The organism is Sphingomonas sp. Leaf17 (genome assembly GCF_001421505.1).
In the GTDB taxonomy this organism is placed as follows: Bacteria; Pseudomonadota; Alphaproteobacteria; order Sphingomonadales; family Sphingomonadaceae; genus Sphingomonas.
This window is the reverse complement of record NZ_LMKL01000004.1, coordinates 115,344-173,014: the sequence shown is the minus strand read 5'-3', so window position 1 is coordinate 173,014 and position 57,671 is coordinate 115,344. Positions and strand designations below refer to the sequence as shown.

50 protein-coding genes (2 of these 50 cut by a window edge) are annotated in these 57,671 nt (G+C 65.8%); 30 read left to right on the top strand and 20 right to left on the bottom strand.

Annotated features, from left to right (window positions below):
* The 7 genes from ASE75_RS04985 to pepN all read left to right on the top strand — a co-directional run.
* Nucleotides 1–990 carry the final stretch of a glycosyltransferase family 2 protein gene (locus tag ASE75_RS04985; protein WP_055929894.1) on the top strand. It extends 2,322 nt beyond the left edge of the window, so only the last 990 of its 3,312 coding nucleotides appear in the window; the start codon falls outside the window, past its left edge; it ends in the stop codon at nucleotides 988–990.
* The gene (locus tag ASE75_RS15360; RefSeq protein ID WP_156340173.1) at nucleotides 990–3,611 is read left to right on the top strand and encodes a glycosyltransferase; all 2,622 of its coding nucleotides are present in this window, start codon (nucleotides 990–992) and stop codon (nucleotides 3,609–3,611) included. Before ASE75_RS04985 ends, ASE75_RS15360 begins: the two co-directional genes overlap by 1 nt.
* Before the next feature lie 100 nt (nucleotides 3,612–3,711).
* On the top strand, nucleotides 3,712–5,937 hold the full coding sequence (locus ASE75_RS04970; protein WP_082463818.1) for a glycosyltransferase: 2,226 nt from the start codon (nucleotides 3,712–3,714) through the stop codon (nucleotides 5,935–5,937).
* A 127-nt stretch (nucleotides 5,938–6,064) separates the two neighbouring features.
* Nucleotides 6,065–7,057 carry a KpsF/GutQ family sugar-phosphate isomerase gene (locus tag ASE75_RS04965; protein WP_200922313.1) on the top strand — a complete coding sequence of 331 codons (993 nt, stop codon included), beginning with the start codon at nucleotides 6,065–6,067 and terminating at the stop codon, nucleotides 7,055–7,057.
* Between the two features lie 43 nt (nucleotides 7,058–7,100).
* Entirely contained in the window at nucleotides 7,101–7,913 is an 813-nt protein-coding gene (locus ASE75_RS04960; RefSeq protein WP_055929880.1) for a 3-deoxy-manno-octulosonate cytidylyltransferase, read from the top strand.
* Nucleotides 7,910–8,521, top strand: coding sequence for a histidine phosphatase family protein (locus ASE75_RS04955; RefSeq protein WP_200922312.1), 612 nt, complete (start codon nucleotides 7,910–7,912; stop codon nucleotides 8,519–8,521). Before ASE75_RS04960 ends, ASE75_RS04955 begins: the two co-directional genes overlap by 4 nt.
* Before the next feature lie 106 nt (nucleotides 8,522–8,627).
* A complete protein-coding gene (gene pepN, locus ASE75_RS04950; protein ID WP_055929874.1) occupies nucleotides 8,628–11,234 on the top strand; it encodes an aminopeptidase N in 2,607 nt (868 codons plus the stop codon).
* Nucleotides 11,235–11,252: 18 nt separating this feature from the next.
* Here pepN and ASE75_RS04945 read toward each other — a convergent pair whose 3' ends face one another.
* From ASE75_RS04945 to ASE75_RS04930, 4 genes are all read right to left on the bottom strand, one after another.
* Entirely contained in the window at nucleotides 11,253–11,585 is a 333-nt protein-coding gene (locus tag ASE75_RS04945; RefSeq protein ID WP_055929870.1) for a tRNA-binding protein, read from the bottom strand.
* Nucleotides 11,585–12,256 carry a glutathione S-transferase family protein gene (locus tag ASE75_RS04940; RefSeq protein ID WP_055929867.1) on the bottom strand — a complete coding sequence of 224 codons (672 nt, stop codon included), beginning with the start codon at nucleotides 12,254–12,256 and terminating at the stop codon, nucleotides 11,585–11,587. Before ASE75_RS04940 ends, ASE75_RS04945 begins: the two co-directional genes overlap by 1 nt.
* A gap of 62 nt (nucleotides 12,257–12,318) precedes the next feature.
* Nucleotides 12,319–13,305, bottom strand: a complete 987-nt coding sequence (locus ASE75_RS04935; RefSeq protein ID WP_055930992.1) for an NAD(P)H-dependent flavin oxidoreductase — start codon at nucleotides 13,303–13,305, stop codon at nucleotides 12,319–12,321.
* Nucleotides 13,306–13,429: 124 nt separating this feature from the next.
* Nucleotides 13,430–14,683: an aspartate kinase gene (locus tag ASE75_RS04930; RefSeq protein ID WP_055929864.1), complete on the bottom strand. Its 1,254-nt coding sequence runs from the start codon at nucleotides 14,681–14,683 to the stop codon at nucleotides 13,430–13,432.
* Between the two features lie 57 nt (nucleotides 14,684–14,740).
* On the opposite strand from ASE75_RS04930, the gene ubiG reads away from it, so the two are divergent.
* The 3 genes from ubiG to ASE75_RS04915 all read left to right on the top strand — a co-directional run bounded on the left by ubiG (nucleotide 14,741) and on the right by ASE75_RS04915 (nucleotide 16,795).
* Nucleotides 14,741–15,481: a bifunctional 2-polyprenyl-6-hydroxyphenol methylase/3-demethylubiquinol 3-O-methyltransferase UbiG gene (gene ubiG, locus ASE75_RS04925; protein WP_082463838.1), complete on the top strand. Its 741-nt coding sequence runs from the start codon at nucleotides 14,741–14,743 to the stop codon at nucleotides 15,479–15,481.
* A gap of 95 nt (nucleotides 15,482–15,576) precedes the next feature.
* Nucleotides 15,577–15,816 (top strand): hypothetical protein, encoded by a 240-nt coding sequence (locus ASE75_RS04920; protein WP_055929861.1) that lies wholly within the window; start codon nucleotides 15,577–15,579, stop codon nucleotides 15,814–15,816.
* Nucleotides 15,809–16,795, top strand: coding sequence for a GGDEF domain-containing protein (locus ASE75_RS04915; protein WP_055929858.1), 987 nt, complete (start codon nucleotides 15,809–15,811; stop codon nucleotides 16,793–16,795). Before ASE75_RS04920 ends, ASE75_RS04915 begins: the two co-directional genes overlap by 8 nt.
* 27 nt (nucleotides 16,796–16,822) lie before the next feature.
* Here ASE75_RS04915 and ASE75_RS04910 read toward each other — a convergent pair whose 3' ends face one another.
* The gene (locus ASE75_RS04910; protein WP_055929855.1) at nucleotides 16,823–18,451 is read right to left on the bottom strand and encodes an alkaline phosphatase D family protein; all 1,629 of its coding nucleotides are present in this window, start codon (nucleotides 18,449–18,451) and stop codon (nucleotides 16,823–16,825) included.
* A 139-nt stretch (nucleotides 18,452–18,590) separates the two neighbouring features.
* Here ASE75_RS04910 and ASE75_RS04905 point away from each other — a divergent pair, with 139 nt between their 5' ends.
* A complete protein-coding gene (locus ASE75_RS04905; protein ID WP_055929851.1) occupies nucleotides 18,591–20,000 on the top strand; it encodes a glycosyltransferase family 39 protein in 1,410 nt (469 codons plus the stop codon).
* Between the two features lie 74 nt (nucleotides 20,001–20,074).
* Entirely contained in the window at nucleotides 20,075–20,977 is a 903-nt protein-coding gene (locus ASE75_RS04900) for an endo alpha-1,4 polygalactosaminidase (RefSeq protein WP_055929848.1), read from the top strand.
* Here the strand turns inward: ASE75_RS04900 and ASE75_RS04895 are convergent.
* Genes ASE75_RS04895 through ASE75_RS04885 form a run of 3 tightly spaced genes read right to left on the bottom strand, consistent with a single transcriptional unit; the run spans nucleotide 20,974 to nucleotide 23,639 of the window.
* On the bottom strand, nucleotides 20,974–22,152 hold the full coding sequence (locus ASE75_RS04895) for a glycosyltransferase (RefSeq protein WP_055929845.1): 1,179 nt from the start codon (nucleotides 22,150–22,152) through the stop codon (nucleotides 20,974–20,976). The genes ASE75_RS04900 and ASE75_RS04895 overlap by 4 nt on opposite strands.
* 12 nt (nucleotides 22,153–22,164) lie before the next feature.
* Nucleotides 22,165–22,689, bottom strand: coding sequence for a DUF2141 domain-containing protein (locus ASE75_RS04890; RefSeq protein WP_082463817.1), 525 nt, complete (start codon nucleotides 22,687–22,689; stop codon nucleotides 22,165–22,167).
* 5 nt (nucleotides 22,690–22,694) lie between these two features.
* Nucleotides 22,695–23,639, bottom strand: a complete 945-nt coding sequence (locus ASE75_RS04885) for a hypothetical protein (protein WP_055929842.1) — start codon at nucleotides 23,637–23,639, stop codon at nucleotides 22,695–22,697.
* A 183-nt stretch (nucleotides 23,640–23,822) separates the two neighbouring features.
* Here ASE75_RS04885 and ASE75_RS04880 point away from each other — a divergent pair, with 183 nt between their 5' ends.
* The gene (locus ASE75_RS04880) at nucleotides 23,823–24,932 is read left to right on the top strand and encodes a glycosyltransferase (RefSeq protein WP_055929839.1); all 1,110 of its coding nucleotides are present in this window, start codon (nucleotides 23,823–23,825) and stop codon (nucleotides 24,930–24,932) included.
* Between the two features lie 6 nt (nucleotides 24,933–24,938).
* Here the strand turns inward: ASE75_RS04880 and ASE75_RS04875 are convergent, their stop codons facing one another.
* On the bottom strand, nucleotides 24,939–25,241 hold the full coding sequence (locus ASE75_RS04875) for a polyhydroxyalkanoic acid system family protein (RefSeq protein ID WP_055930984.1): 303 nt from the start codon (nucleotides 25,239–25,241) through the stop codon (nucleotides 24,939–24,941).
* Between the two features lie 146 nt (nucleotides 25,242–25,387).
* Here ASE75_RS04875 and ASE75_RS04870 point away from each other — a divergent pair, with 146 nt between their 5' ends.
* Nucleotides 25,388–27,439, top strand: coding sequence for a M13 family metallopeptidase (locus tag ASE75_RS04870; RefSeq protein WP_055929836.1), 2,052 nt, complete (start codon nucleotides 25,388–25,390; stop codon nucleotides 27,437–27,439).
* Between the two features lie 210 nt (nucleotides 27,440–27,649).
* Nucleotides 27,650–28,450: a ferredoxin--NADP reductase gene (locus tag ASE75_RS04865; RefSeq protein WP_055929833.1), complete on the top strand. Its 801-nt coding sequence runs from the start codon at nucleotides 27,650–27,652 to the stop codon at nucleotides 28,448–28,450.
* Nucleotides 28,451–28,641: 191 nt separating this feature from the next.
* Here ASE75_RS04865 and ASE75_RS04860 read toward each other — a convergent pair whose 3' ends face one another.
* The 3 genes from ASE75_RS04860 to hflK form a co-directional block, all read right to left on the bottom strand.
* Entirely contained in the window at nucleotides 28,642–30,165 is a 1,524-nt protein-coding gene (locus ASE75_RS04860) for a Do family serine endopeptidase (RefSeq protein ID WP_055929830.1), read from the bottom strand.
* 138 nt (nucleotides 30,166–30,303) lie between these two features.
* Nucleotides 30,304–31,164, bottom strand: coding sequence for a protease modulator HflC (hflC, locus tag ASE75_RS04855; RefSeq protein WP_055929825.1), 861 nt, complete (start codon nucleotides 31,162–31,164; stop codon nucleotides 30,304–30,306).
* Entirely contained in the window at nucleotides 31,161–32,282 is a 1,122-nt protein-coding gene (hflK, locus tag ASE75_RS04850; RefSeq protein WP_055929822.1) for a protease modulator HflK, read from the bottom strand. The genes hflC and hflK overlap by 4 nt, the downstream gene beginning before the upstream one ends.
* Before the next feature lie 71 nt (nucleotides 32,283–32,353).
* On the opposite strand from hflK, the gene ASE75_RS04845 reads away from it, so the two are divergent.
* The 8 genes from ASE75_RS04845 (at nucleotide 32,354) to ASE75_RS04810 (ending at nucleotide 40,050) form a co-directional block, all read left to right on the top strand.
* On the top strand, nucleotides 32,354–33,307 hold the full coding sequence (locus ASE75_RS04845) for an Mrp/NBP35 family ATP-binding protein (protein WP_055929819.1): 954 nt from the start codon (nucleotides 32,354–32,356) through the stop codon (nucleotides 33,305–33,307).
* Between the two features lie 170 nt (nucleotides 33,308–33,477).
* The gene (locus ASE75_RS04840) at nucleotides 33,478–33,918 is read left to right on the top strand and encodes a CoA-binding protein (RefSeq protein ID WP_055929816.1); all 441 of its coding nucleotides are present in this window, start codon (nucleotides 33,478–33,480) and stop codon (nucleotides 33,916–33,918) included.
* A gap of 5 nt (nucleotides 33,919–33,923) precedes the next feature.
* Nucleotides 33,924–34,175, top strand: a complete 252-nt coding sequence (locus tag ASE75_RS04835; protein WP_156340168.1) for a hypothetical protein — start codon at nucleotides 33,924–33,926, stop codon at nucleotides 34,173–34,175.
* 240 nt (nucleotides 34,176–34,415) lie between these two features.
* Entirely contained in the window at nucleotides 34,416–34,907 is a 492-nt protein-coding gene (locus tag ASE75_RS04830) for a hypothetical protein (RefSeq protein WP_055929810.1), read from the top strand.
* Between the two features lie 30 nt (nucleotides 34,908–34,937).
* Nucleotides 34,938–36,494 carry an apolipoprotein N-acyltransferase gene (lnt, locus tag ASE75_RS04825; RefSeq protein ID WP_055929806.1) on the top strand — a complete coding sequence of 519 codons (1,557 nt, stop codon included), beginning with the start codon at nucleotides 34,938–34,940 and terminating at the stop codon, nucleotides 36,492–36,494.
* Nucleotides 36,495–36,553: 59 nt separating this feature from the next.
* Nucleotides 36,554–37,771, top strand: coding sequence for a methionine adenosyltransferase (gene metK / locus ASE75_RS04820; RefSeq protein WP_055929803.1), 1,218 nt, complete (start codon nucleotides 36,554–36,556; stop codon nucleotides 37,769–37,771).
* A 109-nt stretch (nucleotides 37,772–37,880) separates the two neighbouring features.
* Nucleotides 37,881–39,524, top strand: a complete 1,644-nt coding sequence (locus tag ASE75_RS04815) for a helicase HerA-like domain-containing protein (RefSeq protein WP_055929800.1) — start codon at nucleotides 37,881–37,883, stop codon at nucleotides 39,522–39,524.
* 109 nt (nucleotides 39,525–39,633) lie between these two features.
* Nucleotides 39,634–40,050, top strand: coding sequence for a hypothetical protein (locus ASE75_RS04810; RefSeq protein ID WP_055929797.1), 417 nt, complete (start codon nucleotides 39,634–39,636; stop codon nucleotides 40,048–40,050).
* A 20-nt stretch (nucleotides 40,051–40,070) separates the two neighbouring features.
* Here the strand turns inward: ASE75_RS04810 and ASE75_RS04805 are convergent, their stop codons facing one another.
* A complete protein-coding gene (locus ASE75_RS04805) occupies nucleotides 40,071–41,372 on the bottom strand; it encodes a homoserine dehydrogenase (protein ID WP_055929794.1) in 1,302 nt (433 codons plus the stop codon).
* A 132-nt stretch (nucleotides 41,373–41,504) separates the two neighbouring features.
* Here ASE75_RS04805 and ASE75_RS04800 point away from each other — a divergent pair, with 132 nt between their 5' ends.
* On the top strand, nucleotides 41,505–41,840 hold the full coding sequence (locus ASE75_RS04800) for a hypothetical protein (protein WP_055929791.1): 336 nt from the start codon (nucleotides 41,505–41,507) through the stop codon (nucleotides 41,838–41,840).
* A gap of 36 nt (nucleotides 41,841–41,876) precedes the next feature.
* On the opposite strand, the gene ASE75_RS04795 is transcribed toward ASE75_RS04800, so the two are convergent.
* Nucleotides 41,877–42,968, bottom strand: coding sequence for an aldo/keto reductase (locus ASE75_RS04795; RefSeq protein WP_055929789.1), 1,092 nt, complete (start codon nucleotides 42,966–42,968; stop codon nucleotides 41,877–41,879).
* A gap of 83 nt (nucleotides 42,969–43,051) precedes the next feature.
* Between ASE75_RS04795 and ASE75_RS04790 the strand changes: the two genes are divergently transcribed.
* Both ASE75_RS04790 and ASE75_RS04785 read left to right on the top strand, forming a co-directional pair.
* Complete coding sequence (locus ASE75_RS04790; RefSeq protein WP_235512514.1) at nucleotides 43,052–43,678, top strand: TetR/AcrR family transcriptional regulator; 627 nt, start codon at nucleotides 43,052–43,054, stop codon at nucleotides 43,676–43,678.
* Nucleotides 43,679–43,878: 200 nt separating this feature from the next.
* Complete coding sequence (locus ASE75_RS04785) at nucleotides 43,879–45,849, top strand: OPT family oligopeptide transporter (protein ID WP_055929785.1); 1,971 nt, start codon at nucleotides 43,879–43,881, stop codon at nucleotides 45,847–45,849.
* A 66-nt stretch (nucleotides 45,850–45,915) separates the two neighbouring features.
* On the opposite strand, the gene ASE75_RS04780 is transcribed toward ASE75_RS04785, so the two are convergent.
* The 3 genes from ASE75_RS04780 to queF form a co-directional block, all read right to left on the bottom strand.
* A complete protein-coding gene (locus ASE75_RS04780; protein ID WP_055930978.1) occupies nucleotides 45,916–47,196 on the bottom strand; it encodes a glycoside hydrolase family 130 protein in 1,281 nt (426 codons plus the stop codon).
* Nucleotides 47,197–47,248: 52 nt separating this feature from the next.
* Nucleotides 47,249–49,522, bottom strand: a complete 2,274-nt coding sequence (locus ASE75_RS04775; RefSeq protein WP_055929782.1) for a glycosyltransferase family 4 protein — start codon at nucleotides 49,520–49,522, stop codon at nucleotides 47,249–47,251.
* Between the two features lie 134 nt (nucleotides 49,523–49,656).
* Nucleotides 49,657–50,103 carry a preQ(1) synthase gene (gene queF / locus ASE75_RS04770; protein ID WP_055929778.1) on the bottom strand — a complete coding sequence of 149 codons (447 nt, stop codon included), beginning with the start codon at nucleotides 50,101–50,103 and terminating at the stop codon, nucleotides 49,657–49,659.
* A 16-nt stretch (nucleotides 50,104–50,119) separates the two neighbouring features.
* On the opposite strand from queF, the gene ASE75_RS04765 reads away from it, so the two are divergent.
* From ASE75_RS04765 to ASE75_RS04750, 4 genes are all read left to right on the top strand, one after another.
* Complete coding sequence (locus tag ASE75_RS04765) at nucleotides 50,120–51,685, top strand: cryptochrome/photolyase family protein (protein WP_055929775.1); 1,566 nt, start codon at nucleotides 50,120–50,122, stop codon at nucleotides 51,683–51,685.
* Nucleotides 51,686–51,715: 30 nt separating this feature from the next.
* A complete protein-coding gene (locus ASE75_RS04760; RefSeq protein ID WP_055929772.1) occupies nucleotides 51,716–52,555 on the top strand; it encodes a sulfurtransferase in 840 nt (279 codons plus the stop codon).
* A complete protein-coding gene (gene metC, locus ASE75_RS04755) occupies nucleotides 52,552–53,754 on the top strand; it encodes a cystathionine beta-lyase (protein ID WP_055929769.1) in 1,203 nt (400 codons plus the stop codon). Before ASE75_RS04760 ends, metC begins: the two co-directional genes overlap by 4 nt.
* Before the next feature lie 230 nt (nucleotides 53,755–53,984).
* A complete protein-coding gene (locus ASE75_RS04750; RefSeq protein WP_055930974.1) occupies nucleotides 53,985–54,836 on the top strand; it encodes a TorF family putative porin in 852 nt (283 codons plus the stop codon).
* Between the two features lie 113 nt (nucleotides 54,837–54,949).
* Here the strand turns inward: ASE75_RS04750 and ASE75_RS04745 are convergent, their stop codons facing one another.
* The 3 genes in view from ASE75_RS04745 to ileS are tightly spaced (each overlapping or abutting the next) and all read right to left on the bottom strand, a layout consistent with a single transcriptional unit that may run on beyond the window.
* Complete coding sequence (locus ASE75_RS04745; RefSeq protein ID WP_055929766.1) at nucleotides 54,950–55,360, bottom strand: DUF3035 domain-containing protein; 411 nt, start codon at nucleotides 55,358–55,360, stop codon at nucleotides 54,950–54,952.
* Nucleotides 55,353–55,865 (bottom strand): signal peptidase II, encoded by a 513-nt coding sequence (gene lspA / locus ASE75_RS04740; RefSeq protein ID WP_055929763.1) that lies wholly within the window; start codon nucleotides 55,863–55,865, stop codon nucleotides 55,353–55,355. Before lspA ends, ASE75_RS04745 begins: the two co-directional genes overlap by 8 nt.
* A protein-coding gene (ileS, locus tag ASE75_RS04735; protein ID WP_055929760.1) for an isoleucine--tRNA ligase crosses the window boundary here: on the bottom strand, nucleotides 55,858–57,671 show its 3' portion. The gene runs 1,036 nt beyond the window's last position; only the last 1,814 of its 2,850 coding nucleotides appear in the window; its start codon lies beyond the right edge, outside the window; it ends in the stop codon at nucleotides 55,858–55,860. The genes lspA and ileS overlap by 8 nt, the downstream gene beginning before the upstream one ends.

Here is a 57,671-nt window from a genome sequence, read left to right as displayed (position 1 = left end):
CCGATTTCCTATCCCCGCCTCGTTGCAAAATCACCCGCGAAGAAGCCGATCGAAAATCCGGCCAGGCACGCACCGTGGCCGCTCGCGATCCGCTTCGTGACGCCGCTGGTCAACCCGGCCGTAACGCTGCTGCCGCATGCGCCCGACGCCAGCACGCCACCGCTTGCCATGACGGTATCGCCGACCGAGCGTGCCGCACTTCGCGTCGTAGCGATCGTTTCCGGTAACGGCGGCTTGCCCGCGCTGGAAAAGCTGCTCCCGTCCCTCGCCGGGCAGAACAACGCCGAAAACCTGCACGTCGTACTCGCGGCGAACCGCGAAACAGCCGCGCAGAACACGAAAATCGAACGTCTTCTCGGCGCGTTGTTCCCCAAGCGGCACACGATGGTGAATTGCGCATCGAACCGTCCGGCGGCGCAGATCAACGAGGCCGCCCGCGCAGCGAAGAAGGCCAGCCACCTCCTATTCGTCGACTCCTCCATGATTCTGCACGATCCCCGGACGCTCGACACCATGCTCGCCATCGCCACGCAGGAGCGCGTGGCGACTGTAGGATGCCCCCATGTGCGCCAGATTGCCGCAGGAGACGCCATGATGGTGTCCGCCGGAGCGTATTTCCCGGTACGCCTGTCGTTGAGCAGCAACCCGGGTATTGTCTTTGAAGAACCGAAGACGCCCGCCATCATGATTCATGCAACGATGCCGGTTGCGGCCAATTCGATGCGGTTTGTCATGATATCCGCACCAGTCTGGCGCAAGCTGGGCGGCCTGGCCGACGCGATCTATCCCGTCACGGGCGGCGATATCGAGTTCGGGCTGCGTGCGTTGGGAAAGAAATATGTGCATCTGAACACATCCGCCGTCACGGTGACCGACAGCGCGCATCGCCCCAGCGGCCAGCACCTTGATGTCGTGGCGACCGGCTATATGCCGGTTCACGCGTGGCAGGATATCGCTGCCTCCACTGCTGTCGTTCGTGAGTTGCGCTGATGAAACTGTGTGTGCTCGTTCCCTCACAGGAATATCTCGAACAGGCCGGTGTGCGAATCCGCTACCGACGGATTGCCGCGGCGCTGCAAGGCCATGGCACCGAACTGGTCCTGCGCCTGATCGACGAAGTCCGGCTGCCGGAACTTGGCGACAACGACATCTATCTTTTCAGCAAGATACCCGACGCCCGATCGATCATCCTGGCCCATGAACTGCGTGCGGCAGGGCGATTGATCGGTGCCGACCTGTTCGACGATTATTTCAGCCAGCATGACGACAGCCGTTTCGTCATTCAGCGCCAATGGCTTCGTACGATCGCCCCGCTGCTGGATTTCTTCCTGTGCTCGACGGCGCGCATGGCGGACGTGCTGAAGCAGGAATCGCCAACGGCCACCGTCATCCAAATGAACGATCCGTTCGCCCGCTTCGACGAAACGGCCCTGGCCAATTCCATCGAACACAAGCTGGTACGCGCGCGCGAGGAGCGGGTGATCCGCGTCGCCTGGTTCGGCATGGGCGACAATCCACATTTCGAGGTCGGCTTGCGCGACCTGAGCGGCTTTGGCAGCGCGCTGCGGCAACTGGAAACGCGGGGCTTTCGGGTCGAACTGGAGGTCATGACCAACCGCCGCGCCCTGACGGCCGACGGCTTGGAACTGCTGCGCCGTCTGGGCGTGCGATACACGATATCCGAATGGAGTGCCGACGCCGAGGCCGGATTGCTCGGTCGCAGCCTCGTTGCGTTCATTCCCGTCAATAGCCAGCCGTTCAGTATCGCCAAATCGCTCAATCGCGCGGTCACGGCCTTTTCGCACGGCACGCAGATCCTTTCACCCGGCTATCCGCTGTACGAGGCGCTCGATCGTTTCGTATACGACGATCCATCGCAGTTGGTTCGATCGATCGAACAGGGTTCGATGCTTGTCCGCCGCCAGACGTTGCCAGTTCTCGCCGCGACCCTCAACAAGATCGCCAATCCGGAAATGGAAGCGGAAAAGCTTGTTGCTGCGCTGACAGCCCTGCAGAATCCTAAAAGGCAGGTGAAACGCAAACGCCCCGTGTTAGCCTTGCTTCACGGAGTAAAAACCACTGGTGCGGCTCACAAATTGGCACAACGCCTGCAACATTTGTCTATCGCCAGCCCGTTTTCAAATCAAAATCTTAAGTTTGATGTAAAATTTCGAGCAAATCCCGTAACAATGACACTGGACGTGGAATTGTCCGATCGAGCACAAAAGAAACTTTCGGCTGACGTTGCGCGTCAACTGACATCCAATTCGCACCCAGATCGACCCCATGCCGCTTCGATAGAATTTGATCCGTTGGTTATGCAACAGTTATTATCTTCGGGAAGCGATTTTAGCGGGCGAATAGCGTCATATTCCTCAGTGATTGCCGCGAGTGATGCTGCACTAAGACTCCTGTTTCCTAACTCCCAGACAATTATCTCAGAAATTCAATCACCTTATCACACCTCAATGGATCCCGTGCCGGCTAAGCTTGCAAAGCTACCGCGAAGTATCTTGGTTATGGCCAACGGTCCCATTCCAAGCCTTGAGATTTCATTTCTTCGCCCTCTGCAAAAACTGGTAGAAGAAGGGATCGTGAAAGTCAGCACTCTCTATGAAACAGAATTAAAGCGCAAAGACTCTTCTCGGCTTAAAAAAGAGGGGTTTTTATATTATGAAGATCGAATGAAACAAGTTGATCCAGAGATAATTATTTTCTGCAGGTATAGTGGTCCATTTTCCAAACAAATTGTTGAATATGCAAGTTCTAAAAATATTCCTATTATTTACCATCTTGATGATGACTTGCTTGATATTCCCCCTTCGATTGGCCCAGCGAAGTATGCATATCACATGGCACCTGAGCGGATACTGAGTATCCGAACCATTCTCGGTGCAGCTAAAGTTATATATTGCTCAACCCCTGCGCTGAAAGAACGCATGATCGAGCATGGCGTAACCGAACGCTTGGTCCACGGTAGGATTTATTGTGCCGCGACAGTTAGGCGAAAACCATCTCGCAGCAAGGAGGTGCGCATCGGCTACATGGGAGGTCGTGATCATGCCGCCGATTTGGCTTTGGCAGTCCCGGCGCTGCGCGACGTTCTCGAGCGCCATGCACATGTGAGGTTTGAACTGTTTGGAGCGTTTGAGTTGCCAAAGGGGCTGGAAGGTCTTGAGGACCGCATTAGCCTGATACCTCCAATTCCTGTTTATGAAGATTTCATTCGCGCATTTGCGCAGATGCACTGGGATATCGGCCTCTGCCCACTGGAGAATACGCGGTTTAATAATGTGAAAGCCGACACAAAATGGATAGAATATACGGCTGTCGGGACTGCAGTGATTGCTAGCGCTGGAACGGTATATGACAATTGTTCGGCAAATGGCTGCGGTCTACTAGCGAGCGATTCGAGCGAGTGGGTTACTGCACTCGATCACCTCATTACCAACGAGCAGGATAGGATTGAGCAAATCAATCGTGCCCAATCGAAACTGAAAAATTTTTATAGCGAGGAGGCTCTGCTCAAGCAGGTTGTCGACATCATAGATATGGTTATGCCAATACCAAAATTATGCGATAGCTACACATATCAATATAAATCGGCATAATGAATTATTATATATTTCATTATTCTTGAATTATTTAATAAACTTATCAATACCATCTTCATACAACATAAGTATTAAATTTAGGAAGTTGATACTTTATATGAAAAATAACGTCATCCTGCTAGTTAATTTGTTACAGGATGTTAACGTCTTGCGGCCGATAGCGTACTTGGCTGCAGAGGAAACCGACGCTGCTATTATATTTATGGTGACAGAAGCGTTTCGAACTCGGGATAACACGGGGCGGTGGATATTCGAACTTGATCGCATGTGCCATGATATAGGCGCCAAAATTGAAGGCTATGCTTCCGAATATGAAGCCTTCCAATTACTGGAGGGTAAATCCGGGATTATTTTTGCCGGCAGCGAATCACATCTTGGTGCTCATGTTTTGACGCACAACGTCTTCCGTGTTGCACCAGCCGGATTTCTGCGCGTTACGTTGCAGCATGGCTTTGAATGTGTAGGATTTCTTCAGAATTATGAACAAACCGCCGTACACGGCAATTATATCACTTTTGCTGCCGACGTCATTTGCGGTTGGTGCGGACCCGATACGCTAAGGTCCGTTGCACCCTCTGAGCGATCGAAGTTGTATGTTACCGGTCCGCCGTCGTTGATACAGCCGAAGCGTGCCCGTCGCGGCGATGATCTTGCCATTCCTTCTGGAACAGGTCTGATCTGTGAAAACCTGCACTCCGTGCGTTTGAATGTATCGAGCAATCTGAAGGCGCCATTTATCCGGGATTTCACGGCATTTTGTTCCGAAATGGACATTGCCGGGGATACGGTTGCGATGCGGCCACACCCTGGTGGCCAGTACGTCGTCAAGAACAACGTAGCACTGCCGGCCAATGTTATACTCGACAACCGGCCAATGTATGATGTCGATCTGACGAGCTATGCTTTCGGCATATCCGCGCCATCGTCGGTGCTGATCGACATGCTGCTTGCCCGCATACCGACGGCGGTATGGAGCGACCCCGATGGACTGATAGACGCCTCGAACTATGCCGGATTGCGGACGGTCGGCAAACTGCAGGACTGGACCGAGTTCGCCGCCGACGTGAAGGCGCAGCCGGATGTGATCGTGAAGCGGCAGGATCAATTCCTGGCCGGCCTGGACATGGTAACGGACCCGGAAGAAGTACGCGCGCGGTTCGTCCGACTACTCACGAACTCGGTCGGAAAAACGGTTGCGCGCCCATCGTCAAGGCCATCGGGTATTCTGTTTCTGGCGAACGGTGAAATCCCAAGCCTGCACATTTCGTTCATTCGACCATTGCGTGAATATGTCGACCGGCGCGACGTTCGTGTGATGACACTGACCGAAAACACGCTGAAGCTCCGCTTTGCCGACGCGACGAGTGCTCAGGGCGAGCAATGGATGCTGGACCAGATCAGGACGTTCGAGCCTGCGATGATCGTAGCGTGTAGTTACAGCGGCCCCCACGCCGATGCGATTGCCGATTATGCCGCCAACCGCGGTATTCCGCTGGTGTATCACCTTGACGACGATCTCCTCAGCATCCCGATGGAACTCGGCGAGCGCAAGTATCTGTTTCATAACGCGGCACCGCGGATCGCGACGGTCACGACGCTGTTGAAGCGCGCCGACACGGTCTACTGCTCCACGCGCGCCTTGGGGGACCGGATGAAGGCACTTGGCCTCAGCAAGAAGGTGGTGTTCGGCGACGTTTATTGCGCCGCCAGAACCATGGCTCCCGCTGAACTGCGCCCGGTGCGAACGATCGGTTACATGGGGTATGACCACGCCCATGATCTCGAACTGGCGATCCCGGCGCTGGTGCCTGTGTTGCGTGCCAATCCGGACATCCGGTTCGACCTGTTCGGATCAATCCCGAAGCCGCGGGAACTCGACGAATTCGGCGACCGGGTTCGCGTCATCCCGCCTATCCAGGATTACGACGCCTTTCTCGAATTTTTCGGCAAGATCGGTTGGGATATCGGGATCTGCCCATTGGCTGACACGGCATTCAACCGAGTCAAGGCCAACACCAAGTGGGTGGAATATACTGCTGCGGGGATTGCGGTCGTGGCGACCGGCGGCATGATGTATGACGAGTGTTCGGATGGTGGCTGCGGCGCGTTGGCCACCACGACAGAAGAGTGGATTGCCGCGTTGAATCGCCTGTGCGCCGATCCGGAAGCGCGGTTCGAACAAGTCGTGCGTGCGCAGACGAAGCTGGCGGCACGCTATTCGCCCGAGCATCTGCGCGATCAGGTCGCAGACATTTTGAACGAGGCTGCCGGGCGACCGCTTGTCGCTCACGCAACCGAAGACCGGCGGCGAGTTGCGGCCTGACGCGACCGATGCGCGGTTTTATCGCGCCGGATGCGGCAGCGGGTGCGAAACGGCCGCCGGGATGGTACGAATCGTCTCTTGAACTCCCGCCCGAAAACGAGTCCACCTGAGGGCTATGGAGACAGACATGGTTGTTACGGATAACAAGCCCGCCACGGAGGCGACCACTTCGGCGCTGAGGACTCTCGCGATCGAGGTCAAGGCACTGGAATCGCTGACCGGCGCGTTCGATGACGGCGCGCTCAGTGCCCAGTTCGATGCCGCCGCCGACATCATCGTCAAATCGACGGGCCGCGTCATCGTGACGGGCATGGGCAAAAGCGGGCTGATCGGTCGCAAGATTTCGGCGACGTTCGCGTCGACGGGGACGCCGTCGTTCTTCATCCACCCCGGCGAGGCCAGCCATGGCGACTTGGGCATGGTCACCACCGACGATGTCGTCATCGCCCTGTCCTGGTCGGGGGAAACCGCCGAACTCAGCGACATCCTGACCTTCTGTCGTCGCTTCGACGTGCCGTTGATCGCCATCACCTCTCGCCTCGACAGCGCGCTGGGCAAGCGATCCACCGTCTGCCTGACCCTGCCACGGGTACAGGAGGCGTGCCCCAACGACCTCGCGCCGACCAGTTCGACGATCATGATGCTGGCGATCGGCGACGCGCTGGCCGTGGCGCTGATCGAGCTGCGCGGATTTTCGGCGGCCGATTTCCGCATCTTCCATCCCGGCGGCAAGCTGGGCGCGCAGTTGATGACCGTGCAGGACATGATGGCGACCGGAGACGACGTGCCTCGCGTGTCGGGCAACGCCACGATCCTCGACGCGACGATCGAAATGACGCGCAAGCGGTTCGGCATCACGGCCGTCGTAGACGATGCCGGCCTGTTGATCGGCGCGTTTACCGATGGCGATCTGCGGCGCAACGTCGCGGCCGGCACGGTCGAGGAATGCGTCAACACCCAGATGACGCTGCACCCGCTATACGCCAATCCGCAGATGCTGGCGTCGGAGGCGCTGGCGATCATGAACAAGCACACCATTTCGCAGCTGTTCGTGTGTGACGGCATGACTCTGTGCGGGATCATCCACCTGCACGATATCTTGCGCGCAGGCGTGGTCTGACCGGCCGAAGTGCGATAGGCGACGCGACCATGAAAGCTCTGCCATGAAAGCCCTGATCGTCATCCCGTCGCGCTACGGGTCCACCCGCTTCCCCGGCAAACCGCTTCACCGCATTGCCGGACACACCCTGCTGGAGCGCGTAGTCGATCTGGCGCGGACCGCAACGCGCGGGGATGCCGACGTGAAGATCGTCGTGGCAACCGACCATGACGCGATCCGCGACCATGCCGCCGCCATCGGCTGCGACGCGGTAATGACCGACAGCGCGATCACGTCGGGCACCGGTCGCGCGCTGGCGGCGGCCAGGGCCGAGGTGATCGCCCCGGAGATCGTGTTGAACCTACAGGGCGACGCGCCGTTCGTGCCCGCCGATGCGATCCACCGGCTGCTCGACACGTTGCGGACCACCGATGCGGAAGCCGCGACGCCGGTCCTGCAACTCGACTGGGCACAGCTTGATGCGCTGCGCGATCACAAGCGCAGTTCGCCGTTCAGCGGAACAACCTGCGTCCGCGCGCCCGATGGCCGGGCCTTGTGGTTCTCGAAGAACATCCTGCCGGCAATTCGCGACGAGGCGGCCTTGCGCGCCGTCGACACGCGCTCGCCGGTCTATCGCCATCTTGGCCTGTATGCCTATCGTCTGGCCACGCTGGAGCGGTTCGAGGCGACCCCGCCCTCGCACTACGAACAGCTTGAGGGGCTGGAGCAACTGCGCCTGCTGGAACTCGGTGTGCGGATGCAGACGGTTGCCGCCGGCGCGCAACGTATCCCGATCAGCGGCATCGACACCCGCGAGGATGCCGCACTCGCCGAACGGCTGATCGCCGAACATGGCGACCCGTTCGGGGGCGCATGATGGCGCGGATCTTCGTCGTCCGTCATGGCAATACCTTCGGCCCCGGGGAAACCGCGCGCCGGGTCGGGGCCGCCACCGACCTGCCGCTGGTCGACAGCGGCATTCGACAGGCCGGGGCGCTGGGCGCGTGGTTCGCGGGCCAGGGCATAGCCTTCGGCCGGGTACTGTGCAGCCCCCTGCTGCGGACACGGCAGACCGCGGCGTGCATCGTCGCGCCGATGGCCGCGCCGCCCCCGATCGAACATACCGACTGGCTGCGCGAGATCGACCACGGCCCGGACGAGAACCAGCCCGAAGACGTCGTCATCGCCCGGATCGGTGAAGCCGCACTTCACGCCTGGGACACGCACGGCATCGCGCCCGATGGCTGGACCGTCGATACCGACCGGCGGATCGCCGCCTGGCGCACGTTTCTCGCGACCCCGCCGGCGGGCGACACGTTGCTGGTCACCAGCAATGGCGCCGCGCGGTTCGCACTGCTCGCCCAACCGGGGCTGTCGCAGGATCGTGAAGGCGGACTGAAGATCCGCACCGGGGCGTACGGCGTTCTCGAACAGGGCGACAACGGTGTCCTGCGGATCACCGACTGGGATCGGCGGCCAGGCTGATCGGCGGCCGGCTGGCTCGTCGGGCCGGGCCGCAAATACCGACAAGATCAGCTGATCCTGTCGATCCGGCCTAGCCAGTGCGGACCCCGGGGCTATATTCGCCGGCATGGCCGATATCATGCGCGACACCCCCGCCCTTCCAACCGTCACCCGTCGGGAGGACTATACGCCCCCCGCCTGGCTGGTCCCGACGGTCGATCTCGGCTTCACGCTCGACCCGGCCAAAACGCGCGTCACGGCACGGCTCGACGTCCGGCGCAACGGCGACAGCGACGCCCCGCTGCGACTCGACGGCGCCCGCCAGCCAGTGATCGCGGTTCGGGTCGATGGCGTCGTCTTCAACGATTTCCGGCTGGAGGGTGACGACCTGGTCATCCCGCTGACCGGCGACGCGCACATTGTCGAAACCGAGGTCGAGATCGCGCCCGAGCGCAACACGCAACTGATGGGCCTGTATGCCAGCGGCGGTAATCTGTGCACCCAGTGCGAGGCGGAGGGGTTCCGCCGCATCACCTATTTCCCCGACCGCCCCGACGTCCTGAGCATCTATCGCGTGCGGATGAGCGCGGACCGCGCCCGCCTCCCGGTGCTGCTGGCCAATGGCGATCCGGTCGCGCATGGGTCTGACGAGGATGGTCGCCACTGGGCGGATTGGCACGACCCCTTCCCCAAGCCGAGTTATCTCTTCGCGCTGGTCGCCGGCGATCTTGCGGTCAACCGCGACACATTCACGACGCGATCGGGCCGCACCGTCGATCTGGGCATCTGGGTACGCGCGCGCGATCTGGCCCGCACGAGCCACGCCCTGGATGCGCTCAAGACCGCGATGGCGTGGGACGAGCGGGTCTATGGCCGTGAATATGACCTGGACGTGTTCAACATCGTCGCGGTCGACGACTTCAATTTCGGCGCCATGGAAAACAAGGGGCTGAACATCTTCAACAGCCGCTACATCCTGGCCGACCCCGACACCGCGACCGATTATGATTACGACGCGATCGCCGCCGTCGTCGCGCATGAATATTTCCACAACTGGTCGGGCAACCGGATCACCTGCCGTGACTGGTTCCAGCTGTCGCTGAAGGAAGGATTCACCGTCTATCGCGATCAGGGCTTTTCCGCCGATCAGGGGTCGGCGGCGGTCAAGCGGATCGAGGATGTCCGTAGCTTGCGCGCCGCCCAGTTCCCCGAGGACGCAGGGCCGCTTGCGCATCCGGTCCGACCGGAAAGCTATATCGAGATCAGCAACTTCTACACCTCGACCATCTACAACAAGGGGGCCGAGCTGGTCCGGATGCTGGCGACGATGCTGGGACCGGTGGCGTTCCGTGCCGGCACCGACCTGTATTTCGACCGCTTCGACGGCACCGCCGCGACGTGCGAGGATTTCGTCGCCTCGCTGGAGGAGGCAAGCGGCGTGGACCTGACCCAGTTCCGACTCTGGTACGCACAGGCAGGCACACCGCGCATCTCGGCCAGCCTGACGCACGAGGCCGGCGGCGGTCGCGCCACCCTGCAACTGGCGCAGCATGTACCCGCAACGCCGGGCCAGCCGCACAAGTCGCCGATGGTCATCCCGCTGAAGGTCCGGCTGTTCGGCGCGGAAACCGGTCGTGCGCTGGCCGACGAACAGCTGATCCTGCTGACCGACACCGCCGAGACGATCGTGTTCGAGGCGGTGACCGAGCGGCCCGTCCTGTCGATCAACCGCGGCTTTTCCGCGCCCGTCGTGATCGACAGCGATCGCACGCCGGGTGAACTGGCCTTCCTGAGCGCGCATGACGACGACCCCTTCGCCCGGTACGAGGCGATGCAGCAGCTGATGCTGGATACACTGGTCGCAGGGGCATTGGGCAGCCCCGTCGATCATACCGCCGTGATCGACGCGGTCGCCGCCACGCTGGACGATACGACGCTGGACCCGGCCTTCGTCGCCGAGGCAGTGCTCCTGCCGTCCGACAGCTTCGTCGGCGATCAGTTGAGCGTGGTCGACCCCGACGCGATCTTCGCCGCGCGCGAGGCGCTCCGCCACGACCTTGGCCGCGCCCTGTCGGAATCGTGGCGCGCGGCCTATGCGGTGCCGGTCGGCCCCTACAGCTATTCGCCGGAGGCCAAGGGCCGTCGTCGCCTGCGCAACGTCGCGCTCGGCTATATCGCCGCCAGCGGTGCCGATGATGCCGATGCGCTGGCCTATGCCCAGTTCGAGGCGGCCGACAACATGACCGACCGTCAGGCCGCGCTGACCACGCTGGTCGGCGGCGGGTCGCCACTGCGCGATACCGCGGTCGCCACCTTCTACAATCGCTATGCCGACAATGGGCTGGTCATCGACAAGTGGTTCCAGACCCAGGCCCTGTCGCCGCGCGCCGACACCGGCGCGGTGGTCGCCGGCCTTGCCCGCCATCCGGACTTCACGCTGTCCAACCCGAACCGGGCACGGTCGCTGATCGGCGCCTTCGCGGTGAACCAGCGCGCTTTCCATGCGCTGGACGCGGCGGGTAAAGGACCGGGCTATCGTTTCCTGGCCGACCAGCTGATCGCGCTCGACCGGCTCAATCCGCAGACCGCCGCCAAGCTGCTCCCCCCGCTTGACCGCTGGCGGCGGTTCGATCCTGTCCGGTCGGCGTTGATGAAGGCCGAACTGGAACGGATCGTCGCGACGCCGGGCCTGTCGAAGGATCTGTTCGAGCAGGCCTCAAAAAGTCTGGAATAATTTCCCGGACGGCGGGCGTCAGAACAATCGTCCGCCATTCGGCACCGCGCGTTCCGGCGACACCAGCACGACGTCTCCAGCCGCGTCGGGAAAGCCAAGCGTCAGCACCTCCGAGCGCATCGGCCCGATCTGGCGCGGCGGAAAATTGACGACCGCCGCGACCTGCCGCCCGATCAGGGTAGCAGCGGTGTAATGCACGGTGATCTGCGCCGACGACCGCTTCACCCCGATCTCCGGGCCGAAATCAATCGTCAGCTTCCACGCGGGTTTGCGCGCCTGCGGAAACGGATCGACCGCGACGATCGTGCCGACGCGGATGTCGACCCGGGCAAAATCATCATAGGCGATCATCAGAAGTCGACATTCGCATAGTGCGAGGTCGGGCCGATCAGCTCCATCCGCTCAGCCAGCAGCGGCCGGAAGCTGGGCCGGCTTTTCAGCCCGCGATACCAGCGCGCGGTCTGTTCGTGGCCCTTCCAGTCGATGCCGCCCAGATAATCCACGACCGAGATCTGCGCGGCGGCCGCCAGATCGGCCAGGCTGAAGGTGCTGCCCGCCATCCAGTTGCGATGGTCGAGCAGATAGTCGGTGTAATCGAGATGCCCGACCGCCGCCTTCATCGACTCACGCAGAGCCTTGGCATCGGGCGATCCGGCCTTGGACACGCGCTTGATAACGCGTTCGTGCAGCAGGGGGCCGGTGACGTCGCGGTAGAATTGCGTGTCGAACCACGACACCAGTCGGCGAATCTCCGCGCGATTGGTCGCGGTGCCGTTGATCGTCGCCGATGCCTCGACCGTTTCCTCGAAATACTCGCAGATCGCCATCGAATCGATCAACAGGATTCCGCGCGATTCATCGGCCATCACCGGGGTCTGGCCGGTCGGGTTCATGTCGAGAAACTCGTCCCGCCGCTCCCACGGCGATTCGCGGACCAGGTCATAACCTATGCCCTTTTCGCCCAGCTGGAGCCGGATCTTGCGCGAAAAGGGGCAGAGCGGAAATTGATAGAGTTGCCACATGCCGCAGGGTCTAGGGCCATGGCCCGACTCCGACAATGGCCGGCTTTACCGGAATTGCGGCATCACCCCGCCCGCGCGGTCAGCGCCGCCGCGGCTTCCGCCATCAGCGTCGCGATGATGTCGGCGATCGGCTCTTCCTTCGTGACCATGCCGACCGACTGGCCGGCCATGACCGATCCGTTGTCGATATCGCCGTCGATCACCGCGCGGCGCAGCGCGCCGGCCCAGTAATGCTCGATCTGCAACTGCGCCTCCAGCATCTCGACCTTGCCGCCGTCGAGCAGCAGGGCGACTTCGCGCTGCTTCGCGCCGAACAGTTCGCCCGCCGCATTTTTCAGCGCGCGGACCGGGATGACCGGCAGGCGCGGGTCGATCTGGATGCTTGCCACCGCGTCACGGGCCGACGCGCGGATGAACGCCTTCTTGAAATTGGGATGCGCGATCGATTCGGTCGCGCAGACGAACCGCGTGCCGAGCTGCACACCCGCCGCGCCCATGTCGAGATAGCCGGCGATGGCCTCGCCCCGGCCGATGCCGCCGGCGACGAAGACGGGAACGTCGTTGGCGATGGTCGGCAGCATTTCCTGCGCCAGCACACTGGTCGAGACAGGCCCGATATGCCCACCGGCCTCCATCCCCTCGATCACCAGCGCGTCGACGCCGCTGCGGATCAGCTTCTTGGCCATCGCCAGCGTCGGCGCGAAGCAGATGACCTTCGCGCCGGAGGCCTTGATCGCCTCAAGGCTACCCTTGGGCGGCAGCCCACCGGCCAGCACGACATGCCCGACCTTGTGCCTGGCGCAGACGTCGATCAGCTCGAACAGTGCTGGGTGCATGGTGATGAGGTTCACGCCGAACGGCTTGTCCGTCATCGCCCGCGTCGCGGCGATCTCGGTATCGAGCAGCGCCGGCGTCATCGCCCCGCACGCGATCACGCCGAAGCCGCCCGCGTTGGACATCGCCGACACCAGATGCCGCTCGCTGACCCACGACATCGCGCCCGCCATGATCGCGACCTCGGACCCGAGGAATGCAGCCCCGCGCGCCATGCGGCGGGCAAGACGGTCCTCGCCACTGGCGAGGCGAGCGGAATCGTGGGCGGCGGGCGCGAGCGTATCGGTCATGACCGCGCTCATGCCCGTCCCGGCCCGCGCCCGCAAGCGACAGCGGGTTCTAGGCGGCGTCTTCGGCATCCAGCCCGTACGCCGTGTGCAGTACGCGTACGGCGAGTTCGGTATAATCCTCCTCGATCAGCACGCTGACCTTGATCTCCGACGTGGCGATGGCGAGGATGTTGATGCCCCGGTCGCCCAGCGTCGAGAACATCGTGGCGGCGACGCCCGCATGGCTGCGCATCCCGACCCCGACGACCGACACCTTGGCGACGCGCGTGTCATGGACGAGGCTGTCGAAACCGATATCGCCCTTCGCCTTGTCCAGCACGTCGAGCGAGCGGGCCAGATCGGCGGCGGGCACGGTGAAGGTCACATCGGTCGAGCCTGTCGAGTGCGCGACGTTCTGCACGATCATGTCGACGTTGATGCCGGCATCGGCCAGCGGCGCGAAGATCGCCGCGACCGATCCGGGCCGGTCGCTGACCTGGGTCAGCGTGATCTTCGCCTCGTTCTTGTCGTGGGCGATACCGGTGATGAGCTGGCGTTCCATGTCGTCGACTTCCTCTTCGCCCACGATGAGCGTTCCGCGGTGGCCATCCTCGTCCTTGCTGTCGTCGAACGACGACAACACCCGGACACGGACATTTTCCTTCATCGCCAGACCGACCGAGCGCGTCTGCAGCACCTTGGCGCCGACGCTGGCCAGTTCAAGCATCTCCTCATACGTCACCTTGCCCAGCTTGCGCGCGCGCGGCACGATGCGGGGGTCGGTCGTGTAGACGCCGTCAACGTCGGTGTAGATGTCGCAGCGTTCGGCCTTCATCGCCGCCGCGACCGCGACCGCGGACGTGTCCGACCCGCCACGCCCCAGCGTCGTCACGCGGCCGCCGTCGGTCACGCCCTGGAAACCGGGGATGACCGCGACGACGCCGTCCGACAGGCTGGCGTTCAGCGCACCCATGTCGATCTCGCCGATCCGAGCGGAGGCGTGTGCGTCCGACGTGCTGATCGGCAACTGCCAGCCGAGCCACGACCGCGCGGGCACGCCTGCCGCCTGCAACGCGATGGCCAGCAGGCCACTGGTGATCTGTTCGCCCGCCGAGACGACGACGTCATATTCCTGCGCGTCGTACAGCGGCGACGCCTCGCGGCAGAAGCCGACCAGCCGGTCGGTCTCGCCCGCCATCGCCGACACGACGACCGCGACCTGGTTGCCGGCGTCCACCTCGCGCTTCACGCGCGCCGCGACATTGCGGATACGTTCGATTCCGGCCATCGACGTGCCGCCGAACTTCATCACGATCCGCGCCATAGTGCCGCCAAACTCCTTGGGTCAAAGCGGCCTGCCTGATAGGTAGCGCGCATGACGATGGCAAGCGACACCAGCAACACAACCGTAACGATCAACCCGAGCGAGGCCGCGCATTTCGGGACGATGGCCGCCGACTGGTGGGATCCCAGGGGATCGTCGGCGATGCTGCACAAGCTGAACCCGGTCCGCCTCGGCTATATCCGGGGTCAGGTCGACCTGCACTGGTCGGGCAACGGCACCGGCTTCACGCCGCTGGCGGGCCGCACCGCGCTTGATGTCGGCTGCGGGGCCGGGCTGTTGTGCGAGCCACTCGCCCGGCTGGGCGCGGCCGTGACCGGCATCGACGCCGCGCCGGAGAATATCGCGGTCGCCGAAGCGCATGCCGCCAGCGTCGGCCTGACCATCGACTACCGCGCGGGCGGCATTGAATCGATCGGCGACCAGCGGTTCGACCTCGTCACCAGCCTTGAGGTGATCGAGCATGTCAGCGATCAGGCCGGCTTCGTGCGCGGGCTTGCCGGCGCACTGGCGGCGGGTGGACTGATGATCCTGTCGACCCCCAACCGTACCCCCCTGTCGCGTCTGGCGATCGTCACGCTGGCGGAAGGCACCGGGCGTATCCCGCGCGGCACCCACGACTGGGACCGTTTCCTGACACCGGAGGATCTGACCGCGCTGCTCGACGCCGCCGGCATGACCGTCGTCGACACGCGCGGCCTGGGGTTCAGCCCGGCCACCGGTTTCACGCTCGGCAATTCCACCGCGCTCGATTATTTCGTCACGGCAATCAGGCGGTAGGCCAAGGGGAGCGCAACCGGCGCGACGGTTTCGTTAACCCTCTCGTTAACGCTTCGGCCGTAAACCGACGGCATCATCGTCGAAAAGGCCGATCCGTGCGTATCACCGAACTGCATCCTGCACCGACCGCCGCCGAACCGCTGGAGATCCCGGACGCGCTGCTGGCCAGCGTCACCCGCCACCAGGCCCATCTGGTCGACCTCATCGCCACCCTGAAGGCGGCGGGTCTTGACGACGCCATGGTCGAATCCAGCGTTCGCACGCTGGTCGACAGCTATGCCGACGAACTGACGGTCGCAATCCGCGGCATCATGAAGGGTCCGCATGATGAATGACGCGCAGCTTCTGGATGACGACGCCCGCATCGCCGCCCTGCGCCGGCTCGACGTGCTCGACAGCGCGGTCGAAAAGCCGTTCGAGAAGATCGTCACGCTGGTGCGCACGATCCTGGCCGTCCCGATCGCCACGGTCACGCTGGTCGATCGCGACCGTCAGTGGTTCAAGGCGCAACGCGGCCTCGACGTGCAGGAAACGCCGCGCTCGGTTTCGTTCTGCACCCACACCATCCAGCAACGCGACCCGCTCATCATCGAGGACGCGCATCTCGATCCGCGCTTCGCCGACAGTCCGCTGGTCATGGGTCCGCCCTATATCCGCAGCTATGCCGGCATTCCGCTGCGCACGCCCGAGGGGTATAATGTCGGGTCGCTGTGCGCGATGGATACGCGCAGCCGGCGATTCAGCCCGGCCGACATCGCCATCCTGTCCAATTTCGCGAACATCGTCTGCGACGAACTCGAACTTCGCATGATCGCGCAGGTCGACCATTTGACCGGCGCGCTGACCCGCCGCGGGTTCGTCGAGCAGGCCGAGCGGGAGATTGCCCGGTCGCGGCGCAGCGACCGCCCGACGACGCTGGTGATGCTGGACGTCGATCATTTCAAATCGGTCAATGATACCCACGGCCATGTGATCGGCGATCAGGTCCTGCACCAGATCGCGAAGATCGCCGGCGCGACCCTGCGGCCGATCGACGTCTTTGGCCGGATCGGTGGCGAGGAGTTCGCGATCCTCTTGCCCGAAACCGGCGCGGACGAGGCGATGCTGGTGGCGGAGCGCATGCGCCGCGCGATCGCGGACCACCCGATGCGGCTGCCCGCCGGCGACCGCATCCATGTCACCGCCAGCTTCGGCGTGGCTGCGCTGACCCCGGCCGTCAGCACCGTGACCGCGTGGCTGGAGCGCGCCGATACGATGCTCTACGCGGCGAAATCGGCGGGTCGCAACTGCACCCGGCTGGCGGACCCGGCGTGACCGCTGCCCGACCCGCCCGGTCGGCGCTCATCCCATCACATTGCGCCCGCGCCGCACGACCGCCCGGTGGCCGATGCTCGCGCCCAGACCGCGTGTCCTGATCGAATCGACGAACACCCAGTCGTTGGTCACCTGATCGGGGGTCAGCGTGATCGCCATGTAGCCCCGGCGGCTGGTGTCGCACCATTTCAGTTCCGGGTTGGCCGCGACCAGCCCGCGCGCCACCAGCTTCGGATCGACCGACAGCGCGGATTCGAACCCCGGCGACGTCACGCCCTGCCCCGCGAACTCCACGCCCGCCGCGCGACCGTCCTGCGCCAGATCATAGGCCCAGGCATTATGGCTGTCGCCCGACAGCACGATCAGGTTCGCGCCCGCCGCTTGCGCCCCCCGCAGGAACCGCGCGCGCGCCGCCGGATAGCCACCCCAATTGTCGAAATTGAACGGCAGGCCGACTTTCGCCGCCGCGATCCCGCGCTCGACATAGCCGCGCGCGCGGTCGTTGGCTGGGTTCAGCCAGCCGCCGGCATCCGCCGGCATGTCGGTCTGACCCATGATCGTGCCAAACCCCGCCAGTTGCCAGCGCACGCCCGCCGTCACGCTGGCGCGCATCCCCTGGGTCAGCCAGCTTTCCTGCTGCGTCCCCATCATCGTCGCCGCCGGGTCCATCCAGGCCCCGTCGCGAAACGCCGTCAGCGCGGCGACGGGATCGGCCTGTGTGAACATCGGACTCAGGTCGGGTTGTTCGGTCCGGCTGAGCAACCGCGTTTCGGTGCGGAACAGCGTGGCAAGCGTGCCGATGTCATACGCCTTCCACGGCTCGTCGCTGACCGGCATCCATTCGCGATACGCCTGGATCGCCGCCGCCTTGCGCGCATTCCAGTCGCCTTCCGTCCCCGGCGTGTGGTTTTCCGCACCGCCCTCCCACGAATCATTGGCCGATTCATGGTCATCCCACTGCACGATCATCGGCAGCTTCGCGTGCAGCGCCTGCAGGTCGGGATCGGCGCGGTAGCTGGCGTAGCGAAGCCGGTAATCGGCCAGCGCGACTATCTCATGCTGCGGCTCGGGCAGGCGCCCGGCCACCGTGTCCTTCAGCGCCGGATAGCCGCCCGGCGCATATTCGTAGAAATAGTCACCGAGATGGATGGCGAGATCAAGGTCGTCGCGCGCGGCCGCATGACCATAGGCGTTGAACCAGCCAAAGGCGAGATTCGAGCACGAGAAGATCGCCGCCCGGAACGCCACGACGCCACCCTCGGGCAGCGTCCTGGTCGTGCCGATCGCCGATTTCGTGCCGTCCGGCGCGATGAATCGATAGTGATAGGTACGGCCAGGCTTCAGCCCGTCGACGGTGATCTTGACCGTATGATCGCGCCACGGCCCGGTCTGCATGACGCCCCCGCCGGCGATCGTCGCGAAATCGGCGCGCTCGGCCAGTTCGACCCGCACGTCGATTGCGCCGTCACCGGTCGTGGGCACATAGCGCGTCCACAGCAGCACCGATGTCGCCGCCGGTTCGCCGCTGGCGACGCCGTGGCTGAATCCGCGCAACACGCCCACGACGGGCACCGCCGCGAAACCGGGAATGGCGAACGCGCCCAGACCCAGCGTTCCGGTGGCGATCAGCGAGCGACGGTCGATGGGTAACGACATGGGATCATCCTTGGTACGCGTGGGACGAACCAGGCCGTGGCCGCGGCATGTGAAGCGCGTATGACAGCCGCACCGGCCAACCCGATCGTTGCGACCGGCGCGTTTCGACCGTAGGCCCTGCCGGCATGACCCGCCCCCTATGACCCGCCCCTGTCCCGTCTGGATCTGGCTCACGCTCGCCCTCGTGGCAGTTCTGCTCGCGTGGTTGCGGCCGATCGACCATGACGAAAGCCAGTATGTCGCGGCCGCGATGCTCAGCGCGGCCGGGGGGCTGCCCTACCGCGATTACGCCTATCTCCAGACGCCGCTGCAACCGCTGCTGTTCGCGCCGGTGGCGGCCATCGCCGGGGCATGGACATGGCCGGCATTGCGGGTCGTGAACGCGCTGCTCGGCATCGTCGCCATTGCCTGCATCCACCGGGCGGCGCGGGTCGCCGGTGCGGCCCCCACGCCCGCGCTGGCGGCGGCCTTGCTGTTCGCCGGCACCGACATCCTGTTGTTCAGCATCGGCACCGCCCGCAACGACGCGCTGCCGGTCGCGTTGCTTGCCGCGGCGCTGGTCGGCATCGTCCGCCTCGAACGCGGAGATACGGGGCGTCGGCTTGTCGTGGGTGTCGGCTTTGCCCTGGCGGCGGCGGCAGCGGCGAAGGTGTCCTATGCCCTGCCGGCCATCGCCTATGGCGCGTACCTGCTGGTCCGCCGTCCCCGCGTGGCCGCGTGGCTGTCACTCGGCGCGCTGCCGATGGTCGCGCTGGTCGGCGCGTTGTGGGCTACTGCGCCCGGGGGCTTCATATTCGGCACGCTGACCTTCCCGGCGCGTGCGCCTGCCGAATATTACGCCGCCCGCCCGTGGAAACTGTCGCTCGCCGCCAAGGGCATCGACACGTTGAAGTTCCTGGCACTCGGCGCGGCCCTGCCCGCGATCTGGATCGTCGCGCGCCAGTGGCGGACGCCGGGCCGGCGCGTGATGCAGGCGCTGGCACTCGCGGGCCTGGTCGCGGCGCTGATGCCCGAACCGACGTGGCGACAATATCTGCTGCCGGCCCTGCCGCCGCTGTTCGTGCTGCTGGCAATGGTCTGGACGCACGAGCCACCCGGCCAACGCACCCGCGGTCTGTTGGTGGTTTTCGCAATCGCCGGTCTGGTGCCGTCGATCCTCGCGCTGACCCGCACGGGTACGTCGATGGGCTATGCCGCGTCGCAGGGAGCCTTGGTGAAGCAGGCGATGGACACAGCCGGCGTTCGCGGCCCCGTCGCGACTCTCTCGCCGCAGATTCTCGCCGCCACCGGTCGCCTGCCCGATCCGGTGTTCGCGACCGGCCCGTTCTATTTCCGCAGCCGCGCGCTGCTCGATGCGGCGGCGGAACGCCGGTTGCACCTGATGTCGGGCGACCGTCCCCGGCTCGTCGCACCCGCCGTCCTGACCGGCGGCGAAGGCGCGTGGAGCAGCGGCGACGACGCGCTCGACGCCAGACTGGCGAAGGCAGCCCGTGCGGCTGGCTACCGCGAAGTCCCGGCCGGACGCTGGCGACTGTTCGTCCGGCCGTGAGGATCAGTGCTTTGGCAACATTTGCGCGGTAGGCACCGTCGCGCACCATCGCCCGCGCCGGAGCATCATTTGCCATGACACCGTCGACCCGTCTTGCCGCCGCGCTTGCTCCGGCCCTGCTCCTGCTTGGATGCGGCGGCGGCAGTGGCGAGGATCCGGACCCGATCGCGGTCGTCCCAACGCCCGCCCCGACTCCGGCACCGGCCCCGGCGCCCACGCCAACCCCGACTCCGACCCCGGTCGCCTCGACCCGGTGGACCCCGGTGGTCGGCGACACCTGGCAGTGGCAGTTGAGCGGGACGATCAACACCGGCTACGACGTCCGCGTCTACGACGTCGATCTGGTCGATGTACCGCAGCAGGCCATCACCCGCCTGCACGCGCAGGGCCGCCGCGTCGTCTGCTATTTCTCGGCCGGCTCCGCTGAAAACTTCCGCGCCGATTTCGGCAGCTTCCTGCCGACCGACCTCGGCAATCCGCTGGATGGCTGGCCCGGCGAACGCTGGCTCGACATCCGGTCGGACAGCGTCCGTGCGGTCATGCGTCGCCGCCTGGACCTGGCCGTCACCAAGGGCTGCGACGGGGTCGAGCCGGACAATGTCGATGGTTATGCCAACAGCAACGGCCTGCGCCTGACCGCCGCCGACCAACTCCGCTACAACCGCTTTCTCGCGACAGAGGCGCACAGCCGGGGTCTCGCCGTCGCACTGAAGAACGATCTGGACCAGGTCGCCGCGCTCGCCCCCGATTTCGACTTCGCGGTGAACGAGCAATGCCACGAGTTTGCCGAATGTGACGCGCTGAGGCCCTTCATCGCCGCCGGCAAGCCGGTGTTCAACGCCGAATATGCCAGCCGCTACCAGAGCAACAGCGGCGGCGCGCGGACCTCGCTGTGCGCCACGGCCCGTGCCGACTCGTTCCGGACACTGATCCTGCCGCTCGAACTGGACGACCGGTCCCGCTTCAGCTGCGACTAGGCCGCCCGGTCGCGATTTGCCGCGACCAGTCCGGCATAATAGTCCATCAGTTCGACCGCATGTTCCCGGTCGCTGCGGACGCGGCCGGCGGCGACGATCGCCGCGCGACGCAGCAGTTCGGGGTCGCGGTCGCGCATCCGTCCGATCGCCAGCGCCGCCGACGCGGCACTGCGCGCCTCGTACAGTTCCGCCGCCGCCGGTTCGGCCACCTCGGCGCAACCGCCGGTGTCGGGTACGATCAGCGGCAGGCCGGACGCCATCGCCTCTGACGCCACCAGTCCGAACGGCTCGGCCTCCGCACCGTGAATCAGCGCGTCGCTGCTCGCCATGATCCGCGCCAGCCGTTCGCGGTCATACACCGGGCGGAACATGCGGATGTGCGGGCTGCCGGCGATCCGCTTGGCCATGTTGTCGCTGTCGACGCCGGTACCGATCAGGATCAGCCCGACCGGCAGGGTCGTGCCCGCCCGCTCGGCCGCGTCGATCACCACGCCCCAGCGCTTTTCGGGATGGTGCCGCCCAAGCCCCAGCAGCAGCATTCCCTCGGGCGGCAGGTCGCATTGCCGCAGGAGCGCCGCGCGGAGTGCCTCGTCGCGCAGATCGGGCGAAAAATGCCCACGTTCGATGCCCAGCGGCATTGCCGCGTCGATCCGCATGCCGCGCGCACGCAACCGCTTTTCCAGCGCTGGTCCATTGGTGACCACCGCGTCATATTTGTCGAGAAAGCGGCTCATGTACCGCGTGTACCAGCCGAATGCGCGTTCGATCCGCTCATGGCTGGCCAAGCCTTCGAACCAGCGCTGCGCATAGGCGGCGACATTGTCGTTGTGCATGAAGTAGGATTTGACCGCCCGCCCCTGCCAGTCACCGACGAACCACGCGGGCTTCCACGGCGAACAGCATTCGACCACGTCGGGGTCGAGCGCATCGAGCTGATCGGTCACCTGCTCGCGGTCCCAGAACAGGCCGTAATTGTCGTCAAACGGCAGGTCGGGAGACTTCAGATAGCGGATCTGCCCACCGCCGGGTCGATCCTCGATCCGGTCCTCCTTGCCCGGTGCCAGGACGATCAGTTCATGACCCAGCTCGGCCAGGATACCCATCTTGCGGTCGATATAGGTCCGGACGCCGCCGCCGGTCGGCGAATAGAGTTCGTTGACGTCGACGATACGCACCCGGTCAGCCCCTCAATCGCCGACCGGTCCAAACCCGCCAAGCCCGCGCAGATACTGGGCGCGGATATTGGTGACGGCAACCCCGTTGCCCACGTCGATCAGCGCCTCCTTCAGCTTCGGGCGCTGGCGGCCCAGCTTCACGTTGCTCGGAAAGCCGGCCCCGTCGGACCAGAAGTTGAACTTGTTCTTGCCGTCGCGGTCGTGCGTGAACAACAAGGCATAGCGCCCGGGACGCGGCACGCGGATGCACAGCGATGTCGCGCCGCTGGCCGGCGTGGGCACGCGCACCCGCCGGAACGTCTTGCCCGCGGCGATCAGGTCACGGTCGTCTTTCAGGAAATCTTCCTCGGTCGCCGGATACAGCTCCAGCTTCAGCTCGCCCTTGCGATCCTTCAGCCCGCTGATGTTCGCCTGGATCGCCGGCGCGCCAGCGGCGCAAGCCGCCGCATCGCTGCCAAGCGTCCCTTGCGCCCGCGCGCCGGCCGGGACGGACGCCAGGGTCGCGGTCAGCGCAGCCCCCAGTGCGATGCGATACATACCATTCATGCCGTTTTCCTCGTCACGATGCCGTAAAGGCCGAAGCCGACGATCAGCACCACATGGACCAGCAGGGTCAGCGCCGCCGTGAAGGCGATCAGCTCGGACAATGCCTGATCCTGACCGATCAATATGATCGCGAAGTTGGCGAAAAGAAGGTCCTTGTTGGGCACCAGCGGCAACCGCGACACCAGCAGACGTCCGGCCGCCAGCAACAGCCACATGCCGACCGACACGTCGGGCATCGCGAAATGCCACGCCAGCGCGATCAGCAGCGAGCCGGCGGCCAGCCGGACGCAGTGGATGGCGAACACCACCCACAATTCACGCCGCGGCAACGAAAAGACGCGCTTGGAAAAGATCAGGAACGGCAGCGAGGTCGCAAAGACAACCGCGGCCGATCCCATCAGCTTCTGCAACTGGTCCGGCGTCAGCAGCTTGTGCCCAAGCGGCAGGGCGATCGCGATCATGGCCAGGGTAATCGCGTTACCCGCGATCGCCGACAGGATGCTGACATCCTTCACCGCCCCGAAGGGGGCCGCCACCATCTTCGCCTTGGCTCGTGCCCAGGCATAGAAATACGCCTCGCCCGAATAGCTGAACAGGACGTCGTTCGCGATCCGCTTCTTCAGCAGCGCGGCAAGGCCGGATACCGGGATGGTCCACAGCCGCCGGAAAATGATGAAATCGCCGGTCGGCAGCGACATGTAGAGCATCGCGAAACAGACATAGAAGGCCGGGCTGCGCGGTACCGACCGGTTCAGACCGGCAAGCCCCGATCCGAACAGCTCGCGCCCCAGGCCGACGACCATCGCCACCGTCACCAGCGCACCGATATAGGCCGGCCAGCGACGACGGATCGCCTTGACCGGTTCCAGCCCGGCGATATCGGTGATGGCATGGCTGGATGGCGCGGCGGTGGCTCCGCCTTCGCTGGCGGGTGCGGTCATCGGTGGTCGTTCGGGCTGGTCAACTCGCACCCTTGGCTGGTTTCCGTTTGTACAATGCCCCCGCGGTCATCTGCCGTAGCGGGGGATCGTTTCGCCCGCAACAGCCCCGCCGAACGGGCATCCCGGCACAGACACGCCGATTATGGTTTCTTTCAGCGGCAATCTGGGCTGTATCATGGCAGCTTGCCTTCCGCCGATCCGTCACCCGCCCGCCATATCCTTACCTATGCCCGCACGCTGGATGGCGGCGGGGTGGAGCGCGCGCAACTTCGGCTGGCGCGGCAATGGCTTGCGCTTGGGCGGCGTGTCACGCTGGTCGTCGGAAACGCACGCGGACCACTGGCCGCCGACCTGCCGCCGGGTCTGGCCGTGATCGACCTGGACATGCCGGACTATGCCGCGCTGTTGCGCCGCCTGCCCGCGATCGTGGCGACGGAGCGGCCCGATATCGTGTTCTGCGCCGGAAATTATTACACCGGCATCGCGTTATGGCTGCGACTCCGATCGAGTCTGCGTCGACACGCTATGGTCCCGCCGATCGTCGCCAAGATGTCCAACGCCCCCGATCGCGGCGATCATGGCCGCGTCGCCGGCGCGGTCCATGCGGGGTGGCTGGCGCTGCACGGATCGTTCCTCGATCATCTGGTCGCGATGACCCCGGCGACCGCGACCGCCGCCACGCGCGCCACCCGCATGACCGGGCGCGTGACGGTCATCCCCAACCCGCCGGCGGTGCCAAAAGCGGATGCACCCCTGCCACCGCTTCCCGCCGGCCGCTTCATCCTCGGCGTCGGTCGGCTCGCGCCGCAGAAGCGGTGGGACCGGCTGATCGCGGCATTCGCCGACCTATCGACGCCCGACGTGGCGCTGGTCATCCTTGGCGATGGCGACGACCGGGCGGCGATCGTCGATCAGGCGCGGCGGCTCGGCCTCGCCGACCGCGTCCATCTGCCCGGCCATGCCGCCGATCCGATGCCGGTGATGGCCCGCGCGGCGCTGCTCGCCCTCACGTCCGATTACGAAGGCGTCCCGGGCGTGCTGCGCGAGGCACTGGCCATGGGCACGCCGGTCGTCACGACCGACTCCAGCGACTCTATTCCCGAGATCGTCACCGAAACGGCGCTTGGCAGCATCGTCGCCCGCGACGATCACGCCGGGCTGGTCGCGGCCTTGCAGCAATGGCTTGTATCAGGCGCGATTCGCCCGGCGCCCGTCGCGCAGCCCGGCACGGATTCCGCCGCGCGCTATCTCGCGCTGTTCGACCGACTGGTCGCGGATCGCCAGTCTCGCTGACGCGCGCTACTCCAGCAGGCGCGGCCCTTCCTTGGCCAGCTTGCCGCGGATCTTGTCGGCGAACAGCGCGAGGAACGGCGGCAAATCCACGACCGCGTGCACCTTGTCCTCCGCGATATCCAGCCGCGCGGCGATACGCTGCCCCATCCCCTCGACCGTGAACGACAGGCTGTCGCCGGTCCATGCATGCTGCGTCACCGATCCGCCGGGAATGAAATCGGCCAGCTTGCCGAAGCCCTGCTCGACCCGCCGACGGGCTTCCGCCTTGCCGAGTTTGTGGGGAATATCGACAGTGACGGGTTCGGACACGGGCAAGACCTTCTGCAATAACAACGTTGCCGGTATATCGGTGGCCGGGTCGGCCGCGACAACCGCCGTCCGGGCCATCCCTCTGGCGCGGCGGATCGACCGGGCGTATCGCGGCGGTCATAAATCGTTTCTGGAGTATCCCGTCGATGTCGCGTCGTTCCGCATCCATGCTCGCCGCCGCCCTCCTGACCACCGTCGCTGCCCCGGCGCTGGCGCAAACCATGCCGTCCGGCGTCGACAAGACCGCCTTCGACACGACGGTGAAGCCGGGCGATGATTTCGAGGACTATGCCAACGGCGCATGGCGCGCGCGGACCGAAATTCCCGCAGACCGGTCCTCGACCGGCATCTTCCTGACCGTTTCGAAAATCGCCGAGGAACGCAACGCCGCGATCATCGCCGATGCGGCCAGGGCCAGCGCCGCCACCGGCACGGACCAGCGCCGCATCGCCGATTACTACACAGGCTTCATGGACACCGCCGGTATCGAGGCGCGCGGGCTGAAGCCGCTAAAGGCCGATCTCGCCGCCATCGACGCCCTGAAAACCAAGGGCCAGCTGTCGCGGATGCTCGGCGCGAACATCCGCGCCGACGTCGATCCGCTGAACGCGACCGATTTCGGCACCCAGAACCTGTTCGGCCTGTTCGTCAGCCAGTCGTTCAACGATCCGACGAAGTCCGTCCCCTATGTCCTTCAGGGCGGCCTCGGCCTGCCCGACCGCGATTATTACCTGTCGGACGAACCGGCGATGGCGGAGGTCCGGCGCGGCTACCTCGCCTACGTCACGCAGATCTTCGGGCTTGCCGGCCTGAGCGATCCCGCCGCCCGCGCCGCCCGCGTCGTGGCACTGGAAACGAAGATCGCGCGAGAACAGTCCTCGCTGATCGACAGCCAGGACGCGCACAAGGCGAACAACCCGTGGAGTCTCGGTGACTTCCCGATGAAGGCCCCCGGCATCGACTGGAACGCCTTCTGGCCGGCGGCGAACCTCGGCAATCAGGCGCAGTTCATCGTCTGGCAGCCGGCGGCCGTCACCGGCCTGTCGGCGCTGGTCGGCAGCCAGCCGATCGCCGACTGGCAGGACTGGCTGCGCTTCCACCGGATCAACGAGGTCACGTCGGTCCTGCCCAAGGCGTATGACGACGCCGCCTTCGCCTTCTACGGCAAGGAACTGAGCGGAACGCCCGCGCAGCGTCCGCGCGACAAGCGGGCGCAGGGTGCGGTCAACGGCGCGCTCGGCGACGCGATGGGCAGGATCTATGTCCAGCGCTACTTCCCCGCCTCGTCCAAGGCGGACATCCAGACGATGGTGAAGAACATTCTCGCCGCCTTCGACGCGCGCGTCGCCGCGCTCGACTGGATGGCACCCGCCACCAAGGCCGAAGCGCGCCGGAAGATCGAAACGATGGTCGTCGGCGTCGGCTATCCCGAGACGTGGCGCAGCTATGCCGCGCTCGATATCCGCGCCGACGACCCCGTGGGCAATCTGCGCCGCGCACAGACCGCCGAGACGAAGCACCAGCTCGCCAAGATCGGCGCGCCGGTCGATCGCCGCGAATGGTGGATGGTGCCGCAGACCGTCAACGCGGTGAACCTGCCGCTCCAGAACGCGCTGAACTTCCCCGCCGCCATCCTCGAAGCGCCGTTCTACGATCCGAAGCGCGACGCGGCGTCGAATTACGGCGCCATCGGCGCGGTCATCGGTCACGAGATCAGCCACGGCTTCGACAATCTGGGGGCCGATTTCGACGCCAGCGGTCGCCTGCGCAACTGGTGGACCAAAGAGGATCTGGCCCGGTTCGAGGCGCAAGGGTCCGCGCTGGTGAAACAGTATGACGCGTATGAGGCGTTGCCCGGCCTGCACGTCAACGGCACGCTGACGCTGGGCGAAAACATTGCCGACGTGGCCGGCCTGGCGGCGGCGGTCGCGGCCTATCACGCATCGCTTGGCGGCAAGCCCATGCCGGTGATCGACGGCATGACCGGCGACCAGCGCCTGTTCCTGTCCTTCGCCCAGACCTGGGCCGCCAAGGCGCGCGACAAGGTGATCCGCGCCGGGATCGCCGGCGACGTCCACGCGCCCGCCCGGTTCCGCGCGCAGACGGTCCGCAACATCGACGACTGGTACACCGCCTTCGACGTGAAGCCCGGCGACGCGCTGTATCTCGCCCCCGACAAACGCGTGAAGGTCTGGTGACGGGGTCGCGGCGGCCGGCTCGTGCCGATTGTCCGCCGCTCCGCCCCGACAAGCCCAACTTGGCCCCGACCGATAAAATGCAAGCTGCATTCTGCGTCTACGCTGCTATTTCGGCGCAGTTGCGGCGAGCCTGATCGGTCCGCCACCCAATCGCACCAAAGGCCGCGCGAGCGATACGCGCAAGGCCGTCGCCTGAAGGAACGATATCGCATGACCACGCCAACCCCGCTGCCCGAATCGGCGGCGCTGACGATCGAGACCGTCGAGCGCGTCCATCACTGGAACGAGCATCTGTTCAGCTTCGCGCTGTCGCGGCCGGCCAGCTTCCGGTTCCGTTCGGGCGAGTTCATCATGCTGGGCCTGCACGACGGCAAGAAGCCGTTGCTGCGGGCCTATTCGATCGCCAGCCCGTCCTATGACGAGCATATCGAGTTCCTGTCGATCAAGGTCGAGGACGGCCCGCTGACCTCGCGCCTGCAAAAGATCGTCCCCGGCGATCAGGTCTATCTCGGCAAGAAGCCGGTCGGCACACTCGTCGCCGACGCGCTGCTGCCGGGCAAGCGGCTGTTCCTGCTGTCGACCGGCACCGGTCTTGCCCCGTTCATGAGCGTCGCGCGCGACCCCGACATCTATGACCGCTTCGACGAGGTCATCATCGTCCACTCGGTCCGCCGCGTAAACGATCTGGCATACCGCGAGATGCTCGAATCACGGCTGGCCGACGATCCGCTGGTCGGCGAGGAGGCGGCGACCCGTTTTCACTACGTCCCGACCGTCACCCGCGAACCGTTCCACACCAGCGGCCGCATCGACGCGCTGATCGAGGACGGCACGCTGTTCAAGGGCGTGAGCGGACCCGCAAAGTTCGATCCGTTCCACGACCGCATCATGATGTGCGGCAGCAACGCGATGATCCACGACATGGGCAAGCGGTTCGAGGCGATGGGCTTCGACGAAGGCTCGAACGCGCAGCCGGGCGCGTATGTGATCGAGAAGGCGTTCGTGGGGTAAAAGGCCTGCGCCATACGGTTTTCCGTCTTGCCCTGTTCCTCCGTTCAGGCGGGGGTTCAGGGCCAGGAGTTCCGCAGGCCGTTGTCTTGCCTGACCCTGGCCCCCCGCCCGCGCGGGGACACCAACAGGGCAAAAAAAGGGACCGCCGCTCACCCGAGCGACGGTCCCTTTTCATTATCCCGTCAGGACGGTTACTTGCCGATCTTCACCGGCAGGAACACCCCGACCTTCTGCCGTTGCACGAACAGCAGCACCTGATCGCGGCCAGCCGCGCGTGCACGCGCGACCTCGGCCGCCATCGCGGCCGCCGTGCGCACCGGTACACGGTTGACCGAGGTCACCACGTCGCCGCGCTTCAGCTTCTGCGCCGCATCGCTCGACGGATCGACCGAGGCGACGACGACACCGGCAACGGTCGCATCGACGCCGATCGAGCGGGCGATCTGCGGCGTCAGCGGCACGACGTTCAGGCCAAGCGAGTTCGCCGCCGGCGACGACGGTGTTGCCGAATCATCCTCGTCCGGGAAGCCGTCATCATCGCCACCACCGGCCAGTGCCTGCAACTGGTCCTCGGTCGGGCGAGTGCCGACGGTTGCGTTCAGCGCCACCGGCCTGCCGTCGCGGATCACGTCAAGGCGGGCCGTGCTGCCCGGTGTCACGTCGGCGACCAGACGGCTCAGCGTCTGCTCGGGCGTGACCTCCTTGCCGTTGACGCGGACGACCACGTCGCCGGGCTTCAGGCCGGCGCGCGCCGCACCCTCGTTCGGCTCGACCCGGCTGATGAGTTCGCCGCGATCCTTCGGCAGGCCCAGCGCCGCCGCGATATCGTCGGTCACCGGCTGGATGCCGACGCCCAGATAGCCGCGCTTGACCGTGCCACCCTTCATCAGCGTGTCGACGATCGGCTTGGCATCCTCAGATGGTATCGCAAAACCGATGCCGATGTTGCCGCCGGACTGAGAAAAAATCTGCGAATTGATGCCGATCACCGCGCCGTTCATGTCGAACATCGGGCCGCCCGAATTGCCCTGGTTGATCGACGCATCGGTCTGGATGAACCGGTCATAGGGGCCGCCACCGGTCACGCGATGCACCGCCGACACGATCCCTGCCGTCACCGAACTGCCGATACCGAAAGGATTGCCGATCGCGATCACCCAGTCGCCAACCCGCGACCGCGTCGAATCACCAAACCGGACATAAGGCAGGTTGGTGCCCTGAACCTTCAGGACGGCGATGTCGGACGACGGATCACGCCCCACGACCTTGGCGACATATTCCTTGCCGTCGACCAGCTTGACCGTGATCGAATCTACCGACGCGCCCTTGGCACCCGGCGCGATGACGTGGTTGTTGGTGACGATGTAACCATCCGGCGAGATCAGGAAGCCCGACCCGAGCGAACCGCCCTCACGCTTCACCGGCGGACCGCCGCCGCCCATCTGCCCGCCGAACATCTCGGCGAACGGTGTGCCCTGGAACGGGTTCGCCTGCTGCGGCACGGTCAGCGTCTGCTTGGTGGAGATGTTGACCACCGCCGGCTGCAGCTTGGCGACCATGTCGGCAAAGCTCATCGGCGCGCCCGGGCGGGGCGCGGTGGCGGCCATGACGGCGGGTTCGTTCTGCGCGGTCTGCGCCGTTCCCGGCTGCAACGCGAGGGTCGCGGTTGCACCGCCAAGAAGGAGGGCGCTGGTAATGGCGTAGGCGTAACGCACTAGGATATATTCCTCTCGTTTCGTCGGTTCGTCGTACGAAGTGGGATCGCTATCGCAAAACCTTGCTGAACGGCGATTGAATATGAACGAACCGAAAGGTGGCGAAGTTGCATTCCCGCCCCGCCGGTTCGCCCGGCATCACCGCTCCGTACCGCGGAACTCGCGCAGGTAATCATTGTCCGGCGACAGCAGGATCGACGTCGATCCCTTCGGCTCCGGCCCACCGTCCGCCCCGAAGGTCGTACGGTAGGACTGCATCGCGCGGTAGAAGTCATAGAAGCGCGCGTCCTTAGTGAACGCCTCGGCATAGATCTTCGCGGCGTCGGCATCGGCCTGCGCGCGGACGATCTGCGCCTGCTTTTGCCCCTGCGCGCGGATGGTGATCGCCTCTTGCTGGCGCGCGGTGCTCATCCGCTTCAGCGCGCTTTCCAACGGCAGGCCGGCGGGCAGGTCGGCATGCTTGATCCGCACATCGACCACCTGAACGCCGTACTGGGACGCCAACCGCTGCAACCCGTCCTGGATGTTATCCATCAACTGGTTGCGTTCGGGCGACAGCAGGGTCGCGAAGGTCCGCTTGCCCAGTTCGTTACGGATGGCGTTGCCCAGCAGCGGGCGCAGCTGGTTGACGACATTGTCGACGCTGCCCGCCGTCACAACCATCTTAAGCGGGTCGATGACGCGGAACCGGGCATAGGCGTCAACCTCAAGCCGCAACTGGTCGGTCGACAGCACCAAAGTATTGTCCAGGTCCACCGCCTGCACCCGCTTGTCGACCCACACGATCTTGTCGACGAACGGCACGCGGGCGATGATGCCCGCCCCGGTCGTGCCGAACCGCTCGTTGGGTTTCCACGCGTTGACCACCCCGACCGGGTTCTCGAAGCGCAGGATCACCGCCTGCTGCTCCTCAGGCACAATCGCAAAGGTCGCGGCAGCGACGATAACACCAGCCAGAGCGGCGAACCCGGCGGCGATGGGGTTGCGAAGAACGCTCATCGACCAGCCTCCGTCGCCGGCGCGGCGGGTGTCGGGGCAACCGTGCTACCTGCATCGGGGACCGTCCGGGCGCCGGGCGCGGTCAGGTACGGCACGACACCACGCGGTTCGACGATCGTCTTGTCGGTACGGGCCAGCACGGCCTCCATTGTCTCGTAATACATACGGCGGCGCGTGACCTCGGGGGCAAGACGATACTGTTCGTACACCTTGTTGAACTGCTCGGCCTCGCCCTGCGCGCGGGCGATCACCTGCTGCGCATAAGATTCGGATTTGTTGAGGTTGGCGACCGCCTCCTGCTGGGCGGCGGTGACGGCGTTGAAGTCCTCGACGATGCTGGCCGGGGCCGCCGCCTGCTTGATCGCGACGCCCTGAATGCGGATGCCCGCCTGATAATCGTTCAGGATACGCTGCGTAGCCTCGGCCACGCGCTGCTCCATTTCCTGACGGCCCGCACCGATCGCCTGGTTCAGCGTCGTCGTGGCCAGCACCGCGCGCATCGCGCTTTCGGCGGTGGCGCGGACCGTGTCCTGCGGGTCCTTCAGCTGGAAGGCGAAGTCACGCGGCGACGAAATATCCCAGCGCACCGAATAGGCCAGATCGACAATGTTCTGGTCGCCGGTCAGCATCAGGTTTTCGCCATCGCCGGTCGGGAAGTTCTCGGTCCGGATCTGCTGCACGTCGATTTTCCGTACCGACGCGATCGGTGCCGGCGGGGTCAGGCTGATGCCCGGATCCAGCGTGCCGACATAGCGGCCGAAATAGGTGACGACGCCGCGCTGCTCCGGCCGGATCTGGTGGATCGACGTCAACAGGATCCAGACGACCACGATGATCCCCGTCCCGATCAACCACAATGTGCGGGCATTGGCATTGGGCATTCCGCCGCCGAAGCCGCCGCCGCCGCCACCACCGCCCCGCGCTCGCCGCAGGAAGTCGTCCAGCGCGGTCGGCGTCGGCGCGCCCTTGCGACCGCCGGGAGGAACCGCCCAAGGATTGCGCGGGCCACCCTCGCTGCCTCCCCCATTGGAATTGTCGCCGCCGCTGCCCCATGGCCCCTTGGGCGTTTCGGTTGCGAGGATGGAGGGACGGCCGAACAGCCGCGAGAAGATCGTCATACCTGTCTTTATAAGAAGGCGGCGGCGGAAAAACAGTGCCAAGCCAAGGTCAGCGGCCTATCTGCCGCACCATGAGCAATTTGGAACAGATAAATGCGGCGGTTTCGGCCGTTGCAGGCGCACGGGCAACCGTGCGGGTCGAGGGCGATCGCGCCAGCATCGTCCTCGATGCGACCGGCATGGGCGCACCCGCGCGCGAAGCGATGGAGGCGGCGGTGACCGCGGCAGCGAAATCGGTGCCCGGCATCGCCACCGCCCGCGTCATCTCGACGGCCGAACGGCGCGGGCGGCTGCTGCTGGCCATCGCCAGCGGCAAGGGCGGGGTCGGCAAATCGACGCTGTCGGCCAATCTGGCGATCGCGCTGGCCCGTGCCGGCCGCCGGGTCGGGCTGGTCGACGCCGATATTTACGGCCCCTCGCAACCCCGGCTGATGCGGGTCGAGGGGATCAAGCCGGAAGCGCGCGACAAGCAGTTGCTGCCGGTGATGACCCCGTTCGGCGTTCCCCTGTTGTCGATGGGGCAGCTGGTTCAGCCGGGTCAGGCGATCGCGTGGCGCGGGCCGATGGCCGGTGGCGCGCTGGGGCAGCTGGTGGAGGGCGACTGGGGCGATGCCGACACGCTGGTGCTGGATCTGCCGCCCGGCACCGGCGATGTGCAGCTGACCATGATCCAGAAATACCGGCCCGCCGGCGCGGTCATCGTGTCGACGCCGCAGGATCTGGCGCTGATCGACGCCACCCGAGCGATCGACCTGTTCGGCAAAGCCGGCATCCCGGTCGTCGGCGTGATCGAGAACATGGCCGGCTATGCCTGCCCGCATTGCGGCGAGGTATCCGACCCGTTCGGCTCGGGCGGAGCGGAGGCCGAGGCGGCCCGGCTGGACATCCCGTTCCTCGGACGGGTGCCGCTGTCGATCGGCATCCGCACGGCGTCCGACGCGGGCGCACCACCGGCGGCCGAACCGGACGACGTCGTCTTTGCTCCACTCGCCGCAAAAATCGTGAAGTGGCTGGAAACGCGATGAACTCTTCGCTGCCATCGTCGTTATGCTGATACCGGTCGGGCCGTGACGCTGAACAGGCGCAGGGTTCGAGCGGACCAGTTTTACCGCTTTGGCTACGGACCGTTTCCGGTGTTTCCCGCGTTCATGCATCGACCGACCGCCACCGCGCCGGTCGATGAGGATAGAGCACGATGCCGCTGACCAGTGACGAGGACATTCGCACGCTGTTGCAGGACGCCCGGTGCATCGCCCTGGTCGGCGCATCCGACCGACCCGACCGCCCGTCATGGCGCGTGATGCGAACGCTGCAACAGCATGGCTACCGCGTGATCCCGGTCAACCCGCAGATCACCGGCGAGCATATCCACGGCGAATTCGTATTCCGCGACCTCGCCCAGCTTGGCGACCCGATCGACATCGTCGACATCTTTCGCGCCTCCGACAAGGCGGGCGAGGTGGTGGATCAAGCCATTGCGATCGGTGCAAAGGCGGTGTGGATGCAGTTGGGCGTGATCGACGAGGCGGCTGCCGCCCGTGCCGAAGCGGCCGGGCTGCGCGTCGTCATGGATCGCTGCCCGGCGATCGAACTGCCCCGCCTCGGGGTCGCGCCGATCGCGGGTTCGGCACAGTGATCGCGGTGATCCTTCTGCTGGTGTCCGGCCAGCAGAATAACGTCCAGTCCGCCTCCTCGAAACTGTCCGTGACGTGCCGGACCGAGCGGTGCGGCGAACCCGAAAAGCGATCGCCCTATCGGCTGGAGGCGGACGACGTCGCCAGCAGCGACTCCAAGGGTCGCGCGATCGACGACGGTACGAAATGCAACGTCGTAGGCTCGCGTGTCTGCACCCGAAAACCGCGAACGGTGTTCTCCACAGCGATCGACAAATAGCCGTTTTTCCACCCGACCTTCCTGCCCCGGACGGAGCGTTCATGCGGCATACGGCCCCGGGACGTCAGATCGGCGTGTCCGGCGTCAATACCGCATCCTGACCGGCACCGGCGCTCCAGCCGAACAAGGCAGTGTACGCGACGCGGGTCGATCTCTGTCGGTGGTTAGCGCAAAATTAACCATGGCCCGTTCATCTGCTCTCCGACCGCCATTCCTGTCCGGCCGTCTCGGAGCCTTGCCTTGAAGCCTGACGCCGCCCTTGTGCCCGCCGCCGATCTCTATCCGGACACGCTGGAATCGGACATCGCGATGCTCGCGCGCGGCGGCCTGCCGGCGCTGTCCGCCGCGCTGGCCGAACTGGCCGAAACCGATGTTCCGGTCGACGAAACGGTGTCCCACCTTGTCCTCGCCGAGACCCTGTGCGCCCTCCTCGCGTGCTTCGACCATGACACCGGCGCGGACGCGATCACGGTCATTGCGGCCCTGTCACCCGATCAGGCGGCTTTCATGCACGACATGCTGCTGCACGCCCGGTTCGAAGGCGGCAGCGGGGATACCGCCTTGCTGGATGACGCGGCCGTGCTGGTCCTTGCGGCCATGACCGTCGCGACCGATCGCCCGGCAGCGGCGATCGATCTGCTCGACGACGAGGCAACCCGACGCGGCGACGATTTTTCCCGCCCTGCGGCGGCGGTCCACGCCTATGCCGACACCGCCATCTTTGCATTGTAAGCCCGTCGTCCGCGCGTCATAGCGCGGCCGATGACCCGCCATTCCGCCGCCCTTCGGTCCCCCGCCCTGCTGGCGCTCGTCCTCGGCGCGGTCGCCGCCACCGGGTTTGCCCCGCTTGATATCTGGCCGGCGACGCTGATCGGCCTCGCCGGGTTCGCCTGGCTCGTCCATGATGCGCCACGCCTGAAATCGGCGCTGTGGCGCGGCTGGCTGTTCGGGCTGGCCCACTTCACCGTCAACAGCAACTGGATCCAGCACGCCTTCGACTTTCAGTCGGCGATGCCGCCCGCGCTTGGTTATGTCGCCTGTGTCGCGCTGGGGCTGTATCTGGCGGTTTTTCCGATGCTTGCCGCCGGGATCGCCTGGCGGCTCGGCCGCCGCGCCGGCTTCGTGCCCGATGCGGCCTTCATCCTGATCCTGGCCGCCGCCTGGATCGGTACCGAATGGCTGCGCAGCGTGCTGTTCACCGGCTATGCCTGGGATCCGATCGGCGTCGTCTGGCTGCCGGTGCAGGCGTTTGCCGGCATCGCCGCCTGGGTCGGCACCTACGCGCTGTCGGGGCTGACGGTCGCCATGGCCGGACTGATGCCGGTGCTTGCCCGGCGGCGCTGGTGGATGGCGCTGCCGGCACTCGCGGTGCCGGCGCTTCTCCAGCCACTGTCCTATCTCCGCCCTACCAGCCCGCAGATCGCCGCATCCACCCCCCGCGTGCGTGTGGTCCAGCCCGATATCGGTCAGGAGGACCGCAGCGAGGATGACGGCCCGCGCGTGCTGGATGCGCTGCTCAAGCGGTCGGGCGCCCCCGGCCCCGCTCCACGCCTGATCGTCTGGCCCGAGGGTGTGGTGCGCGACTATATCGAGGACGGTTACCCGCGCTGGATCTACGGCCTGCACAGCGCCCGGTCGGTGCGTGCGCAGATCGCGTCGGTGCTGGGGCCACGCGACATCGCGCTGGTCGGCGGCACCGCGCTGGCGTTCGACCGCGACGACAGCATCACCAGCGCCGCCAATTCGGTCTTCGCGATCGGCGCCGCCGGGCGGATCGTCGGCCGCTACGACAAGGCGCATCTGGTGCCCTACGGCGAATATCTGCCCTTGCGCTGGCTGCTGGAGCCGATCGGCCTGTCACGCCTCGTCCCCGGCGACATCGACTTTGTCGACGGCCCCGGCCCTGCCAACCTCACGCTGCCCGGCTTCGGTGCGGTCGGCATCCAGATCTGCTACGAGATCATCTTTTCCGGCCGCACCGTCGACCCCGCCCATCGCCCGCGCCTGCTGTTCAACCCGTCGAACGATGCCTGGTTCGGTACCTGGGGGCCGCCGCAGCATCTGGCGCAGGCGCGGATGCGCGCGATCGAGGAAGGGTTGCCGATCGTCCGCGCGACCCCGACCGGCATTTCCGCGATCATCGCCGCCGACGGCCGCCTGCTGGCCACCGTGCCGCATGAAACCGCCGGTGCGATCGAACTGCCGATCCCGCCGGCCCTGCCGCCGACCCTGTTTTCCCGCATCGGCAACCCGATGGCGGCACTCGTGGCACTGCTGTTCGTTGGGCTGGCCGTTGCCCTGCGCCGTCGCAGTCGCTAGGGCGATATAAAGCTTTCCTTATATCGCTTCCCCAGTGGAGGCATGGCATAGAGGCCCGCATGCGCAAATCCTTCCTCTTCACCTCCGAGTCCGTATCCGAGGGCCATCCCGACAAGGTCGCCGATCAGATCAGCGACACCATCGTCGACCTGTTCCTGTCCAAGGATCCGGAGGCGCGGATCGCCTGCGAGACGCTGACCACCACCCAGCTGGTCGTGCTGGCCGGCGAAATCCGCTGCAAGGGCGTGTTCGAGAACGGCGCATGGGCCGACGGCGCGCTCGCCGAGATCGAGGCCGCCGTTCGCGCGACCGTCAAACGCATCGGCTATGCCCAGTCCGGCTTCCACTGGGAGACGTTCCGGTTCGAGAACAACCTCCACGCCCAGTCCGCGCACATCGCGATGGGCGTCGACGAAAGTGGTAACAAGGACGAGGGTGCCGGCGACCAGGGCATCATGTTCGGCTACGCAACCGACGAGACCCCCGGCCTGATGCCCGCCACGCTGTATTACAGCCACAAGATCCTGGAGCGGATGGCCGCCGACCGCCACGCGGGCACGGCACCGTTCCTCGAGCCCGACGCCAAGAGCCAGGTCACGCTCGCCTATGAGAACGAAGTGCCGGTCGCCGCGACCGCGCTCGTCGTCTCGACCCAGCATGCGCCGGGCTATTGCGAGAAGGGCGACAATGCCGATCCCGCGAAGTACGCGGTGCTGCGCGATTACGTCATGGGCGTCTTCACCGATGTTCTACCCGACGGCTTCGTCACCGACGCGACGAAGATCTACATCAACCCGACCGGCCAGTTCGAAATCGGCGGCCCGGACGGCGATGCAGGCCTGACCGGGCGCAAGATCATCGTCGACACCTATGGCGGCGCGGCCCCGCACGGCGGCGGCGCATTCAGCGGCAAGGATCCGACCAAGGTCGACCGCTCGGCGGCGTACGTCGCGCGCTATCTGGCCAAGAACGTCGTCGCCGCCGGTCTGGCGCGTCGCTGCACGATCCAGCTGTCCTACGCGATCGGCATTGCCGAGCCGCTGTCGGTGTATGTCGACACCCATGGCACCGGCACCGTCGAGGAGGCGACGCTGGAGCGCGTCCTGCCGCAGCTCGTCCGCCTGACGCCAAAGGGTATCCGCGAACATCTGAAGCTCAACGCGCCGATCTATGCCAAGACCGCAGCTTATGGCCATTTCGGTCGCGAGCCGGAGGGTGCCGGCTTCACCTGGGAAAAGACCGATCTGGTCGATGCACTGAAGGCGGCGGTCGCCTGAACCCATCCGTGGTCCTGCGAGCGCAGGACCACAAGGATGCCGGTTTCACGGACCCTCTTCCCCCGCCCGCTCGCGCCCTCTACGGTCTGCGCCCACGAGGAGAGCGGGCATGGGTGACGGCATCTACATCGGCACCGGCGGCAACACGCCGCAGACGCTCGAACTGCGTCGCGCCAACCGCCACGGCCTGATCGCCGGCGCGACCGGCACCGGCAAGACGGTGACGCTGCAAGGCATCATCGAGGGATTTTCGGCCGCCGGCGTGCCCTGCTTCGTCGCCGATGTGAAGGGCGACCTGTCCGGCCTCGCCATGCCCGGATCGCCGACCACCAGGACTCATGCGATCTTCGCCGCCCGCGCCGCCGAAATCGGCTATGCCGACTGGGCCTATGCCGATACCCCGGTGCAATTCTGGGATCTGTTCGGCAAGCAGGGGCACCCGATCCGCACCACTATTTCCGAAATGGGGCCGCTGCTGCTCGCGCGGCTGATGGACCTGAATGCGGTGCAGGAGGGGGTGCTGACCATCGCCTTCCACGTCGCCGACAAGGAGGGGCTGCTGCTCCTCGACCTCGACGACCTTCAGGCGATGCTGTCGCACTGCGCCGAACGCGCCGAGGAACTGACGACCACGTACGGGAATGTGTCGAAGCAGAGTATCGGCGCGATCCAGCGCGCACTGCTCCAGCTGCGCACGCAAGGGGCGGAACATTTCTTCGGCGAACCCGCGCTCGACATGGACGACTTCATCGGCCTGGACGACAAGGGGCGCGGCATCGTCAACGTGCTGGCCGCCGACCAGTTGATGGCGAGTCCAAAACTGTACGCGACGTTCCTGCTATGGCTGATGAGCGAGCTGTTCGAGCATCTGCCCGAGGTCGGCGACCCCGACAAACCCACGCTCGTTTTCTTCTTCGACGAGGCGCATCTGCTGTTCGACGATGCGCCGAAGGCCTTGCTCGACAAGATCGAACAGGTCGTCCGGCTGATCCGGTCGAAGGGCGTCGGCATCTACTTCATAACCCAGAACCCGATCGACATCCCCGACACCGTCGCCGGCCAGCTTGGCAACCGGGTGCAGCACGCGCTGCGCGCCTTCACGCCCCGCGATCAGGCGGCGGTGCGGTCGGCGGCCGAGACGTTCCGCGCCAATCCCGGCGTCGACGTCGCCACCGCCATCACCGAACTGAAGGTCGGCGAGGCGCTGGTGTCGCTGTTGCAGGCCGACGGATCGCCGACGCCGGTCGAACGCACCCTCATCAAGCCGCCGGCCAGCCGCGTCGGTCCGGTCACCCCGGCCGAACGCGCGGTGCTGATCCAGAACGATCCGATCGGCGACAAATACGACACCGCGATCGACCGCGAATCGGCTGAGGAACTGCTCGGGGCCAAGACGGCCGAGGCGCGTGCCGCCGCCGCCGAAGCCAAGGCGCAGACCGCCAAGGCCCGTGCCGACGCCATCGCCGCCAAGGACGCGGCCCGCATCGCCCGCGACACCGAACGCGCCCGCGCGGCCGAGGATCGCGAAGCCGCCCGCCAGCAGCGTGAGGCCGATCGCGCAGCCGCCAATTCGCCCTGGACGAAGATGGCGACGTCGGCCACCCGCGCCGCCTCCAGCTCGATCGGGCGTCAGGTCGCCAACGAAATCGGCAAGCAGGTGTTCGGCGGCACGTCCCGGCGCAAATCGTCGGGCGGCGGGATCATGGCCACCGTCGTGCGCGGCGTGCTGGGCGGGCTGTTCCGGGGGCGATAACGCCGCCACCCGCCTTCGCCCCCGCCCCACGGCACTCGCCCCGCCCCCGCCGCAAAAAAGCCATGGCCCGCGCGCAGCTTGATCGACAGGCACCCGGAGACTTACCGCAATGATCCTGTCCATCATGCTGATCGTGCTTCAGACCGCGCCCGCCACGACCCCTGCACCGCAAAGCTGGTCGATTCTGACGCCCACCGATTGCCCGGTTTCAACCGACCGCGACATCGTCGTCTGTGCGCCCACACCCGGAAGCCCCGCCGCCGAGCGACTGCCCCTGCCCGACGAGCGGGTATCGGACGGCCCCGCGCCGACAAATCCCAACCTCTCCGCCCGGCGCGCGCTGGATCTGGAGGGCACGCCGTGCGCGGCGATGCAGAAGGGTTGCCAGGTCGGCTTCGGACCGCCGATCGCCCCGATCGTCGCCGGCGCGGTGGGGTTGCTCAAGGACGCCTTCGCCAAAAAACCCGACAAGCGCGGACGCGTGGCGATCCCGCTCGACGATCCGGCTCCCGTGGTGGTCCCGTAATCGGTCCACGGCCGGCACCATCACCCCAGAATATGCATCCACAACGGCTGGCCGACCAGGCTCTGCGACCCGCGCAACGCCTCCAGCGCCTGGGCGACCGACCGTTCCGGTCCCTCATGCGTCACGATCGCGACGAGCACGCTGCCGTCGGTCATCACCCCGCGCTGGATCAGGCTTTCGATCGACACCCCCGCATCGCGCATCGCGGCGGCGATCTCGGCCAGCACACCCACCCGGTCGGCCACGGTAAAGCGGACATAGGCCCGTCCGCGCCGCGCGCCGCTGTCGGCCGCGACCGGGACTGCCAGCGCGTCGGCGGGCATCGCGAAGGCCGGACCGAACTCGCCGCGCGCGATGTCGATCAGGTCGGCGACCACCGCGCTGGCCGTCGGGCCGTCGCCTGCACCCGCGCCCTGGAACAGCAGCCGGCCGACGAAATTGCCTTCCGCCACCACCGCGTTGGTCGATCCGGTCACATGCGCCAGCGGATGGTCGACCGGCACCAGATGCGGGTGCACCCGCTGGAACAGACCGCCCCCATTCGCTTCTGGCCCGGCCTCGGCCAGTCCCACCAGCCGGATACGGTAACCGAGCGCCGCCGCCTCGGCGATGTCGGCGGCCAGCACCGCGCGGATGCCGTGCGTTGCGACATCGCCGAACGCCGGCCGCATCCCGAACGCGAGGCCCGCCAGGATCGCCAGCTTGTGGCCGGCGTCCACCCCGTCGATATCGAAGCTGGGGTCGCTCTCGGCATAGCCAAGCGCCTGCGCCTCGGCGAGCACGTCGGCGAAGTCGCGGCCCTCCGCCTCCATCTTGGACAGGATGAAATTGCAGGTGCCGTTGAGGATGCCGTACACCCGCGCGATGTCGTTGGCGGCCATGCCCTCGCGCAGCCCCTTGATGACCGGAATGCCGCCGGCCACCGCCGCCTCGAACTTCAGCGGCACGTTCGCCGCTTCGGCCGCGCGCGCCAGTTCCAGTCCGTGATGCGCGATCATCGCCTTGTTCGCGGTCACCAGCCCCTTGCCCGCGCCCAGCGCCGCGCGCGCCAGAGTCAGAGCCGGGCCGTCCGATCCCCCGATCAGCTCGACCACCACGTCGGCATCCGCCCGGTCGGCCAGCGCACGCGTATCGTCGACCCAGTCGAACCGCGACAGATCGACGCCGCGATCCTTGGACCGGTCCCGGGCCGACACCGCGACGATCTCGATCGGACGACCGGCGCGGCGCGCGATCAGGTCGCGGTTCGCATCGAGCACGCGGATCACCCCGCCCCCGACCGTGCCAAGCCCCGCCAGTGCCACCCGCAACACGTCCGCCATGATCGTCCCTTTGTTCGTTTACAGGGCCGCGCCTAGCGGACGCCGACACATGCTGTCGAGGAAAAGGGCGCGGACAGACCGAACCGGTCGCCCCCTTGTGCCGGCCCGTGCAAACGACGACAGTCGGAGATCATGCCAGTCACGCCACAACTTCGCGGACCTCGACCCAATGACCCGCCACATCGGGGGCACCGGGTCCGTGGTCCCGTCGCCGGTCGCCTGCTCGCCGTCCATGCGATCACGCCTGCCGACGCGGTCCCCTACACCCCGCCCGACCGCATCGCCCGCTGGTGGCTCGACCATCACCTGCGCACGGGCACCATCCGCCGCCTGCCCGACGGGCGCATCCACCTCGACCTCCACGCGCACTACGCCCATGCCGAAGCCCGCAGCCGCCGCTTGACACCCATCGCCCTGGTGGCCGCGATCGCGATCGCCGGTATCGCGGTGATGTTTTATCGGGGCTGACCCCGGCCGGCCAACCGCAACAGTAGCCCGAAAACCCTAGACCTCCCGCCAGCCGGAGACGTCGTGGCCGCCAAACACCATGCGGCGGATCGCCGGGTGCGCCAGCGCGGCGCTGAACCCTGCAGCCGGGGCGCTGACCGAATCGAGGCGCGATATCTGCTCCGCGCTCAACCGGATGCCAGTCGCGGCGATGTTGCCCTCGACCTGCGCCACCGTTCGTGCGCCGATCAGCGTCGCGCCGACTCCCGGCCGTGCCATGACCCACGCCAGCGCGACCTGCGCGGCCGGGCGTTCCATCTCGTCGGCAATCGTCATCAGGGCGTCGAGGATAGCCCAGTTGCGATCGACGAACTTGCTGGCACCGAACGGGTTCGGTCCGCTCAGTCGCCCCGTGTCGCCGCCGATGTCGCCGCTGTCACCGCGGGTATATTTCCCCGTCAGGAATCCCCCGGCCAGCGGACTCCACGGCACCACGTCCATCCCGGTATCGCGCGCGGCCGGGACATGCTCGGCCTCGACGTCACGCGCGACCAGCGAATATTCCAGCTGCATCGCGATCGGACCGGGCATCCGGCGTTCGGTCGCGATCGTCGCTACCTTCGTCGCCAGCCAGGCCGGCATGTCGGACAGCGCGTAATAGCGGATCTTGCCCGCCCGGACGAGGCTGCCCATCGTTTCGACGACTTCCTCGGCCGGGGTGACGCCGTCCCAGATGTGCATCCAGTACAGATCGATATAGTCCGTCCCCAACCGCGTCAGCGACGCATCGAGCGCACGGTGGATATTCTTGGCCCCCGCCCCGCCCGCATTCGGATTGCCGCCGCCGGCCGATTGCGCGCCAAGCGGGTTGGCCGACGCATTGAAGCCGAACTTCGTCGACAGCACGATTTCATCCCGTGCGCCTGTATTCCTGATGAACCGGCCGATCAGCCGTTCGCTCTCGCCGCCCGCGTAGATATCGGCGGTATCGACGAAATTGCCGCCGGCATCGCGGTACGCATCGAATATCGCCCGCGCCGTGTCATTGTCCGCGTTCCATCCCCCGGGACCGAAGGTCATCGTTCCCAACGCCAATGGACTGACGACGAGACCCGACCGGCCAAGCGTGCGGTAGTTAGTCAGCGACATAAGCGGGCCTCTTTCATATTGTTCGTTACGAAAGAGATGCTATCCGATCGCGACAGACGTCAACATGTTTCGGAACGATCGCTATGAAAATGTCTGACAGCACCGAACCGGCACGGCGTCGGAAAACCGGTCGCCCGCTGTCGTTCGACCGCGATGTCGCACTGGAACGGGCGATGCTTACCTTCTGGCGGCATGGCTATGAAACCACGTCGATCAGCGACCTGACCGCAGCGATGGGCATAACCGCCCCCAGCATCTACACCGCGTTCGGCGACAAGAAGCGGCTCTTTCTTGAGGCGGCGGCCCGGTACGCCGGCGACCCGCAGGTCATGGCCGATCGGATCGCCGGCGCCGCAACCGCGTATGATGCCGCGTGCGCCATGCTGACGACGGCGGCGGCGGCCTTTACGCGCGACGACACCCCGCGCGGGTGCCTGCTGGCAAGCGCAACGGCCAGCGGTTCGCCCGCGTCGGCCGATGTACAGCAGGCCATCGCCGGTATCCGTACCGCGATCGGGCGGCAACTGACCGCGCGGATCGAACGTGATGTCACCGCTGGCCTGATGCCGGTCGACACCGATGCAGCGGCTGTGGCCGGGCTGGTGATCGCGGTGATCCAGGGGATGTCGGTGCTCGCCCGCGACGGGGCGGAACCCGCCGTCATCGCCGCCATCGCCCGCACCGCGCTCGACGCGTGGCCCGCGCCCTGAGAACACGGGCACATTTTCGGCGTGGCAGCGCGCAAACGGCCGCGACGGCGGGGTGACGAAAAACCGCTCTGTCCTACAGGCGCGGTTTCTGTCAGCGTCCCGACCATGTCTGATACGCCCTCCGGTCGCACCACCCCGAAAACACCGTTATCCCCCGTGGCCGGTGCAACCTTTGTAACCTTCCGCGGCCGCGAATCGGCATGAGCGGTCCGTCGAAATCCCCGGCGATGGCCGAACTCACCCTGCGCGGCATCCTGCTCGGTGCCGTCATCACCCTGCTGTTCACCGCCGCCAACGTCTATCTTGGGCTGAAGGTCGGGCTGACCTTCGCCACCTCGATCCCCGCCGCCGTGATCTCGATGGCGGTGCTGCGCGGGTTCAGGGATTCGACGATCCTCGAAAACAATATCGTCCAGACGGTGGCGAGCGCGGCGGGGACGCTGGCGGCGATCATCTTCGTGCTGCCCGGCCTCGTCATGATCGGCTGGTGGACGAACTTCCCCTACGTCACGACCGCCGCGATCTGCGCGACTGGCGGTATCCTTGGCGTCATGTTCTCGGTCCCGCTGCGCCGCGCGCTGGTGGTCGACACCGACCTGCCCTACCCCGAGGGGCGGGCCGCGGCCGAGGTTTTGCAGGTCGGCGCGGCCTCTCGCGATGCCAATCCCGAAGACGGCGGCGCGGAAAGTGCCGCCGGTCTGCGCATGATCGTCGCCGGCACGATCGTGTCGGCCGGCTTCGCGATCCTCGCCAAGACGAAACTGGTGGTCGAGGAGGCGGCCCTGTTCTTCCGCGTCGGCGCGGGCGCAACCGGAATTTCGGGCGGGCTGTCCTTCGCCCTGATCGGCGCGGGGCATCTGGTCGGCCTGTCGGTGGGCATCGCGATGTTCGCGGGCCTTGCGATCGGCTGGTGGATCGTCCTGCCGATCCTGACCGCCGCGCAGCCGATGCCGGGCGAGGTCGAGACATGGGCGCGCGCCGTCTTTTCGAAGGATGTGCGGTTCTTTGGCGCGGGCGTGATCGGCGTCGCCGCGATCTGGACCCTGCTGAAAATCATCGGCCCCGTCGTCGGCGGCATCCGTTCGGCGATCGCCGCGTCGAAGGCCAAGGCGTCGGGGGCCTACGTGCCGCTGGAGGAACGCGACCTGCCGATCGGCATCGTCGTCGCGGTGGCCCTTGCCATGCTGGTGCCGATCGCCTTCATCCTGTGGTCGACCATCGCCGGCGGCCCGCTGCAGGGGTCGGCGTTCGCGCTGATCGGCGGCGCGCTGGCGTTCGTGCTGGTCATCGGTCTCGTGATCGCGTCGGTCTGCGGTTACATGGCCGGGCTGATCGGCGCGTCCAACAGCCCGGTGTCGGGGATCGGCATCCTGTCGGTACTGGCCGCCGCGTTGATGCTCGGTGGCCTGTTCGGCGGCCCGTTACAGTCCGACACGATGCAGGCGCTGTCGGCCTATGCGCTGATCGTCACAGGCATCGTCTTCGGCGTCGCCACCATCTCCAACGACAATCTCCAGGATCTGAAAACCGGGCAACTGGTCGGCGCGACGCCGTGGAAGCAGCAGGTGGCGCTGGTGCTCGGCGTCGTCTTCGGGTCGCTTATCATCCCGCCGATCCTCGACCTGCTCAACACCGCGTTCGGGTTCGCCGGTACGCCGGGGGCAGGCCCGAACGCGCTGCCGGCCCCGCAAGCGGCATTGATTTCTGCGCTCGCCAAGGGCGTGCTGGGCGGCGGGCTGAACTGGGCGATGATCGGGTATGGCGCGGCGGCCGGCGTCGCGATCATCGCCATCGACGAACTGCTCGGGCGCACCGGCAAGCTGCGCCTGCCGCCGCTTGCGGTCGGCATCGGCGTCTATCTGCCGATGGCGGTCACGTTGCCGGTCGTGGTCGGGGCGGTCGTCGGCCGGGTCTATGATCGCTGGGCCGACACGCGCGCCGATGTGGAGGGCGCGCGGCGCATGGGCATCCTGGCCGCCACGGGGATGATCGTCGGCGAAAGCCTGTTCGGGGTCGGTTTCGCCGGGATCGTCGCGATGACCGGCAGCGACTCACCGATGGCGCTGGTCGGCGACGGCTTCGCCACGCCGGCCCTGATCGGCGGGACACTGGTGTTCCTGACGCTGATCGGCTGGCTCTACCGCTACACGCGGGGGCAGGTGCGGGCGTAGCAACGGATAACCACGCGTCCACCCGCCCGTCACTCTTGCTTGCGCGAAGGCGACGGGCGGGTCGCTTCACATCGCCGCGAGCAGCGCGCTGATCGGCACGAACGCAAAACCGATCGAGCTGTCGGCGATGCCGTACGGCAGGAAGATCGTGTCGCCGTGGCGGATCGCGCCGCACGAATAGACGACGTTCGGGACATAGCCTTCGCGGTCCTGATCCTTCGCCGCCAAGATCGGCACCGTCGTGCGGCCGAGCACCTTCGACGGGTCTTTCTTGTCGAGCAGCGCCGCGCCGATCGAATATTTCCGCATCGCGCCGACGCCGTGGGTCAGCAGCAGCCAGCCCTCGTCCAGTTCGATCGGCGGTCCGCAATTGCCGATCTGCACCAGCTCCCACGGATAATGCGGCTCCAGGATCCGCTCGCCCTCGTCCCAGTGCAGCAGGTCGTCGGACTTGAGCAGGAACAGGTTCTCACCGTCCTGCCGGCCGATCATCATGTACTGGCCGGCGACCTTGCGCGGGAACAGGGCCATACCCTTGTTGCGCGCCGCGCTGCCCGTCATCGGGATCAGGTCGAACGCGCGGAAATCCTTGGTCCGCATCTGTTCGGACTGGATCATCGACCCGTTGTACGCGGTGTAGGTGCCGATCCACTCGACGCTGCCGTCGTCATGGGTGAAGTGGACGATCCGCAGATCCTCCAGCCCCTTGGACTGCGCCTCGGTGATCGGGAAGATCACCGTGCCCGACAGGGTGCTGTCACGGTGGCGATGGACGGTGATTGGCCCCGACGGCATTTCGGTTTCGCCATTGCCCAGCAGGTCGGTGGCGGTGGCGAATGGCGGTTCGGGTGCCAGCTTCAGTTCGTGACTGTCGGTGATGATGCCTTCGCGAAACGCGATCGAGGAAATATGCCCCTCACCCACCGCGCGCATCGACATCAGGATCCGCATCGACCCCGGCGGCATGCCCGACTGGTCGAAATGCGGCACCGCGCTGGGGTTCATCAACGCGGCGGCGGCATAGCTGTATTCGTGGCACAGATAGGCCCCGATTAGCTGGCGCTTCTCATCGCTGATCTCCGCACCGTTCAGCCCGAGCATCTCCTCGATCTGGTCGTAGCGGGTCATGAACACGCGCCGCGTCTGCCAGTGGCGCGCCTCGAAATCCTTCAGCACGGCGTCGAGTTCGTCGCGCGCCTGTTGTACGGTCAGGGCGAGCACTTCGCCGACCAGCCGCTCGGTGCGGCTGGGGGCCGACCCGTTCTTCTGCCAGGCGATGTGGAACGGACGCACCACGACCCGCGACGGGTCGGCATGCAGTTTCAGGCGGTGGGTAAACAATTCCATCGCGGCGCGCATATCCCAGGCTGGTGTCGCATGTCGACACCAGCCCGGATGGCTAGGCGACGATCCGCGACGGTCCTGCCATGCTTCCGGCCGCCTTTGAAAGCCCCGAAATGGCACAATTGGCCAGTTGCAGGGCCAAAATCGATTCGGCCCCCTGATTTCGGTTCAATCCGGTCGGCATCAGGCCGTCGAAACACCCGCCATCGTTGGTCGTCGCCAGCGGCAGGTCGAGATCGTTTGCGCCGAGGAACCAGCCATAGGCCCGCTCGCCCTCCACGATCCAGCGCGGGTCGGTGGTCGCGGCAAACGCGGTAACGCAGGCATCGACCGTCGCCTGCGCCTCCAGCGGCTGCTGGTCGAATGGCAGCGGATCGGCATATTCCCGTCCGAAACTCTCGGTGCCGACCGCGCGGAACCGCCCCTCGGGCGATGTCTGCTTGTCGACGATCCAGTCCAGCGTCGCCAGTCCGCACTGGATCAGGTCGTTGCGCCCAAGCGTCATGCCCGCCTGGATCAGCGCCTGCGGCACACGGGCATTGTCATAGGCCAGCACGGTTTCAAACCACTCCCAGCCCGGACGCCGGACATCGCCCAGCAGGCGAAGCAGCACATCGGGGAACCGCGCCAGAATCTCGCGCGACAGGTCATGGCCCGGCCGGACTTCCAGCATCGCCGCCGCCCCGAGCATCGCGAAGGCTTGCGCGCGCGGGCTGCCCAGTTCGAACGCGATCGACGCGGTCGTATCGAACATCGCCGTTGCCCAGACCTTGTGCTTCGGCTCATACGCATCGCGCGCGGTGATGCCGAGCGCCCAGAGCGTACGGCCGTTGGAGTCTTCGGACCCGGCATCCTCGCACCAGGTGCGATCGAAGTTCATGAAATTACGGAACCGGCGCGTATCCGGGTTCCACGCATATTGCAGGAACGACGCGTAGATCGTCATCCACTTGTCACGGCGAACCGGGTCGACGTCCTCGGCCGCCGTCATCAGCATCAGCGCGCGACAGTTATCGTCGATGCAATATCCGTGGCGACGGTCGGGCACCGAATAGATCGAATGCTGCAACATGCCGGTCGCATCGCTCATCCGCTCGACTGCGGCGATATCGGCTTTCAGCGGCGACACCTTGATATGCGGCCGCACGATCCGGCGGGGCCGGGCCGTGACCATTGCCTGAATCTGCACCATCGTCGCCTCGGCCAGACGTGGCCAAATCATCGTCCGACCGCGGGCATAGGCGCGCGCCGAGAGCCGCTGGCGATCGCGCGTATTGGACAGCAGCCGGTCGATCTCGCGCGTGAAGGCGGCACTGTCCCGGAAATCGACGAGCACGCCGTGGCCATCCGCCAGAATCTCGGTGGCGTGGACATAGGGCGTCGACACGACCGCCTTGCCGACACCGATGGCATAGGACAACGTGCCCGACGTGATCTGCGCCGGATTGGTGTACGGCGTCGCGTAGATGTCGGCCGCCTGGAGGTAGTCGATCAACGCGTCATATTCGACGAACTCGTCGATGAAGACGACATTGTCTCCGACACCGGCCTTCATGGCCTGCGCCTTCAACCGATCGCGATACGCCTCGCCCTCGTGCGCGACCAGATTGGGATGAGTCGCCCCAAGCACCACATACAACAGGTTGGGATGGCGTGATACGAGGGCCGGCATCGCCTCGATCAGCGTCTCGATGCCCTTGTTGGGGGCCAGCAGGCCGAACGTCAGGACGACTTCGCGACCGTCCCAGCCGAACTGCGCCTTCATCGTGTCCGGCTCGAGCATCGCGCGGTCGGGAACGCCGTGCGGGATCATCACGATCTGTTTCTGGTTGGCGCCATAGACGCGCTGCAGGATTTCACGCCCGCGCTCGGCCATGACGATGATCTTGGCCGCGCGCTGCAACAGGCCCTCCATGACGCGGCGTTCGTCAGGATTGGGCGCTTCCAGCACGGTGTGCAGCGTCACGATGACCGGCAACGTGGTCCGGTCGAGCAGCGCGAGCAGGTAATCACCGGCGGGGCCGCCATAGATGCCATATTCATGCTGCACCCAGATGGCCTGCGCGCCACTCGACTCGATCGACCGGGCGGCCGCCGCATAGGCGATGCGATCATCCTGCGGGATCGCGCACACGACCGCCGGCGGATAGGCATACCGGCCGGGATGATCGTCCATCGCGTAGACATCGACGGTGACATCGGGAAACTGCGCACGCATTGCGGTATACACGTCGGTCGTGAACGTCGCGAGACCACATTTACGCGGCAAAAAATTACCGATCAGCGCCAGATGTTCGATCGTCGATCCCCTGTCCAGTTCGCGGGCCATGCCATGCCACCTTCGTCTCTATGAGCCTGTAGGCGCAATCCGCCCCATTTGTTCAATAAAACGAAAGCGATGCCGGAAAGTTGCATAAGGGCCACACCGGAACCACCGGAATCGTCCCGCCGCAGTCCCGTCGTTCATCCGCGACCACGATATCCCGCCACGCCCTGATCGGGCAGCCACAGGTCGGCCGGCGGCGGACCCGACTGCCAGAACACGTCGATCGGGATGCCGCCGCGCGGATACCAGTAGCCGCCGATCCGCAGCCAGCGGGGGGCCATTTCGGTGAACAGCCGCTCGCCGATGCCGACCGTACAATCCTCGTGAAACGCCGCGTGATTGCGGAACGAACCCAGAAACAGTTTCAGCGATTTTGATTCGACAATCGTCGCGTCGGGCACATAATCAATCACCAGATGCGCGAAATCGGGCTGCGCCGTCACCGGGCACAGCGACGTGAACTCGGGCACCGCGAACCGCACCAGATAGGTGCGGCCGGGGCGCGGGTTGGGAACATAATCCAGCGCCGCCTCTTGCGGGGACTGGGGCAAGGGCGTCGTCTGGCCAAGAAGCTTCGGTGTCATGGAGAATATGTAGGATATGGCGCGCACGAAGCAAAGACCGACCATTCTGGTCCCGATCCTCGGCGATCAACTGACCCCGGGCATCGCATCGCTGCGCGACCGCGACCCGGACGAGACCATCGTGCTGATGATGGAGCTGGACGAGGAAACGACCTATGTCCGCCATCACAAGCGCAAGATCGCGTTCATCCTGTCGGCGATGCGCCACCATGCCGAACGGCTGCGGTCGCTGGGCTGGACCGTCGACTACATCACGCTGGACGATCCCGACAGCAGCGGCAGCTTCACCGGCGAGGTCGCGCGCGCGATCGGCCGCCACGACCCCGAGCGGATCGTCGTCACCGAAGCGGGCGAATTCCGCGTGGCGGCAATGCTCGACGCCTGGGAAACGATCTTCGGTATCCCCGTCGAGATCCGCGCCGACGACCGCTTCATCGCCACCCATGCCGAGTTCACCGCCTGGGCCGAAGGGCGCAAGCAGTGGCGAATGGAATATTTCTACCGCGACATGCGCCGCAAGACCGGGCTGCTGATGGAAGACGATGGCAAGCCGGTCGGCGGCCAGTGGAACTTCGACAGCGACAATCGCAAACCCGCCAAGCGCGACCTGATGATGCCGCGCCCGCTGTCCTTCGCCCCTGACATGGTCACCAACGATGTTCTCGCGCTGGTCGCAGACCGCTTCGCCGACCATCCCGGCAAGCTCGACGGCTTCGACTTCGCGGTGACGGCGGAGGATGCGATGCGGCAACAGACGCACTTCATTCAACACGCCCTGCCGGGCTTCGGCGATTATCAGGACGCGATGCTGACCGGCGAGCCGTGGCTGTGGCATTCGATCCTGTCGCCCTACATCAACTGCGGCCTGCTCGACCCGCTGACGCTGGTTCAGGCGGTGGATACGGCGTACCATGCCGGCACGGTGCCGCTGAACGCAGCGGAAGGGTATATCCGCCAGGTGATCGGCTGGCGTGAATTCGTGCGCGGGATCTACTGGCATGAGGGGCCGGACTATGTGAACCGCAACGCACTGAATGCCACGCGGTCCCTTCCCGGCTTCTACTGGACCGGCGACACCGACATGCACTGCCTGTCGCAGGCGATCGGCCAGACGCTCGACCATGCCTATGCCCATCATATCCAGCGGCTGATGATTACCGGCAATTTCGCGCTGCTGATCGGGGCCGACCCGGCCCGGGTCCATGAATGGTATCTGGAGGTCTATGCCGACGCCTATGAATGGGTCGAGCTGCCCAACACGCTGGGGATGAGCCAGTTCGCCGACGGTGGCCTGCTCGCGTCGAAGCCCTATGCCTCGTCAGGCGCTTATATCAACCGCATGTCCGATTACTGCCGGTCGTGCCGCTATGACGTAAAGCAGCGGATCGGCGACGACGCCTGCCCGTTCAACGCGCTGTACTGGGATTTCATCGACCGCAACCGGGACACGCTGGCGGCCAATCCCCGCATGGGTATGCCATACCGCACATTTGAAAAGATGAGCCGGCAAGACCAAGAATCGACGCTGGAACAGGCTACCCGTTTTATGAAAACGCTCGACGGCGGCAAAACAGCGCGCTAAACGACTCGGACATCATGAAGGGAGACGGACATGGACGCTCTGGTGACAACCGAATGGCTGGCTGGCGAACTGGGGGCAAGCGACCTGCGCGTGGTCGACGCGACCTATTTCCTGCCGGAACACCAGCGTGATGCCGCGGCCAATTACGACGCGGCGCACATTCCGGGTGCCGTCTTCATGGACCTGGCCGAACTGGCCGACGGATCGTCGGGCCTGCCGATGATGCTGCCCAGCCCCGAAAAATTCGCCAGCCGGATGCAGTCGCTGGGGCTTGGCGACGGCAGCCGCATCGTCCTGTACGACGCCTCGCCGCTGCACACGGCCGCACGCGCCTGGTGGATGCTGCGCACGTTCGGCGCGCATGACGTCGCCATCCTCGACGGCGGGCTTGCCAAATGGATCGCCGATGGCCGGAAAACCGCGTCAGGCAAGGAAACGCTGCGCCATCGCCACTTCACCGTGTGGCACGACGCGACCAGCGTGCGCACGCTCGACCAGATCAAGGCCAACGTCGAATCCGGCGCGGAACAGGTGCTCGACGCGCGCTCGGCCGCCCGCTTCACGGGCGAGGAACCCGATCCGCGCCCGGCCACCCACGCCGGCCACATCCCGGGGTCAAAGAACCTCTACTACGCCCGCCTGTTCAACGACGACGGGACGTGGAAGACAGGTGATGCGCTGCGGGCCGAATATGACGCGGCCGGTATCGACCTGAACAAGCCGCTGGTGACGACCTGCGGGTCGGGCATCACCGCGTCGGTCCTGGCTTTCGGCGCGCACCTGCTGGGTGGCAAGGCGGCCCTGTACGACGGCAGCTGGTCGGAATATGGCGCGGACCGGACGACACAGAAAGCAACGGGACCGGCGTGAACCAGAACGACTCCGACACCCCGCTCCGCGACGCCACCCGCGTCGTCGGGGCGGGCCGACGCCCCGAATGGACCGCCGGCGTGGTCAACACGCCGGTGTGGCGAGCCTCGACCATCCTGTACGATTCGGTCGCCGATCTGCGCGCCGGGGCGGCGGGCGACACCCACCACCGGCTGTTCTACGGCCGCAAGGGAACGCCGACCCAGTGGAGCTTGGCCGACGCGCTGACCAGCCTGGAAACGGGAGCGGAGGGCACGTTCCTGTACGGGTCCGGCGTCGCGGCGATCGCCGCCGCCCTGCTGTCGGTCCTGTCGCCGGGTGACGAGCTCCTGTGCCCCGACAGCGCCTATGATCCGACGCGCGGCCTGGCCAACGGCCTGCTGCGGCGGTTCGGGATCACGACCCGCTTCTACGACCCACTGGTCGGGGCTGGCATGGCCGACCTGATTGGTCCCGCTACCCGCGCGATCCTGATGGAAAGTCCCGGCAGCCTCAGCTTCGAGGTGCAGGACATCCCCGCCATCGTCGCGGTGGCGCGCGCGAACGGCATTGTCACCCTGCTCGACAACACCTGGGCGACGCCGCTGTATTTTCCAGCGATCGGCCACGGCGTCGACCTGTCGATTCTGGCCTGCACCAAATATATCGTCGGCCACAGTGACGCGATGCTCGGGTCGGTCACCGCCGGTCCGGGTCATTTCGCGAAGCTGCGCGATACCAGCTTCCAGCTGGGCCAGATCGCCAGTCCTGACGATTGCTGGCTTGGCAGTCGCGGCCTGCGGACCATGGCGGTCCGGCTGAAACAGCATCAATCGAGCGCGCTGGAGATCGCCCATTGGCTGAAACGCCAGCCCGGCGTCGCGCAGGTTCTCCATCCCGCCCTGTCCGATTGCCCCGGCCACGAGCATTTCCTGCGCGATTTCAAGGGGTCGACAGGGCTGTTCTCGATCGTGCTGCACGGCGGCGATGACGCCGCCCGCGCGGCGCTGATCGACGGGCTGGCGCTGTTTGGTATCGGCTACAGCTGGGGCGGGTTTGAAAGCCTGGCCCTGCCGGTCGATCCGCATCGCCACCGCACCGTCACCAGCCGCGCGACGGCCGGCCCGATGATCCGGTTGCAGATCGGACTGGAGGATCCCGCCGACCTGATCGCCGATCTGGATGCCGGGCTGGCGCGCTTTCGGGCGGCCCGCGGCTGACCCGGCTCGCGCGAGTCCGGCGACACCAAGCATCGGACACTGTTGCGCTTACGCAACATCGCGCGCCTCAAACCCCGGATCAGCGCAGGAAAGTTCTTGTGCGTCGCAACACCGGCTGTCATGCCGGTGTCACCGAAGGGCAGACCGCGCGGGGCTTTACAGCCTGACAGATGCGGCATCCTAGGATGCAGGCGGGGACATCGCGATTTTCCGGTTTCGAAAGGGAAACGATGCGCTTCTCCACGATTATCATTGCCGGCCTCGGCCTTGCCGCTGCCACGCCTGCCTTCGCGCAGGACACTGCCCCCCCGCCACCGGTCAAGGTTTCCGGATCGGTCGGCCTCGTCAGCGACTATCGTTTCCGCGGTGTCTCGCAGTCGGATGAAGGTCTGGCCGTACAGGGCGGCATCACCATCGCCCATGAAAGCGGTCTGTATATCGGCACCTGGGCATCCAACCTGTCGGGCTGGGGTACGTTCGGTGGCCAGAACATGGAACTGGACCTGATCGCCGGCTACAAGTTTCCGGTCGGCGGCAGCGGCACGCTGGACGTCGGCGCGACCTGGTACATGTACCCGCGCGGCTTCGACAACACCGACTTCATCGAACCCTATGCCAAGCTGTCGGGTACGCTCGGGCCGGCCAGCCTGACCGCCGGCGTCGCCTATGCGCCCAAGCAGGAGGCACTGGGTGCTTGGTCGAGCAACGGGACGCTGGCCGCCGCCGGCATCTATGACAATCCCGGCGACAAGAACGACAACCTCTACATCTGGGGCGACATCAGCTCGGCGGTTCCCAATACGGGCCTGACCGCGAAGGCGCATATCGGCTATTCCAACGGCAACGAAGGGCTTGGACCGTTCGCAACCAGCGTCGCGCCGACCGGCGAGTATGTCGACTGGCTGATCGGTGCCGATTACGTCATCCCCAACACGCCGCTCACGCTCGGCATCGCCTATGTCGACACCGACATTTCGGAGCGGGACTCGGCCTATCTGCAGCCCAGCTTCAGCAAGGGCCAGGACGGCACCGGCTCGATCGCCGACGCCCAGGTCGTCTTTTCGCTGACTGCCGCATTCTGACTATCCTTATCTGACCCCTGCGCTGGCAGGGGTCTGATTTCGGCATACGGCAGATACAAGAAAGGGCGGCCCCGCGGGACCGCCCTTTTTCGTTATGCACGTCGGCGGCAGTGTTACTGCGCGGCCGCCCGTGCGTCCTGTCCGTCACCCTCGGGCGCAGCGACGATGTCACGCGTCGTCGAACCCTTGTCGATGACGTTGGTGTCGGGATCGCCGACGCTGGACCGGACCCCAGCCTCGGCGGTATCGCCACCAGCTGCGTTGACCGTTGCCGATTCCGACACGCTGCGTGGTGCGGCACCGCCGAACAGCGCATCCAGCGTCTGGGCGTTGGCGGCGGTATCCTGCGGCCGGGCGGCACCGGGTGCTGGCGGCACCAGCGCGAAATCGGGCGGGATCACCAGCGGCGCCTGACGCGCGACCGCGAATTCGTCGGGACGCGCCCGGTCGAACCCGCGCTTGCCGCAACCGGAGAGGAGGGCGACACAGGCGAGGCCTGCGGCGATCGGCACCAACTTACGCATTGCTATTCTCCACTGGGGCAGCGCCCGGCTTGTCGCGCACAAGGAAGGCTCGCACAAGCAGGACGAGCACTCCTATCGTAATCGCCGCATCGGCGACATTGAAGACCAAAAACGGACGCCACGCGCCGATATGCAGATCGGCGAAATCGACGACATGGCCGACCCGCGCCCGATCGGCGATATTGCCGATCGCTCCGCCCAGTATAAGTCCCAGGGCGATCTGATCCCCCCGTCGCGGCTCGCGCTTCATCCAGATGGCGACACCGACCGCGATCGCCCCCGTCATCGCCACCAGCAACCAGCGGGCGGCATTGGTGTCGGCGGTCAGCAGCCCCAGCGAAATGCCGTAGTTCGGCACGAAGCGCAGGTCGAAGAACGACACGATCTCACGCGCATCGCCCAGCGTGTCGATACCCAGCCCCCGCGTGACCGCCCATTTGCTCCCCTGGTCGGCCAGCAGGATCGCCGCCGCCGTGACGAACCCGGCCATCGGCACTTTACGCATGTCCGACCACCGCCTCGCACCGTCCGCACAACGCACCATCCGCGCTCACGTCGGGCAGGTGCCGCCAGCAGCGCCCACATTTGGCATAGGCCGTGCGCGTCGCCGTGACCGCATCGCCTTCGCGCACATCGGCGACGATGAACGCCTCAGCCAGCGCCTCCGGCGTCAGCAGCAGATCGGGCACGGTCACTTCCGCTTCCAGACTGGAGCGAACGACCTTGTCGCGACGCAGCGGCTCGATCGCCTCGGTCACCTGCGTGCGCAGACGGCGGACATCGCTCCAGGCCGTGGCAACGCCGTCATCGCCCGGCAATTCCGCCAGCTCCGGCCATTCCAGCAGATGCACCGAGCCATCCTCGCTGGGGTACCGCGCCTGCCACACCTCCTCGGCGGTGAAGCACAGCACCGGTGCGGCATAGCGCACCAGCGCATGGAACAACATGTCGAGCACTGTCCGGTATGCGCGCCGCTTCGGATCGGTCGCGGCGTCGCAATACAGCGAGTCCTTGCGGATATCGAAGAAGAACGCCGAAAGATCCTCGTTCGCGAAATCGGTCAGCAGGCGGACATAGCGGTTGAACTCGAACGCCTCAGCCGCCTCGCGCAACTCGCGATCGAGCCGACCGAGCAGCGTCAGCACATACCGCTCCAGCTCGGGCATCTCCGCGACCGGCATCCGCTCGGCCTCGTCATAGCCCTCAAGCGCGCCCAGCAGATACCGGAACGTGTTGCGCAGCTTGCGATAGGCGTCCGACGCGGTCGACAGGACTTCCTTGCCGATCTTCACATCCTCGAAATAGTCGACCGAGGCCGCCCACATACGCAGGATGTCCGCGCCGCTCTCACCGATGATCTTCAACGGATCGACGACGTTGCCAAGGCTCTTGGACATCTTGCGCCCCTGCCCGTCCAACGCGAAGCCGTGGGTCAGGACCGCGTCATAGGGCGCGCGCCCGCGCGTGCCGCAGGATTCGAGCAACGACGACTGGAACCAGCCGCGATGCTGGTCGGACCCCTCGACATACAGGTTGGCGCGAACACCCGCGCCGTAGCGCGCCTCGATGACGAAGGCATGGGTCGACCCGGAATCGAACCACACGTCGAGAATGTCGCTCTGCGGCTCGTAATCGGCCAGCACATAGGACTCGCCCAGCAGCGTCTGATGGTCGGCGGTGAACCACGCATCGGCACCGCCCGCCTCGAACGCCGCGATGATCCGGGCATTGACGGCCGGATCGTTCAGATACTGGCCGGTCTGGCGGTGGACATACAGCGCGATCGGCACGCCCCAGGCGCGCTGGCGGCTGATGACCCAGTCGGGCCGTCCCTCGACCATCGCGCGGATACGGTTCTGCGACCGCGCCGGCACCCAGCGGGTCCGCTCGATCGCGTCCAGCGCGACCTCGCGCAGGGACGCGCCGTTATCGGCCGAGACAGGCGCGTCGTCCTTCACCGCCGTCAGGAACGACGTCAGTGAGTTGAGCAGGCTGTCGTCGTCCTTTGCGACGTCCTGCTTGCGGTCGATCGGGATGAACCACTGCGGCGTGCAGCGGAAGATGACCTTTGCCTTGGATCGCCAGCTGTGCGGATAGCTGTGCTTGAAGTCGTCCGACGCCGCCAGCAATCCGCCGCTTTCGCGCAGGTCGGTACAGATCGGCCCGTCGGCGGCGACGAACTTCTTGTTGATGACGCTGCCCTGACCGCCCAGCCAGCCCCAGTCGGCGCGGTACATACCGGCACCGTCGACCGCAAAGACCGGGTCGATGCCGTTCGCCTTACACAATGCGAAATCATCCTCACCGTGGT

Bases quoted from the DNA above. Each gene is read 5' to 3' on its own strand.
- ASE75_RS04905 (WP_055929851.1), top strand. From the start codon at position 18,591: ATGACCCGCCCCTGTCCCGTCTGGATCTGGCTCACGCTCGCCCTCGTG.
- ASE75_RS04760 (WP_055929772.1), top strand. From the start codon at position 51,716: ATGGACGCTCTGGTGACAACCGAATGGCTGGCTGGCGAACTGGGGGCA.
- ASE75_RS04945 (WP_055929870.1), bottom strand. From the start codon at position 11,585: ATGATCGCCTATGATGATTTTGCCCGGGTCGACATCCGCGTCGGCACG.
- ASE75_RS04870 (WP_055929836.1), top strand. From the start codon at position 25,388: ATGTCGCGTCGTTCCGCATCCATGCTCGCCGCCGCCCTCCTGACCACC.
- ASE75_RS04815 (WP_055929800.1), top strand. From the start codon at position 37,881: ATGGGTGACGGCATCTACATCGGCACCGGCGGCAACACGCCGCAGACG.
- ASE75_RS04955 (WP_200922312.1), top strand. From the start codon at position 7,910: ATGATGGCGCGGATCTTCGTCGTCCGTCATGGCAATACCTTCGGCCCC.
- ASE75_RS04790 (WP_235512514.1), top strand. From the start codon at position 43,052: ATGAAAATGTCTGACAGCACCGAACCGGCACGGCGTCGGAAAACCGGT.
- ASE75_RS04745 (WP_055929766.1), bottom strand. From the start codon at position 55,360: ATGCGTAAGTTGGTGCCGATCGCCGCAGGCCTCGCCTGTGTCGCCCTC.
- lnt (WP_055929806.1), top strand. From the start codon at position 34,938: ATGACCCGCCATTCCGCCGCCCTTCGGTCCCCCGCCCTGCTGGCGCTC.
- ASE75_RS04780 (WP_055930978.1), bottom strand. From the start codon at position 47,196: ATGGAATTGTTTACCCACCGCCTGAAACTGCATGCCGACCCGTCGCGG.
- hflC (WP_055929825.1), bottom strand. From the start codon at position 31,164: ATGAGCGTTCTTCGCAACCCCATCGCCGCCGGGTTCGCCGCTCTGGCT.
- ASE75_RS04965 (WP_200922313.1), top strand. From the start codon at position 6,065: ATGGTTGTTACGGATAACAAGCCCGCCACGGAGGCGACCACTTCGGCG.
- ASE75_RS15360 (WP_156340173.1), top strand. From the start codon at position 990: ATGAAACTGTGTGTGCTCGTTCCCTCACAGGAATATCTCGAACAGGCC.
- metK (WP_055929803.1), top strand. From the start codon at position 36,554: ATGCGCAAATCCTTCCTCTTCACCTCCGAGTCCGTATCCGAGGGCCAT.
- ASE75_RS04845 (WP_055929819.1), top strand. From the start codon at position 32,354: ATGAGCAATTTGGAACAGATAAATGCGGCGGTTTCGGCCGTTGCAGGC.
- ASE75_RS04865 (WP_055929833.1), top strand. From the start codon at position 27,650: ATGACCACGCCAACCCCGCTGCCCGAATCGGCGGCGCTGACGATCGAG.
- ubiG (WP_082463838.1), top strand. From the start codon at position 14,741: ATGGCAAGCGACACCAGCAACACAACCGTAACGATCAACCCGAGCGAG.
- ASE75_RS04935 (WP_055930992.1), bottom strand. From the start codon at position 13,305: ATGGCGCGCGGGGCTGCATTCCTCGGGTCCGAGGTCGCGATCATGGCG.
- ASE75_RS04930 (WP_055929864.1), bottom strand. From the start codon at position 14,683: ATGGCGCGGATCGTGATGAAGTTCGGCGGCACGTCGATGGCCGGAATC.
- ASE75_RS04810 (WP_055929797.1), top strand. From the start codon at position 39,634: ATGATCCTGTCCATCATGCTGATCGTGCTTCAGACCGCGCCCGCCACG.
- ASE75_RS04885 (WP_055929842.1), bottom strand. From the start codon at position 23,639: ATGACCGCACCCGCCAGCGAAGGCGGAGCCACCGCCGCGCCATCCAGC.
- ASE75_RS04785 (WP_055929785.1), top strand. From the start codon at position 43,879: ATGAGCGGTCCGTCGAAATCCCCGGCGATGGCCGAACTCACCCTGCGC.
- ASE75_RS04940 (WP_055929867.1), bottom strand. From the start codon at position 12,256: ATGTGGCAACTCTATCAATTTCCGCTCTGCCCCTTTTCGCGCAAGATC.
- lspA (WP_055929763.1), bottom strand. From the start codon at position 55,865: ATGCGTAAAGTGCCGATGGCCGGGTTCGTCACGGCGGCGGCGATCCTG.
- ASE75_RS04750 (WP_055930974.1), top strand. From the start codon at position 53,985: ATGCGCTTCTCCACGATTATCATTGCCGGCCTCGGCCTTGCCGCTGCC.
- ASE75_RS04775 (WP_055929782.1), bottom strand. From the start codon at position 49,522: ATGGCCCGCGAACTGGACAGGGGATCGACGATCGAACATCTGGCGCTG.
- ASE75_RS04800 (WP_055929791.1), top strand. From the start codon at position 41,505: ATGCCAGTCACGCCACAACTTCGCGGACCTCGACCCAATGACCCGCCA.
- ASE75_RS04970 (WP_082463818.1), top strand. From the start codon at position 3,712: ATGAAAAATAACGTCATCCTGCTAGTTAATTTGTTACAGGATGTTAAC.
- ASE75_RS04915 (WP_055929858.1), top strand. From the start codon at position 15,809: ATGAATGACGCGCAGCTTCTGGATGACGACGCCCGCATCGCCGCCCTG.
- ASE75_RS04960 (WP_055929880.1), top strand. From the start codon at position 7,101: ATGAAAGCCCTGATCGTCATCCCGTCGCGCTACGGGTCCACCCGCTTC.
- ASE75_RS04795 (WP_055929789.1), bottom strand. From the start codon at position 42,968: ATGTCGCTGACTAACTACCGCACGCTTGGCCGGTCGGGTCTCGTCGTC.
- ASE75_RS04765 (WP_055929775.1), top strand. From the start codon at position 50,120: ATGGCGCGCACGAAGCAAAGACCGACCATTCTGGTCCCGATCCTCGGC.
- ASE75_RS04840 (WP_055929816.1), top strand. From the start codon at position 33,478: ATGCCGCTGACCAGTGACGAGGACATTCGCACGCTGTTGCAGGACGCC.
- ASE75_RS04910 (WP_055929855.1), bottom strand. From the start codon at position 18,451: ATGTCGTTACCCATCGACCGTCGCTCGCTGATCGCCACCGGAACGCTG.
- ASE75_RS04890 (WP_082463817.1), bottom strand. From the start codon at position 22,689: ATGTATCGCATCGCACTGGGGGCTGCGCTGACCGCGACCCTGGCGTCC.
- pepN (WP_055929874.1), top strand. From the start codon at position 8,628: ATGGCCGATATCATGCGCGACACCCCCGCCCTTCCAACCGTCACCCGT.
- queF (WP_055929778.1), bottom strand. From the start codon at position 50,103: ATGACACCGAAGCTTCTTGGCCAGACGACGCCCTTGCCCCAGTCCCCG.
- ASE75_RS04900 (WP_055929848.1), top strand. From the start codon at position 20,075: ATGACACCGTCGACCCGTCTTGCCGCCGCGCTTGCTCCGGCCCTGCTC.
- ASE75_RS04805 (WP_055929794.1), bottom strand. From the start codon at position 41,372: ATGGCGGACGTGTTGCGGGTGGCACTGGCGGGGCTTGGCACGGTCGGG.
- hflK (WP_055929822.1), bottom strand. From the start codon at position 32,282: ATGACGATCTTCTCGCGGCTGTTCGGCCGTCCCTCCATCCTCGCAACC.